The sequence below is a fragment of the Candidatus Thiosymbion oneisti genome (assembly GCF_004359955.1).
In the GTDB taxonomy this organism is placed as follows: Bacteria; Pseudomonadota; Gammaproteobacteria; order Chromatiales; family Chromatiaceae; genus Thiosymbion; species Thiosymbion oneisti.
In genome coordinates this window covers 57,672-113,941 of the sequence record NZ_SMSC01000009.1, presented here as the reverse complement: position 1 = coordinate 113,941, position 56,270 = coordinate 57,672, and the positions used below count along the sequence as shown (strand labels likewise).

The following is a 56,270-nucleotide window of genomic DNA, read 5'->3' as shown; positions in this document are numbered from 1 at the left end:
TTTCTTATAGTACAATAACGTTCGTAGAAAGAGCGTTGCACGATCATAACAGAGTCGCTGGCTATTTTCGAGATAAAGATATCCTGTTCAATATTAAACACGTTGACGGGCACACGATACAAATGTTGCTAGTTAACGAATATTGCCTCGGTATCGCAGCCATACATCGTGCCAGGAGCGAGTTTCCGGAAGCAGAGTATATTGTTACTTGCGCCAACTGGAACGGTTACACAAGAGACGCGAAGCAGTACGGTAGGGATAATGACATAGGTATCTTCAACATTGGAGAGTTCTTCGGAGCATTATACTGGACCAATCACAAAGATTATTATAAGAAAGACGATGACGGAAATCCAGTTTATGCATACAAAGTTGCCTAAAAATACGAAGGTTTACATTTTCGGTTCCTGGCTTACATCCGAAAATCCCTCTGATCTTGACGTTTTGGTGGTTTACGACCCAATGCACTGCAATCCTTCGGATGCGTATTTAAGATTGAATCCGCTGCTTAGGGATTTAGTAAAGCTTACCGGCCTAAGAGTTCACCCTACAATGCTGACTTATTCGGAACAAGAAGAAACTGGTTTTGTTGCGGAAGTTGATGCAATGGCGCTTGAAAGCTTGCTGGAGCTAACATGCGCATCCAGCGGACGCACCAAAGGCGCGCGCCGCTAATGCTTGACGTTAGCCGCCAGAAGTTTTGAGTGTTGACAATGCGGTGCAATACAGGGAAGTTCGGTAGCTTTCGGGAAAGGTCGTTTGGGCGTTGTAAGGTGGCCCCGGTCACGCCTGGCACTGTAATCATTCAGCTCCCCACTGTTTTTACCATCCATGGCACTGGATTCCAGCAATCCCTGCCGGAATGGCGGACTTCCACTTCACTGTCGTTCCGGGTCGATGCCATTAAGTTAGTTGTGGGCCGCTTGTCGTGGTGGATCGGAATACGAAAGAGAAAACGACGAAGCGCGTGAATCGGCGTGAAAAAGATCCCTCCCTTCGGTTCGGGATGACAATTTCGTGAGGATTCGCGTGATTCGTCGTTTCTCCTCTTGTTTGTCGACCGGTAACGCTTAACTTAATGGCATCGCGTTCCGGGTGGGAGATACCGGATTAAGTTGCCAAGGATGGCAAGTCGATTTATCCCATCGGCTCTGTACCTGCAATTTCAAGCGAAATGATGTACTGGTAGAAATGATCCGACTCGAAAAGGTCGTCAAGCGATTTCAGCGACAGGAAGTCCTTAAAGGCATCGACCTGGAGATCGCGCGCGGACACCGAGTTGCGCTCGTCGGTTCCAACGGTGCCGGCAAGACGACGCTTATCCGGTGCCTCCTCGGGGAATACAAGTGTCAGGGTGGGATATCCGTGGACGGGCTCGATCCGCGGATGCATCGGCGCGAGGTCCTTTCCAAGGTCGGCTTTGTGCCCCAGCTCCCGCCGCCCCTGCGGATGCCGGTCGGCCAGCTGGTTTCGTTTGCCGCGGGCGTATGCGACGTCGAGCCGCAACGCATTGAAATGGTAGCTGAGCGTCTGGGGCTCGACCTGGGCCGATTCCGCCGCCACCCCTTTGTCAAGCTCTCCGGCGGGCAGAAGCAGAAGCTCTTGATCAGCATAGCCTTGGGGCGGGACACAGAACTCCTGGTTCTGGACGAGCCTGCGGCCAACCTCGACCCGGAGGCGCGCCGCATCTTCTTCGAGCTCCTCGCCGAACGCCGGGACACCGCTGCGATGCTGATATCCAGCCATCGTCTCGACGAGGTCGCAGCACTGGTCAACCGGGTGATCGAGCTGGACCAAGGCGTTGTCGTGCTCGACGACCGGGTGGCGGATCTAGCGGATCTGACCAGCCGCCTGGGCTGTCGTCTGGTATTGACACGGGTGGACGACGCCTTCGGGCGGGCCATTCGCTCCTGGGGGTTTCGCACTTCGGATGGCGGTCGCACCTGGGAGGGCGTGGTACCAGGCCCGGATCGGTTGCGCTTTCTCGGCATGCTCTCGCGTTACGCGGCCTTGCTTGCAAGCATCGGCATGGATGAGCTCCCACAACCCGTCCCGGCGGAGGTGCGCTGTGCGTGATCCTCAATTCGCTGCTCGGGGCTCCCCGGCGCGGACGCTCACCGCAACGCTTGCGTTGTCCTGCCTTGCCATGCTGGCGGGTTGTGGCGGCGAACCGGCTACCGGACCTGTCGCGGTGAAGTGGGACCGGGTTGCTTGCGAGCGTTGCCGCATGGTGCTATCCGATCGGCACCATGGGGCTCAGGTGCGGGTAAAGGATTTGAACGGGAAATCCGAGGTGTTCTTCTTCGATGATATCGGTTGTGCTGTCATCTGGTTGGATGACAAACCCTGGCGTGATGACCCTCAGGTGGAAATTTGGGTCAGCGACTGGCGCAGCGGTGAGTGGATAGACGCACGCGCCGCCAGCTATCTGAGCGGCCAGGAAACCCCGATGCAATATAGCCTGGGCGCCCAATCGGAGCCGGCGGAAGCTGCCCTCGACTATGCGGCCGCCAAGGCCCACATCTTCGCTGTGGAGCGTCGCTTCAACAGACACGGCGGCAGCCTCGATACCGGCGCCGACCTTCACAGGCGTAAATGAGAAGCTTTCTTCTTACCGTCCATACGGACATCCTCGAATCGTTGCGGGCCAAGTGGTTCCTGGCCTACAGCCTGATCTTCGGCTCTCTGGTGGCCCTGCTGTTCGTGTTCGGGCTGACCGAATCGCGCATCATGGGTTTTACCGGGCTGTCTCGCCTGATGGTGACTTACATCCAGCTCGCCATGGCCATCTTGCCCCTGTTCGTTCTGCTTACCACCGTGCGCTCTGTCGCCGGAGACCGGGAGGCGGCGGTCTACGAGTACCTGCTCTCGCTGCCCATCGGGCTTGCACCTTGGTTCTGGGGAAAACTCGCCGGGCGATTTCTGATCGTCTTCCTACCCGTCTTCCTGGCCATGCTCGGCGCCGTCGTCTGGGGTGTGCTCAAGGGCGCGGATGTCCCTTGGGTGCTTTTTATCTACTACACAGGTCTGTTGATGGCGTTGGCTTGGTGCTTTCTTGGGATCGGGATGCTGCTCTCGACCTTGTCGCGTTCAGCGGACGTTGCTCAGGCCTCGGCCTTCGTGATCTGGCTCACCCTGCTCCTCTTCCTCGACCTCATCCTGCTCGGCATCATGATCCGCGACTATCTCCCACCGGAGAGCGCGGTGGCCATTGCACTCGCCAATCCCCTACAAGTCTTTCGAACCGCGGCGATGCTGCTGCTCGACCGGCAGCTCGTTATGCTGGGTCCATCGGCTTACGTGATCCTGGACGCCTTCGGCGAAGTCGGTTACATCGCCTATGCGCTGCTCTACCCGACGCTGCTGGGGACTCTCTGCGCCGTCGGCGGCTACCTGATATTCAGAAGGAGCGATCTGCCATGACAAAACATCAGTCGTCTACTGTGGACAGATAGGCGAATATGTCGCGTAGCTCCTCGCGGGTGAATTCGCCCAGCAGCTCGTCCTCGGGCTCCGACTCGTCGTGGATACGCAGCTTCGCGACATACTTGTCGACCTGGCGCCAAAGGTATTGGGTGTATTGCCCGGCGAGCATGGGGACGCCGTCATCCTCATCGCCCCACCCATCACGACCGTGGCAGGAACCGCACTCGCGCCGGTAGCGCTTCTTCCCCGCTTGCACATCCCCCTCGGCTCGAGGGATCTGCACCACCCGCTGGGTGGCCAGTAGCCGCTGGTAGGCGTTGAAATCGGGTGCTGACTCGTCGACCGGCGGCAGCTTGTGGGGCAGCTCGATCGCGGCAAGATACGCGGAAATGTCTAGGATATCCGGGTCGGGCATCTGTCGGTGATCCACATACTCGACCATCGCCAGGTTTTTGCGTGACCTGTCCCGGAACAGTACCAGCTGCCTGGCGATGAAGGAGGCCGGGAGACCCGCCAGCCGCGGGTACTCTCCCTCCTTTCCGCCCTGGCCCGCCTCCCCATGGCAGCCGGCGCAGACTTCGTTGATCTCCTCTCCGTTTCGAAGATCCGCAGCGTCGAATGAGAAATCGGCTCCAAAAGCTCCAACCGTCCCGAGCAAGAGAAGGGAGACCCAGACGTACCTGCATAGTCCGCGTATCCCGCTGCCGAAGCCCGGTCGTCCCGGTCCGGGTGGTTCAAAACACCGCTGGTTCGGAACCGCGAAATGCATCGTTACTTGTCAGGTCTCGTCCGTACATACCATGGGATAGGCCGGATCAAACGCTCGCTGGTACACTTCCAACACCGCTTCCAGCTGGCATATGAACGCCGCGTTCTATTGCGCGGGAATACACCACATCCGCTTCTGCCGAGGAATCAGTTTAGCATCCTAACCTTATGGAAGAGCACGTCGGAACCCTTTGGCATCGGGTCATCACCCACATCGCCGACCGCCGCCATCCCGAGGCTGCGGTGCGGCTCGGTGACGTGGCGCAAACGGTCGGCATCCTCTTTCGTGCCCTCGGGGGCGATGGCGGGCTCGAAGTCTGTGCCGCGGATGCGATCGCCCACGGTGCCCGGCGGCGATTCCTGGAACGCTTGGCGGGCGCCGGCGAGAAGGTCGAGCTCGCCTGGCGGGACGAGCGGTCTCTACGGTTGCCTTCCGTCATCGACTACTTTGCGCAACCCCGGCTCAACCGGGATCTCTATTTGTGGCTGGCCGCGCTGGCGGTCAACCAGGCCCCGGAAGGGCAGGAGTGGCTCGTCGCCGGCCAATGGATGACTCGCCGGACGCTTGCCCGGTTCCCAGGGCTGAGGCCCCGCTATCGTCGCTTGGTCGATGCCCACCTGGCCCTGCGCCCCGACCCTTTGCGCCTCCCGGCCGTCGAGGCCGAGCGCGAGCGATCAATCCACGTGGCCCTGACCGATCCGGGCAGCGTTGCCGAGCTGCCCCCAGGCAAGCGCCCCCCCTTGCCCGTGCCTCTGTGGCTGCACCCTGACCCACCGTCTCCGGGCGGCAGCGAGAAACGCAGCGACCTGGAGCAGCAACCGTCCCCAGGGAAGCGGCGGGCCGAGGACCTCGGCGAGCGCCGGCGGCGGCGTGCCGAGCGCGCCCGGATGCCGGATAGGGACCAGGGTCTGGTTACCATCCGGATGGAGAATATCCTTACTTGGGGCGAGTACGTGAAGGTCGACCGCGGCACGGACGAGGAGGACGATTTGGACCGAGCGCGTGCCGCCGCTGCCGACATGGACCGGATCGCCGTCGCGCAGGACCGCAAGGTCTCCGGGGCTCGGCTCAGGTTCGATCTGGACCTGCCTGCCGAGGCGGAGGATGATCTGGTGCTCGACGAGGGCATCTTGCTACCGGAGTGGGATTGGAAGCACCGCCGCTTGCAAGCGAACCATTGCCGCATCGTCGAGATGTTGGCCTTTGATGCCGCGCCCTGCCCACTTCCCGCTCGGCTTATCCGGACCGCCAAGCGCCTGCGCAACCAGTTCCAGGCCCTGGCACCGGCGCGGGTCTGGCACCGCGGCCAACCGGATGGGCAGGAGGTGGATCTGGACGCCTATCTTCGCTTCGCCGCCGACCGCCGCGCCGGCGGCGGCACCGCTGCGGATGCGCTCTATCGTGAGCTGCGCAGCGGCGCGCGCGATCTCGCCTGCCTGCTGCTGGCCGACCTCTCGCTGTCGACGGACACCTGGATCGACGACCGGGCCCGGGTCATCGACGTCATCCGCGACAGCTTGTTCCTGTTTGCCGAGAGCCTGGCGGCGACCGGCGACCGTTTCGGTATGCTCGGCTTTTCCTCGCGCCGGCGCGATCCGGTGCGGGTACACAAACTCAAGGGATTCGACGAGACCTACGGGGCGGCGGTGCGGGGGCGCATCGGTGCCGTGAAGCCCGGCTACTACACGCGCATGGGGGCGGCGCTCCGGTACGGCACCAAGCTGCTCACAAACCAGCCGGCGGGGCGCCGCCTGCTGCTGCTGCTTTCCGACGGCAAGCCCAACGATCTCGACCAGTACGAGGGCCGCTACGGAGTCGAGGACACGCGCCATGCGGTCCGGGAGGCGCGCCGTCTCGGCCTCACCCCATTCTGTGTAACCATCGACGAGCGCGGCAACGACTACCTGCCCCATCTGTTCGGGAGCGGGGGTTATGTCGTTATTCGCCGGCCTTCGGAGCTGCCCTTGCGGCTGCCGCTCCTGTACGCGCGTCTTACCGCCTGAGGCCGATGGATGAATGCCTTCCGGCCGACAAGGTCTTAGAGGCTGTCTAATACCCGCAGAGGACCCTACTTGACAGCCCAACCTACCTTGCTGACTTACCGCCGCTCTCTGGTCGTGATCCCCAACGAACGCAGCTTCCGGTACAGGTGCGTGCGTTCCATGCCGGCCTCCTTAGCCAGCTTGCTGACGTTACCGTCGTGCTTTGCCAGCTGGTATTCCAGATAGCGCTTCTCGAACTGCTCGCGTGCCTGCCGCAACGGCTGCTCGAAGGGGACCTTATCGCCCGCCGGCTCGGGGGGAACGGGCTGGGTCGATCCGAGCGCGGTTTCGACTTCGTCCTGGGTGATTTCGTCCCCGGCCCCCAGGATCAATACCCGCTGTACCAGGTTCTTGAGCTCGCGGACGTTTCCCGGCCAATTGTAGTTACGCATGAAATTCTGGGCCCCGACGCTGAACCGGCGGTAGGGTAGCTTCTCATGGGTAGCGAAATAGTCCACGTAGTAGCTCAGCAGCTCGGGGACGTCTTCCGTGTGCTCACGCAGCGGCAAGATGTGCAGGGGCACCACGTTCAGATGGTAGAAGAGGTCCTCGCGGAAACGCCCACCGCGCACCTCTTTCTCCAACTCGTGCTGGGTGGCGGCGACGATGCGCACGTCGATTTGCACCGGCTCGGAGCCCCCGACCCGGAGGAAGGAGCCGGTATCCAGGGCGCCCAAAAGCTGGCCCTGGACCTGGCGGTCCATGTCCGCTACCTCTTCGAGCAGCAGGGTGCCGCCGGCGGCCTGTTCCAGGCTGCCGTAGTGGATGTGTCCGTTCTCCTCGGTCCCGAACAGCTCCCGCGCGGCGTTGTTGCGGGCAATGGCGGAGACCCCCAGCGCCACGAAGGGGCGGTTCTTGCGCGTACTCTGGGCATGGAGATAGCGGGCGAAGGTCTCGCGTCCGCTGCCCGCCTCGCCGGTGATCAGCACCCAGGTGTCGTGTTGGGCGATGCGCCTGACTTGCTCACGCAGTCGTTGCATGGCAGTGCTGTGGCCCACCGGCTCGTGGGTGACGGTGGTGCGTCGCTTCAGGCCTGCGTACTCCTTCCGCAGCTTGTCCGCCTCCAGGGCACGTTCCACCGTCAGCAGGAGCTTGGCCATGGAAAGGGGCTTTTCAAGGAAGTCGTAGGCGCCGAGGCGGGTGGCCTCGACTGCGGTCTCCACCGTTCCATGACCGGACATCATAACCACCGGACAGGGCAGACCATCGTCTTGCGCCCACTCCTTGAGGAGGCTGATGCCGTCGTGGTCCGGCATCCAGATGTCGAGCAGCATGAGATCGGGCCGGCGGTCGCGCAGGGCATGGCGTGCCGCCGCGCCGTTTTCGGCGCAGGTAACGGCATAGTCTTCGTCTTCCAGGATCTCCTGAACCAGGGTTCGGATATCCGGCTCGTCGTCTACTACCAGGATATGTGGTGAGCTCATGCCTTCCTAAGTCCTTGTCGATCAAGTATCAATGGTATCCGCGGTGCTTGGCGAGCCGGAACGGCCGGCCTCGGCCTGCCAGCGGGGAAGCCGTGCCGTGAGGCGGGCCCCGGCGTCCGCGTTCTCCACCCAGATGATACCGCCATGTTCTTCGATAATCTTCTTGACGATGGCCAGTCCCAGGCCGGTCCCTTTCGCCTTGGTGGTGACATAGGGATCGAAGATGGTGCCCAGCAGCGTCTCATCGATGCCTCCCCCGTTGTCCTGGACCCATAATTCGACGCAGCGCTGTTCGGCGTGCTCGACCTGGGATGTGGCGACCAGGATGCGAGGTTCGGCACTGTCCTCCACGGCCTCCTGGGCATTCTTCACCAGGTTGTGAATGACCTGGCGTAGGCGCCGTGGATCGCCCATGATCCGGGCGCCCGGTGCCTGTAGTCTCAGCTCCAGGTGTCTGCCGGAGCCGGGATCGCAGTAAAGGTCCATGACCTCCGCGACCAGGGCGTCCAGACCCAGCGGCTCGGTCTCCATCTTGGGCGTGCGGGCATAGCTAGAGAAGTCGTTGACCATCCCCTTCATGGCCTCTACCTGGGTAATGATGGTATGGGTGGCCCGGTCGACGATGCCTGCGTCCCGGTCCCGGAGCTTGGGTAACAGCTTGTGGCGCAGGCGCTCGGCGGAAAGTTGGATGGGGGTCAGCGGATTCTTGATCTCGTGGGCCAGGCGGCGGGCCACCTCGCCCCAGGCGGCGTCGCGCTGGGCCGTGATCAGGGTCGTGATATCGTCGAAGACTACCACATGCCCATACTCATCACTGCCCGGGCGCAACAAGGGGCTGCCCCGACAGAGGAGCACCTGGCGGCCCTCACCGCCGAAAAGCGTGATTTCGGTCCGCCACTCCTCGGGGTCATCCAGGTGCTCCTGTACCGTCTCCACCCAGCGCGCGACCTGTGGGTGCTGGCGGGTGAGCCCGGCCAGATCCTGTTCCCGCATCTCGTCGAGGGACAGGCCCAGGATGTGGGATGCAGCGGGGTTGGCGGTACGCAGCCGCTGGGCGGGGTCGATGGAGACGACCCCGGAGGATAGCCTGCCGAGCACCGTCTCCAGATAGGCCCGTTGGGCCTCGACTGCCCGCTGGCTGCGGTCCGCGGTGTCCCGAGCCTCAGCGATGCGCTGGGTCATGGTGTTGAATGAGGTCACCAAGAGAGCGAGCTCATCGTCGTGACGCGGCACCGGGAGCTGTTGCTCATAGTCGCCCGCGGCCACGGCCCGGGTACCGCGAGCGATGTCCGCCACCGGCGTCACCAGGCGCCGGGCCGTATGGAAGGCGGCGATCAGGGCCGCCATCAGGCCGAAGCCCAACACCAGCGACAGGGTGACCGAGAAGCTGAGCTTTAGGGACTGACGCAGATAAGCGAGCTCGGCATAGCGATTGTAGGCGTCTTCCAGGCGTTGCGAGAGTCCGCTGATATGCTCGGAGGTGGGAAAGATGATCTGCAGCTTGGGCGAGTGGTCGAGGGGATCCGCTACCAGAACCCGTACCACCAGATCACCGCCCGCACGGGTCTCCAGCCCCACATAGTTGGTGCCGGAGCGCACCCGCTGCAGGAGCTCCCGATGGGGCTGATCCGGGACCAATTGCGTAGGGTCCTCGTTGGCATAGCCCTGAACCTGCCCGTCGGGATCGAGAAGCAGGGCCTCCAGCGCACCGGCTTGGCGGCGGAGCGTCTCCAGACTCAGCGCCGCCGCCGGCGTAGCGTTGTCCTCGAGGCCTGCGAGCAGCTGCTCGGATTGCGCAGGGTCCTCGTTGGCATAGCCCTGGACCTGCCCGCCGGGACCCAGGAGCGGGGCCTTCAGTGCACTGGCTTGGCGTCGGAGGGTCTCCAGGCTCAGCGCCGACGCCGGCGTGGAGTTGTCAGCGAGGCCTGTGAGCAGCTGCTGGGAGTATTTGAGCAGTATCCGCTGATTGAGGTCGAGGGAGGCCTGGTTGAGTGCGATCGCATCTTGCATGGCGCGGTCTATCTCCACGTCGAACCAGCTGTCGATCCCATGCAGCAGGAAGCCGAGCGAATAATAGTAGACCACGCCCACCGGCAGCAGGGAGAGCAGCACGAAGCGGATCAGAATGCGACCGGTCAGGCGCGAGCCGGCGGCCTGCTGGCGGTAGCGGCGCACGAGCTTGATGACATTGATGACTACCATCACCGCCAGGACCAAGAGCCCCAGGAGTACCAGGAAGAGGAGGGGGACGAAGGTGCGGTTCAGCTCCTCGGAGTTCCGGACCGCGCCACTCATGAGGTCCAGGGCGACGAACAGAACGATCATCAGAGCCGCGATCGGGATCATGCCCGGATAACGCAGGCGTCTCAGGGTTGTAAGGGCCATTGCGTCCAACCACTGGAAAGCTTCCAAGCAGAAAAAAGGTAAGCGATGGGCCGCAAGGGGAGGGGGAGCTCCTCAATGTCCAGGGAGACCTTGACCCAGAGCTTGAATGCCCCGCCTAGCTTGCGGAGCCGTTCCCTGGATACCAGCCGGAAGCCATCGATCCTCCCCAGGGCGGCGATGGCCGCGTCCCGGGTCACATAGTTGGAACCCATACCGCTGTCACCCGGAAGCGGGGATACCAAGTAGCGCTCGGACAGAGGCTTGTAGCGGATGCGGTAACGCAGCCGTCGATCGACCAGGTTCCGGTCCCACACCCAATCATCGGCACCCCGCAACCGGATATGGACCTCGAGGGTCAAGGGAACGCCATTGTCCAGGGCCTCCAGGGCCTCCGCACTGAAGCCGTAGCCGATGTCGGCGTCCATGACCAGCATTTCTCCCTCGTCCCTGGTCTGCACCGCGGCGACAGTGAACTCTGCCACGGCTCGGGGGGCCGTGGTCAGCGTCCAGAGGACGAGCAGCACCCAGGATGCGAAGGGGTGTCGCATGCGCCACATCAGCCGGATTTCTCCAGCAGCGCGTAGTAGAAGCCATCGGGTCCTCCCGCCTGGGGCAGGGTTTGACGCCCACAGGGGCGTGCGATTCCCCAGGCCTCCTCCAGCGGACGCGCGCGCGCATCGTCCCGGCGTCTGAGAAAGGCCCGGATTTGCCCTTCGTTCTCCGCCGGCAAGAGCGAGCAGGTAGCATAAAGCAGGGTGCCGCCGGGAACCAGCAGGGGCCACAGGGCGTCCAGCATGCGTGCCTGCACGCCGCAGAGCGCGGAGAGATCAGTGTCCCGGCGCAGCCATTTGATGTCCGGATGGCGGCGGATGACCCCGGTAGCGGAGCAGGGTGCATCCAGCAGGATACGGTGGTAGCCTGCTTGGGCGCCTGTTTGGGCGCCCGCTTGGGTCCAGGCGCCGCCGGGGGCCCTGGCATCGCCCTGGACGATCCGGGCCGAGAGGGAGAGCCGACGCAGGTTCGCTCGTACTTGCTCGAGGCGCGCCGGATCGATATCCAAGGCCGTGAGCTCCAGATCCCCCCCTGCGTGCTCCAGGATATGGGCACTCTTGCCGCCTGGGGCGGCACAGGCGTCGAGTACGCGCTCCCCCGGCCGGGCGTCCAGCAGCCCTGCGGCGAGCTGGGCGCCGGCGTCCTGGACCGAGACCAGACCATCCACAAAACCGGGTAGCTCGGCAGTAGGCACCGGCCGCTCCAGCGTGAGTCCATGGGTGGTGTCCCGGCTCGGGCGGGCCGTCAAGCCGGCGCTGCTGAGCTGTCGCGCATACTGGATGCGGGTGGTCTTGAGGCGATTCACACGCAGAGTCATGGGTGGTCGGGCATTGCTGGCGGTGATGATCTCGCGCCAGTGCTGTGGCCAGGCCGTCCGGAGCTGTTCCAGGAGCCAGCGTGGGAATAACCAGCGGACCTCGGGGGCAGGATCGGGCGGTTCGAGCAAGCGCGCACGTTCGCGCTGAAAACGGCGGAGTAGGGCATTGACCAACGCCGGTGCCCAGGCCTTGCCCATAGTCCGGGCCGCATCCACGGTTGCCGCCACCGCGGCGTGGGGAGGAATGCGGGTGTCCGTAAGCTGGTACAGACCCACCAGGATCAGAGCCTCCAGGTCCCGATTCGCGCGCTTGAGCGGCCGGTGCAGCAAGGCACCGGCCAGGGCCTCCTGACGCGGCAGGGTGCGCAGGACCCCGTAGCAGAGCTCCCGGACCAGGGAGTGATCGCGGGGGTCGTCCAGGCCCTCGAGCGCTGCCAGGGCAGCGTCGAGGGATCGCCCCTGATCGCGCACCGCGTGCACCGCCAAAGCCGCCGTCGCCCGGACTTTGATACCCTGTTTTACCTTATTTTTCAATCTCTTAAGCCCCTAAATCAGGGCAACCGATGGGCAGAGGCTCAGTTTAAAAATTGGTAGTGTTCCAGTTTTGTTGTTTCCAGTATGGATGCGCCCACAGGCTGGCAACAAAATAAATGGACACGACTGCTCGCATCGGCCCAATCAGCCCCTCTCCCCCCGGGAGAGGTGGGGAGAGGGGATCAAGAGAGGGAATCGATCACAGAAGGCATAAATGAACCGCTTTCCGAGTGTACGCAGGAACTGGAGTGGTGATCTGGTCTCTGGTCTATACCAAACAGACTCAGAAAGATGCCAAGAAACTCGCGGCATCCGGGTTGCAGAAAAAAGCTGCGGATTTACTCGCCATTCTAGAGGCCGACCCGTTTCAAAATCCACCACCTTATGAACGCTTGGTAGGTGATCTTGCCGGGACCTATTCCCGCAGGACCAACATTCAGCATCGTCTCGTCTACCAGATACTCGAAGCAGAACATAGCGTAAAGGTGCTCCGACTTTGGACGCACTATGAATGAATGAATGAAAGCGAGCGCGAGCGAGAAACCGCCAGCCCGTAGGATGTGGTGAGGCCAGGGATGGCCGAACCGCATCAATGGATGGCAGCGAACCGCATCTTCGGACAGCGGCATGCCCAACACCGGATGTTGGGCACGTCGCCGGGGAACGCCGGTATCTTGGGAGCCCGTAGGGCGGGATAGGTCAGGGACGACCGCATCCCGCCGTCTGAGTAGCGGCGGGACGCGCTGCGCTTTCCCGCCCTACTCGGGCTCGGCTGCAACCGCAGCCCGCACCAATGCGAGCGTCGCAGGCAGATTTCTACCCAGCTCCTCAGCCGTCACGAACTCACCGTTTCCCAACGCCGTCTCGAGCGCCTTGCAAAGCGATTCCAACCTCGGCATTGCCGCTTGTTGTGCAAGACCAACGGCGGTATGCGCCAGTGCGCGACTTCGGGTCGGGTTACTGCGATAAAGAGAGACGTCGAAGAGTGCCGCCAGCTCACCCCCCTCGGCAAACTGATCCAGAATTTCATTGACGACCCGATCCCGAATGGCTGGAATACCACCGGCAATAAGCAGCGCCCGCGCGGCATCATAATGGGAGCTGGTGTCCGAAGCGTCTGCAACCCTATTGCTAAGCTTGGTTATTCCAAGCTCAATGCATGCCCGCAGGATACGAATGTGGGTCTTGACGCCGAGAATGGATTTGACCTCTGCAATCTTCTTATCGACATGTTTCTTCCCGATCGGCAAGGCAGCGGCGATCTCGGTTGGAGACAATCCTTCCAACAACAACCTCAGCACATCTCCTCTCCGCCCTTTGAGCAACTGAGTACGGAGAGACTGGTTCGAACCGGCATTCAGCAAGTCGATCGCGGTTTGGAGGCGGGGCGCGATGTACCTGTGGCCTTGCCTGACTCGTTCAATGGCCTGAAAGATCTGTTCCGGTGCTACGTCCTTGTCGAGGAATCCATCGGCCCCCGAGTCGAGAAGATTCTTCGCTAATGCCGCATCCGACTTGCCGCTCAACAACAGGATCGCCGTATTCGGGCTTTGCCGCTTAATCGCCTCCAGCGACGGTGCATCACAGGGCCTGGGTAGATCCCCGCTGTCATTGGGCATCCAGACGTCGCACAGCAGAACGTCCGGGGTCGTCTTTCTCAGCGTCCTGAACAGCTGGCAGCGATTGAGGCAGATTTGAACCACTTCAATCCCACCGCATGAGGCCGCATGCAGGAGACCGGGAAGCCCCCTGGCGAGCAGCGCCTGATCTTCGGCGACGACAAGCTTGATCTTCTCGTCGGTCGGTGCAGTACCACCCTTATCCCGTCTAGTTGCCATAATAAGCTCCGTACCTCCACCAGTCTCCATTGTAAGGGCGCTGCCTCGAATTGTGGAAAAGATGTTATTCGAGTGAAGCGAGAAATCCTTGTCCCGACGAAGGAGGGATCTAGGGTTGAACCCTGAGGTATCCCCACATTATTGCAATCTAAAACAACGAGTTATGGAGCGAATGAGCGGCCACGATGCCCTCATGGCTCGTTCCCACGCTCCAGCGCGGGAATGCCGTTGTGGCCGCTCCAGCGGCCAAGGTTTCATGACGCTGGAGCGTCTGGATTTGCTCCCACGCTGGAGCGTGGGAGCCAGAGGCCGATTTGTGGGGATACTTCAGGGTTGAACCCGGTTTTCTCCCCAATACGCCAGTTTTTCCTGCAGTCCGCCGATGTCAACGGGTTTGCGGATAAAGTCGGACATGCCTGCCGCCAGGCACTTTTCTCGCTCCCCCGGCAGAACATTCGCGGTAACAGCGATAATGATGGGGCAGTCCTCTTTTCCGATGTTCAGAATCTCGCGGGTTGCCCGGTAGCCATCCATATTCGGCATCCGTAGGTCCATCAGCACAATGTCGTAATGGGTTTTCTTCACATGCTCGACCGCTTCGACACCGTCGCCGGCCACCTCCGCGGGGTAGCCCATGCCGTCAAGCATCTCTGAAAGAAACTCCCGACTATCCTCATCGTCTTCGGCGAGTAGAATCTTCAGCGGCAGCCGTTCAGGCAGCTCGCGATCCAGCTTCAGGGTCGCCGGCTCCTGGGTATTCTCCGGCGGCTGGTCGCAACTCGGCGCGCGGATGGTAAAGCGAAAGGTCGAACCGACCTCCGGGGTACTCTCGACGACGAGGGTTCCATCCATCAGCTCCACCAGACGGGCCGAGATCGCCAACCCCAAGCCGGTGCCGCCGAACTCCCGAGCGACCGAGGAGTCGCCCTGGGAAAACGGCTGGAACAGCATCGCTTGACGCTCCGCGGGGATTCCGATCCCGGTGTCCCGGACGGCAAACTCCAACAGGTGGGCGTCCTTTTGGGTTGCAACTAGTTTCAGGTCGATGGTGATCCGCCCCTCCGGGGTAAACTTGATGGCATTCCCGACCAGATTGATCAGCACTTGGCGCAAGCGAGTAGGATCGCCTGCGACCGCCTCCGGCACCTCCGATGCGGTCCGAACCACCAGCTCCAACCCCTGCTCTTCGGCCTTGCCGGCGAGCAAGTCCCGGACCTCCCGGACCACCGCCCGGGGGTCGATGGGACAGGTCTCCAGGACCAGCTTTCCCGCCTCGATCCGGGAGAAATCGAGGATATCGTCGATGACCCGCAGCAGGGAACGGCCGCTGCTCCGGATGGTCTTGAGGTAGCCCTGTTGGTTCTCGTTCAGCTCCGTGTGCGACAACAGCTCCGCCATGCCGATCACCGCATTCATCGGGGTCCGGATCTCATGGCTCATGGTCGCCATAAAATGGTCCTTGGCTTGGGTAGCTGCCTCGATTGACGCCATCGCCTCCAACAACCGCTGCTCGTTCTCCTGCTGGCGCGTGATATCGTAAAGTAGACCGACGCCGCCGTTAGTGCTATCGGCATACATGCTGAGATCGAACCAGCGCACATGACCCTTTTGATGCGACATCCGTATCCTATGCGGCCCCTGAGAGGCCTGGTCCGACAACTCCTCCCAGCCGCCCCGCCGATCCTTGGGGTAGACGAAATCCATCAGGGGACGACCCACCGAGTCGCTCAGCGGATAACCGAGTAGGCCCTGCCAGGCAGGACTGACAAAGGTCAGCACCCCCTTCTCGTCACATCTGAACACGATATTGCGCAGATTTTCGACCAGCTCCCGGTACCGCTTTTCCGTCGCGGCCAACTCCTCGAAGAGACGCTGCTGGATCTGGGTCTCGGTCTCTATCTCCTCGATCCTTTTCAGCGTCTCCCGATAATGGATGTGCATCGATTCGAGCAGTTGCCGATGCTCCATGACCTGGCTATAGATGGGAAAGACCTTCTCACAGTAGAAGCCCTGCTCGAAGTCGGTGCGACCGAAGGTGCAATCGCTGAGGATGATCGTCTTGTAGCCATGTTCGACTGCGGTACGACCTGTGGAGTCGACACATATCGAGGTCAAGACCCCGGCGATGACCAGGTTCTCGATCCGATGTCTTCGCAGCACGACATCCAGCTCGGTGTCGGAGAAGGCATTGAGTCCGCGCTTTCCGGGCACTTCCAGGATCCGCTCACCGAAGGCTTGCAGCTCGGGGATCGTCTCCGCGCCCCAGGTGCCGTGCTGGAAGGCCCCCTGTTCCTTGATGGTCTTCAGGACGCCGACCGGATTCATGAGCTCGCCGTAATCCGAGGTAAAGATAATCGGGGTGGAGACGATCAGGGTCGGCATGGAAACGACCTCTTTGAGCAGAGATAGCGTGTTGCTCAAAACCTGCTCGAACCGGAGGGCCGGCTCGATCGCCTTGTGCAGTACGCCCTGTTCTGCGAAGTAGTCGTTCTGATAGCCGATCAGAAGAAGCGCGGTTTTATCGGGATACATCAGGACCCCCTTTGAGTTAAGAGACTGTCTGAAAACGCCAGTTTCTCAGATCATGGCACAGCTTGTCATCTCGACCAAGCCTGTCATCCCAACCAAAGCCTGTCATCTCGCCGAAATTTGTCATCTCGACCGCAGAGAGAACGAGCCAAGGCCGCGCCCCCGGCCTTCGGCGAGCTGTTCATCCCGCCCACTTTTTTGTCAGGCAGTCACGGAAGGCTTCCTCCGTCAGAGACATCCAATTGAAGCCGGCATGGGTTGCGGCCTCCTCCAGCGCCTCCAGCAGCTTTTGCTGGAAAGAGGCCGTCGCCGAGAAGACGCCGATCAGGGCGCCATCCACCCCCGGACACATCACGGCGAAAAGACCGGTCCTCTCGGCCAGCTCCGCGGCATGCCGGACCCAGTCGCCATTGATGCTGTCGAAGAGAAGTCGTAGCTCACGCCGGTCGATCTCGGGGGCTGGCCGGCCGGGGGCGGACAGAAAGGCGAGCTGGTCCTGCGCCCACCATGTATAGCCCGAATCATCGAACAGCTCCGTCGCCGTCTCCGGACATTCGGTGGTGACCAGATCACGGGGGTGTGACGTCCTCCCCCCGAAGTGCTGCCAAAATCTTATCTTCTTTCCTACATACCAACGGCCCAATAATCTGCGCGCCAGGTTTTCCTTGCTCAACCGCTCCAAGTCGTCCAGGAACGATTTCATTTCGGCACTGTGCAGATAGGTGACACTCGCCAGGGAGGTCATGGCGCGCGCGAGCACCATGCCGACCGCCTCCGGCATACCGCCATCCACGGGCCAGGGTATCAGGTGCCAACCGAGCAGGAAGACACTGCCCCGATCGGTGATGAGGGAACCCAGTTGCCAGTAATTGCCGCGCGGTTCGGGGCAGACGCAGATTGTCGATTTAGTCATGAGGGGCCGCTGTCCTCTGCAAGGGGATGAAGAAGGTGCCTTTGACCCAGTCGTATACCTGACCGCCGAGCACGGTGCCGCCGACATAGCCGCCGAGACCGCCGATGATACAGCCGCCGATTCCGCCTGCCGCCATGCCGAGTGGTGAGGCCGGGGAACCCAGGGCCGCGCCGCCAGCGCCCCCGGCCTTACATCCTGCCCAAGCCAATGCCCAAGCGGAGACTACTTGAGAGGCCCGGTTCAATGGAGTGCTGGATCTGACGATGGAGACGGTATCGGCGGTGATGCCGGCGACCAGGAATACCCGCCCGCCCCAACGGAAATACCTGGCACTCTTATAAGCGATCTCACCGGCCCGGCCTGCGGGGGTGTGGTCTTCAATCCCGAATTTTGCGTAGCCTCTCTTGTGGTTCCAGTGAAAGTCTATGGTACGGGTCCTGGGGTTGTCCCCATAATCGAGTCTCAGGAGCCGTTCTTTTCCTGTCTTGTCCTGAAAAAACAAGGTCGATGTCGATGTGGGCCTGCGTTTAGGATTATTTGTCCGGAGTCCGATGTACAAGCCGCCGCTGTTCGGGATCGGGATTTGGAGCACGGCGGCTTGGCCGATGGCGTAGGGTATAGCGCCGTGCCACAGGTTATCTTGAATATGCTGGGTCATTGGTCTGTTTCTCTTGAGGTGGTGCTCGACAATCGTTGGCCGGGGGGCTGACGGAGATTTAAGTGGAATCGATAGGGGGTAGACTAGCCCATAGGATGCGGTGAGAGGAACGAACCGCATCGTCAATCCGCGGGGAGCCCGCATAAGGTTTTGAGTTAGGAGACTGTCTGAAAGGCCGGTTTCTCAGGTCATGGCACAGCTTGTCATCTCGCCGAAATTTGTCATCTCGACCGAAGGGAGAGATCTTCAAAACTTCCTTCTCTTTCCGTTTCCAGCATTCACTATCATTGCTCACCTCATGAATGATTCTCTGGGGAATGCAATGGCTGTTCGAAATAAAAGGTCAAAGCGAATAGCTAGATTCCATTGGTTACAAAATTATCCTCGCCAACGTCTGATATAAGAGGAAAGGCAGGTCGGCGTGGTTTGAGACTCTAATTAGAATTTTAGTAAACTACCGGCTTTGCCGGTGCGACTAGAAAAGGCTCTGCCGTTCCTGCGGTAAAAAGCCTCCTGAGGAAAGCCCCGGGGCCTCACTCAGGAGGTAACCATGAAAGAATGGCAAAGTTTAGCCCACGTGAGATGGGAATGTAAGTATCATCTGGTGTTTGTTCCAAAATACCACCGGAAGGTACTGTAGTTCAGTGTTGCGATGGTTGTCGGGTACCTGAAAGGGAAATCAGCGATCCAGATTCACCGGCAGCTGTTCGGGGTGAAGAAAGGATTTACCGAGAAGCACTTTTGGTCCAGAGGGTACTGCGTGAGCACGGTCGGTCTGGATGAAGAGATCGTTCGCGCCTACATCCGTAACCAGGAACAACAGGATCGTCAGAACTCACTAGATTTCAGCGACTCATAGCCCCTTTTAGGGGCTTTCCTCAAGCTACCCGCTATGCGGGTAGTTGGTGACTACACGGGACCTGACATCGAAGACATCTCATAACGTTGGGTCCGCAACATCATAAAGTACAGCGATAGGCACATGATTGTGACGAGCAGGCTATACCAGACCACAGACGTCCGTAGTGGAATTATGAGTAGAGAACTGATCAATTCCAATGAAATGAGCCCGATCAGGAATTTGGCAATCATCAAACGGGACATGTATGCGCATAGAATGGCTCCTAGTGACGCACCGATGACGACGACCGGAAAGGCAGCCATCCAGTAGCTGAACACTACTTCGTTCATCTGGCCTAGGAAAACAAAATAGACCACGACACCGACGATGGAATTGATTGCCATCAGGATCACGGAGGTTGGGGTCGCTACTTTTTCACTAACCCGAAACAGCAGCACCAGTGTCGAGAAAATGACTATATCAAGTCCCGTCCCTACCACGCTGGCAAGGATTCCGCCCGCGAATCCCAAAGCGATTAACAGATTCCTCTCGAATTTCCCATTGGTAGGCATCTGATCATGGCAGCAATGCTCGCCCCGATTCAAGATATAGAGGACCACTGCGAAACTACTAGTCATCGCGGTAAAAGTCATTTTGGTTACGTCAGGTGGCAACAACGGAGCTAGTCCGGTGGCACCGACCGACATTCCAGCGGCACCCCCAAGGCTTGCCCAACCGATCACCCACCATTCCACTTTGACCCTCATCAACATGATCACGATGGAGGCGGCTGCCATCCCGATGCTCTGAATTGCAAGGGAGAAGAGTTTGGCGTCCCATGGCGTGACATGAAGCAACTTTGTAAAGACCGGAAAAGCTACCGCACCACCGCCTTCACTGGTAGCACCCGCCACCATCGAACCAAACATCATGGTAAGTGTAATGGGCCAATGTTGCTCTACGTAATAGAAAGCGCTTTTCGGTCCAAGCAGTCCGATTCTCATCCAGAGCAACCAAGAAATAACTGCCACCCATAAGCTGATTTGAAACCGTCTTGAAAGTATCATGTGGCAATCCCTTTAGAAAAGATCTCCTGAGAAATCGTGTCAATAAATGAACGGAATGAGGGCGTACGTCTCGTCCCGATAGTGCTTATAATCCTCACCAAAAACACGGGACAGAGCGGTTTCTTCGACACGGATTCGATAAAGGTATGCGGGGATTCCGACTACGAGAAACAGCGCGAGCGCGATGGTGCTCTGAAGCATCAGAATGATTCCAGTAAACCCCAATAAAAGTCCCGTATAGCTCGGGTGACGCAGTACTCGATATACGCCGTTCTTTATCAACTGGTGATCATTGGTTGTCTGAACCTTGGTAACAAAAAACCGTCCCAAGGTCTTGATCGAGATATACCGCAACCACACACCACCTGTGAACAGCAATAAACCTGTCACCAGGGGCACATCCGGTAATGGGGGTAAACGAAAAGGATAATTCAGTCCCCTATCCACGAAAGCCAGTATTACCGATATGAATGAGATTACCAGGAAGGAGCGTGATAGAATACCGTGTGTTGTACTGTTGGTCGGTGCATGCCCTAATCGCACACGCATCACCTCCATGAAAAGCCAACTCGCAAAGGCCACGTTGGCCGTCAGCATGATTGCATCTGGTATCCTATCGCTAATGGTCGTCAGCAGCAGAAATAGAGCCTCAAACAGTCCTAAGATTATCAAGGCTTGCTTCCACATCATTACCTCCATCATCCTATCTACTGGTAACTAGTGCAGTATTTCAGCTTATTTTGTATGTTCAAGGGTCGGTAGGATGGGGGAACCTCGTATACCCATTGGTCCTGTACAAGCAAAATAAAGTGAAACGGCGTACTAGTGCCAAGATCGTCACCTGATTACAGGTCTACGACGTTCCCCTGATATCCCGCTGCGGTAATTGCGTTCAGGAGTGTTGGCGGAGCCAATAGATTAGACTGGAAGTCGACCAGCAACAGATCAGCTTGGCGCGGTGTTACATTGGATACTCCCTTCAATTCCTCAAGCAGCCTGACGACTGTTGGCAACACATCACGATCACCACCGGTTTTTATGCGGACCATCGTTCTCGACATGCGATTTTCCTTTGGTTAGTAGAGAAAAAACATCACAACAGAAATATTAAATCTGTTTTTTACGTTAAGGTCAAATTTTTTTCCGCAATTTTTCTGCTCCCTCTGATTCGAGGTTGCATCCTTGTCCCGTTTCAGCCACGTGAGGAAAGTTTGGTGCCCGGCGGTCGAGAAAGGAGCAGCGTTGGTATGCTGGTCAGGCCGGTGGCGCGTCGATCTGGTCCCACACCAGCTTGAGGAGAAGGGAGTCAGGTAGTGCCTCGCCGATGGGGCAGGAATCGCAGTTGCGGCGATCGGGGCGCTTAGCGCAACTAAAACAACGGCGCACCAGGCGTTTGGTCACCTTGATGTCAGCCAGTAACCAGCGATATTGTATTAATTTTGCTTCTGTATCGCGGCGCAGCTCTTCCAAGATGGATGTCACGTGACGACTCGACTCGTCGCCATTCCTGCTCTCTGGCCGAACCGAAGCGAGTTGTCGGATCTTCTCTATCGGCATACCAAGCTGGCTTAAGAGTAAGATCGCTTGGAGCCGTTCTATGTCGTCCTCCCCATAGTGCCGGGTTCCCTTTTCGCTACGACGTGGCCGGATGAGGCCCTCCTGATCATAGAAACGGAGGGTACGCGGGGTTGTCCCTAGCCGTTCGGCTACCTCTCCAATCTTCATGGCAGGCTTATCACTGTGGGGGTCGTTGAGCATAGGACTATCTTAATGATTATTGTCGAGTCTAGAAAGGACGATACGAATTTTCTCTGGACACATATTTTAATGTTGACGTAAGAAATAGTTGAAGTAATTCACACTTGACTATGATCGCTCCCCGCTCCGCTCTCGTCTCCCTTGAGGACACCCCTTGGTATCACTGCGTATGCCGCTGCGTGCGCCGTGCCTTCTTGTGTGGCAAGGACCACTTCTCGGGCATGAATAAGGTTACGATCTTGTGACACAAGCCATGCAACCAGGGGTTTTCCTGCGCGGTGACGGTCTGAATCCGGCCACTGCCATCGACGTGGGTGACCGACGGCAGCCGGGCCCGATATTCGGGACGGATGGCGGCAATCAACAGCATGAAGGGGGAGGGGGTCTCTTGTTCAAAGACCTCCGCGACCACCTCTTCCGGGATGACCGGGGCATAGGGACGAAAGGGTTCCCGGAATTTGACCCGCGCATTGAGGATGTCCCGCATCTTGGCAAAGGTCGGATCGGCCAGGATCGAGCGGTGCCCCAGAGCGCGCGGGCCATATTCCGACCCCCCCTGGAAACAGGCGACGATCTGCCCCTGCGCCAGTGCTCCGGCGGTCTCTTCGGTGCCGTCGGAGGGCGCGAGGTGCTGGATCTCGATGCGGTCGGTGAACGTCTGCAGGGCCTTGTGGATCTCTTCTTGGCGGTAACTGTGTCCCAGGGTTGCGCGCCGCAGTCGTTTTCGCTGCGGGTCCTGCTCGCTGGTGGCATAGGCCCAGAGGGCACATCCGGCGGCAATGCCGGCATCCCCGGCGGCGGGAAAGATAAAGACCGCTTCGAGTGGAAGTTCCTGCTGTAGCCGATAATTGGCCACCGCATTGAGCGCCACGCCGCCGGCAAGACACAGCTTTTTCACTCCGGTCTGGTGGACCGCCTGACCGACCAGGTACAGGAGCGCCTGTTCCAGTTCCCGTTGGACCTTATAGGCGAGATCCACCAGCCAGGGGTGTGGCCGGGGGGTTCCCTTAAGCGATTCACTGGGCCCGTCGTCCTGACTCCCGCCATAGCGTTTTTCAAGTGCCGCGACCTCCAGAAAGATGTCGTAGGCGGAGATCCCCAGGCTGTACCCCCCATCTTCGGGGAAGCGAATCCAAGGCTGCCAGTGACGCTGTTCGCGTCCATAGGGGGCGAGTCCCATGAGTTTGCCCGGCTCCGCAATGGTCAGGTCGGCACCGACCGGGGTGACAAAGCCGGCCTTGCGGGTCAGGTACTCATAGAGAAAGCCCAGGGTGGAAAGACCGGCCAGGTGGGCGGCTACCTGCTCGCTGTGCAGCAGACGGATGCGGTTACCCTGGGCCTGGTAGAGGGAGTAGGATTCGGTTTCATGGGTGTCGGTTGTGGTACCGCCGGCATCGGCCACCAGGATGATGGCCTGCTCAAACCCGGAGGGCCAATAGGCGCTGTAGGCGTGGGCCAGATGGTGGCTCGGAAGCTGCCGGATCTTGTCGCGCAGACTGGCGGATAGGGCCCCGGCGAGAATCTTCGGGGCATGATCGATGCCGGGCATATTGGCGGTAATCGAGACCAGCTCGGAGAGGTCGATGCCGCATGCGTCGAGACAATAACGAATCGCCCGCTCAGGTAGCTGGATGGAACGGGGATCGGTGGAGGACTGAAGGGGCATCCCGACGCTATACTTGTTCCGGTCAAGGCGTTCCTGTTGGATGGCAACCGCGATCGCTCCATCGCGCACCAAGGCAGCCGCCCGGTCGTGCCCCAGGTTGATGCCTAGGTGCCAACCCGCCGTTTTTTGGTAGCCCTCGAACATGAGTTATTCGTATCTATATGAACACTTCCCCGGCTAAGAGGCTGTCTAAAAACTGAGCCATTGATTTTAAATCGGTAGGCTGGGTCGAGGGACGAGACCCAGCAAACCAACTGGCCTATCACGCTCGTTCCCACGCTCCAGCGTGGGAACGGCAGCTTGTCCGCTCCAGCGGACGCGGCTCTTCTAAACGCTGGGTTTCGTTCCTCAACCTAGCCTACTCCTGACTCTGGTCTGCGGCCCTTTTTTAGACAGCCTCTAACGCCATGACTTTAAAGTGTCAGGGCTTTACCTCAGAGAGAATTGTTCCAGCACTTCCTCCAGTAACTCGACGGTTATCGGTTTTTGCCTAAAACCGTCCATTCCTGCCGCAAGACCTCGCTTCCGCTTTTCTTGGTCGGTGTCTGAGGTCAGACCAACGATGGGAACCTTCTTCTCGGTAGATTTTTCCTCCGCGCGAATGCGTCTCGTCGCCTCAAAGCCATCGAGTTTGGGTAGGACGCAGTCCATCAAGATAAGATGGTAGCTATTTTCCCGCCACTGCTTTACTGCCTGCTCTCCGTCACTCGCCACATCCACCGAGTACCCCAGTATCCGCAGCAGCCCGGATATCACATCCCCGAGTGCGGGGTTATCCTCCGCCGCCAGGATGCGACAATCGGAAGGTGACTGCGCGGGTTTTTGCGGGTAAGCAGTCGCTTGAGAATTTGTCATTTTCAGATTTCCTTCGGGATTTTCCGGTTCTCATCACCCCCTGTTGAATTGCCGGAAGCCGACGTAATGGGGCGCAGAGACTGTCTAAAAAAGGGTCGTAGGCCGGAGTAGGCGGTAGGCTGGGTTGAGGAACGAAACCCAGCGTTTAGGGGCAAGTTTGGTCTGCTGGGTCTCGTCCCTCGACCCAGCCTACCGATTTGAAATCAATGGGTTAGTTTTTAGACAGCCTCTTAGTGTAGGTAATTCCTCTGAGGTTGGAAGCCGGTAGCTTGTACTCCGTCCGCCGCCGGGGTTTTGGATCAGAAGGCCGCGATCTGTCAGCTTTCGAATATCGCGGAGTGCTGTATCCTGTGAGCATCGTGCCAGCTTGGCATATTTAGACGTGCGCATATGCCCTTTGAAGCCGTCCAGCATCCGGTTCAGGACCAGTTTTTGTCGCTCATTCACACCGTCGCGGTTGGCGTATGCCCAGAGTGAGGCTTTGAAGAGCACGGCCTGCAATGTGTTTTCAGCACTGTTCAAGGCCCGTCTCAAGCAATCAAGGAACCAGGTCAGCCAGGGGGTGACATCCAGCCCATTGCGTTGCTGGGTTTCCAACCGCTCATAATAGGCCCTTCGCTCATCCTCGATCTGCGCTGACATGCTATAGAAGCGGTCCTTGGTGCGATCTGAACGCGCAAGGGACATATCCGCAATCGCCCGTGCAATCCGGCCATTGCCATCTTCGAAGGGATGGATGGTCACGAACCAGAAATGCGCCAGCCCGGCTTTGAGCACAGGATCGATCCCCTGATCCGCCTCGAACCAGGTCAGGAATGCCTCCATCTCAACATCGAGGCGGTCCGCATCCGGCGCTTGAAAATGCACCTTCTCTCGGCCAATCGGGCCGGAGACCACCTGCATCGCTCCAGCCGATTCTGGCCTCCATGCTCCGACCGTGATCCTATGGATACCGCTGCGCCTGGTCGGAAACAGCGCGGCATGCCAACCGAACAACCTTTCCGCAGTCAGAGACTTTGAGAAATTCTGCGTCGCATCGAGCATCATCTCGACAATCCCCTCAACATCACGATTGGCAGGAACCAGGCCGCCGATATCGATCCCGAGACGTTTGGCGATAGAGGAGCGCACCTCTTCCGGGTCAAGCATTTCCCCTTCAATCGCTGAAGACTTCACCACATCGGCCGTCAGCATATCCAGGCTTGCTTCCTGGCGAAGCGCGAAGCCCATCCCTTCCATGCGGCCAAGCAGCCGTCCTTGCCGGTGCCGAAGGTCTGTCAGCCTGAAGGCAAGCGCCTGCGCATCCCATGTGAGGGCTGGCCATCCATCTTGCTTATGTATCCATGTCATAATCGCCGCATCCTTTGCGGAGATTATATCACCTATTCACCGCATCAGCGTGCATTTTGCGGTGAATAAGCTTTCTATTCGCCGCTCAGAGGCTGCCCAAAAAAGGGCCGTAGGCCGGATAGGTAGTAGGCTGGGTTGAGGAACGAAACCCAGCGGGTAGTGGTTAATGTCTAAGTTGGAACATGACCAACAGCACTGGCCGCTATGCCCCCTCTCCCTACCGGGAGAGGGTTGGGGAGAGGGGATCAAAAAGATGAATCGCTCTACTTTGACACTTATAAACTTACCACTACCACCCAGCGTTTAGGGGCAAGTTTGATCTGCTGGGTCTCGTCTCTCGACTCAGCCTACCGACTTGAAATCAATGGGTTAGTTTTTAAACAGCCTCTCAGCCAAATGTTTCCCCTTCCACATGGTGGGCGTTGAGAAATGCGGCGGCCGCCATGGGCCGTCTCCCCTGGGGCTGGAGGCGCGTGATGCGCAGTAGGCCATCCCCGGTCGCCACATCGATGCCGGTCTTGCCGGCCCGGACGACCCGGCCCGGCGGCTCCGGTCCGGCATCCACGTCGGGCAGCTCACTGCCCCACAGCCGCAGGGTAGTCTCGCCGAGCCTGGTCTGGGCCACGGGCCAGGGATCGAAGGCGCGTATCATGCGGTTCAGCTCGACGGCAGGGCGGGACCAGTCGATCCGGGCCTCTTCTTTGGTGAGCTTCTCGGCATAGGTAGCCAAGGCATCGTCCTGGGGTTCGGGCGTCAAGGTACCGTCGGCAATGCCGGGCAGTGCCTCCAGCAGGGCGGAGGCCCCCAGGGCGGCGAGCTTGTCGTGCAGGCTGCACCCGGTCTCGTTCTCTTCCAGCGGGATGGCCTGCTGCAAGTATAGGGGGCCGGTGTCCAGGCCGGCTTCCATGCCCATGATGGTTACGCCGCTCTCCCGGTCGCCGGCGAGTATACAACGCGCGATGGGGGCCGCTCCGCGCCAGCGCGGCAACAGGGATGCATGTACGTTGACACAGCCTAGCCGCGGTGGCTCGAGCACCGGCGGCGGGAGCAAATGGCCGTAGGCGACGACTACTATAAGGTCGGCCTCGTGTCGGCGTAGGGACCGGACGACCCCAGGATCGCGCAGGGTAGGGGGCTGGAAGACCGGCAGCCCGGCGGCCGTTGCCGTTTCCTTGACCGGACTGGCGGTGAGTCTGCGACCACGGCCGGCGGGGCGGTCGGGCTGGGTATAGACGGCCCTGATGTCCTGTCCCGCGTCGATTAAGGCGCGTAGGCTCGGGACCGAGAATGGGGGGGTTCCGGCGAAGACGATCTTAAGCGGTGCCGTCGTCATGAAATCCGCACCTGGACGCAATCCGACGCCGGCGAATGCATCCTCATTGGTCGGTAAACCAAGACAGCTCCGGGGCAGAGCTTTGTTAGATGGCCCTGCGTCTGGGAGCGGCAGGTGGAGGACGCTGTTGCCGTTGGTCCTTTTCCAGCTTCTTGCGGATCCGTTGGCGCTTGAGGGGGGAGAGATAATCCACAAAGAGCTTGCCGTCGAGGTGGTCGACCTCGTGTTGGATGCAGACCGCCAGCAGGCCGTCCGCCTCCAGCTCGAAGGACTCGCCGTCGCGGTCCAGGGCGCGTACCCTGATGGTCTCGGCGCGGCCGACGACCTGCTCGTAGAATCCGGGCACGGACAGACAGCCTTCTGCTCTCTCCTGTTGACCCCGGCGTTTGAGGATCTCCGGATTGATCAGGCACAGCGGAGAATCTTGCTGCTCGGAAACATCCGCGACGACGATCCGCAACGGGATGTTCACCTGGATGGCCGCCAGGCCGATTCCCGGCGCCTGGTACATGGTCTCGAACATGGCATCGACGGTATGCCGGATCTTATCGTTCACCACAGGCACCGGCTTGGCCTTGTTGCGCAGCCGCGCATCCGGAAAGGTCAGGATTTCGAGGGTGCTCATTGTGTGCTGTTCCAGCGTGCCCGAGCGCAAGGTGCGGTAAGGAGTATACCACCGACGGCATCGTTATTTGTCCGCACGGACTTCGCGTTGAGTGTAGGTTGCGTTAGCCGCATGGGAAAACGCTTTTGGGGGCACGGCATCGAGCGCGGCGTAACGCAACACGACGCCTTCTCAGGCCGCACCAAATAATGCCGGACAGCGCTGTTTGGGTATGGTCTTTTAAACCATAGCTGTCTATGTCATGCTTGGCGTTCATGAAGGCGCGCCAAATCTTTCGTTATAAGGATCGGCAAGGTGACGTCATCGTTGAGATGGTGATCTGGGCGCTTCCATCCGCCTCTGCGGAACGACCACACGGCATAAAGTACCGTTTGTTCTGCGGTCGGTCCGGGGAATGTTTGGTGCGCTACGACAACGAAGCCGGCAAGGGTGATCACCGGCACTATGGGGATCACGAGGCGTTTTATCACGTCCAATCGGTATAGATCGTCTGCTTCCCGACTTCCGACGAGATTGCACCCGTCTAGGGGGTTGGAGGTGGGAATGAACCGAATCGAGATCAGTGTGTTGAAGCCTGATGCGGCGTTGCGCGCGTTCGCCGGGACCTGGCAGGTGGCCGACGCCGGACACGCGGTTACGCCCAGGCTCGCTTTCGGCAGTTTACGTGAGTTATTCTCGGCCATTACCGAAAAGCGTCTCGATTTGCTGCGTCACCTGGCGGTCCACGAAGGACTGAACGTCAAGCAACTGGCGAAGTCCTTGAGGCGGGACTACAAGAACGTCCATACGGACGTGACGAGTCTCGTCGAGCTGGGACTGGTGGACCGGGATACGGATGGAACCCTGTCTACCCCATACGACGAAATCATCATCCATGCAGGCATTCGGGATGCTGCATGAGTTAGGGGAAAACTCTATACCCTTTTTGCCCTACCGATCATGACTGCGCGAGTGTCCCTTTCGGTCGTTGCAGGTCCGTGTTGAACGGGCTAGATCCTGCCGGAGCCGGGGCCTTGTCTTCTACCACCAGAGAACGCCTACGGGCTTGGCTGATCCTGGGCCGCATCCCCGGTGTGGGACCACGTGTGGCGGGCCGTCTGGTCGAGCATTTCGGCGATCCGATCCGGGTACTGGCCACCGGACGCGCGGAGCTTGAGGCCATTGGCTTGAAGCCGGCGCTGGTGGATGCCGTCCTGGATCCCCCGGAGGCCGCGGCCGATGCCGATCTGGCCTGGGCCGAAGGGGAGGGGGTACAGATTCTGACCCGGGACGATCCCCGCTATCCGCCCCTGTTGGCAGAGGTGTCCACGCCGCCGATCCTGTTGTTCGTGCGCGGGGACCCCGAGGTCCTCAAGGACCCGATGCTCGCCATCGTAGGCAGCCGTAATCCTACGCCCACCGGGCGGGAGACGACCAGCGACTTCGCACGCTATCTCGCCGCCTGCGGGCTGACCATCGTCAGTGGTCTGGCGATCGGAATCGACGGTGCCGCCCATGCCGGCGCCTTGGAGGGCGGGCGGACGGTGGCGGTGCTCGGGACCGGGCCGGATCGTGTCTACCCGGCGGCCCATCGGGATTTGGCGCGACGGATCGCCGAGAAGGGTGCCCTGGTCACCGAGTATCCGCCCGGCACCGCACCGGTCGGTCGCAACTTTCCGCGCCGCAACCGCATGATCAGCGGCCTGAGCCTGGGGACCCTGGTAACGGAGGCGGCGCTCAAGAGCGGCTCCCTGATCACCGCCCGCTATGCCGTCGAGCAGGGGCGGGAGGTCTTTGCCATCCCCGGATCGATCCACAACCCCCTGGCGCGTGGTTGTCATGCGCTCATCAGAGATGGGGCCAAGCTGGTGGAGTCCGCCGCGGATATCCTCGAGGAGCTGGCTCCTCTGTTGGGCCCCCTCACCGCCGAGACGACCGAGCCGGACGGGAGCGGCAGCGGCGATCCGGGAGATCTGGATGCGGACTACCTGCGGCTGCTCGAAAACCTGGGACATGATCCGGTATCCCCGGACGACCTGATACGCCGCACCGGTCTGCCCGCACAGGACATTGCCTCCATGCTCCTGTTACTGGAGTTGAAGGGATATGTGTCCTCATGTCCCGGCGGGCGGTATTGCCGCAGCACCATGACAAATTCCTGAATCCGTGAGGTAAAAGATGGTTAGTTCCAATCTCGGATTTTACCTCACGGATTACTGTCATCCTGAGCGTAGCGAGGGATCTTCATAACCAATCCACAAAGCCCCTCTCCCGCCGAGGGTGTCGCAACAGCCCCGCTCCCGGTCTCTGGTTTCCACGCAGCGAGACTGTGAAAGTATTCGGTTTTCCCGGAAGCGGTGGGATGAAGCTACCATATTTCACGCTGAATTCCGTATCGAGAAAACTCAGCCTGACTGATGACCATTTGGACCGGCGACTCGGCATTCAGGTTTTACCCGATAGCCGGAAGGGCCAACGAAATATCGGTAGTCTCGGGAGCCGACAGAATGTCGGCGGTCCCAGGGGCCGACAACATATCGGCGCTTCCGGGGACGTGAGTCCGGCTGGGACCGCCGTCTTTCAGACGGCTTACGGACCCCATCACCAGCTGGCGGCAACGCTCAGAGCAGATGCCCTCTGGGCCGCACCCGATAACGCCGGACAGCCGGCAGGTTTGATTGTCTCCAAGCAATGGGCATTGGGTTGGGGAGAGGGGGTCAAAGAGCGAAGATCGGTGCCTTTCGGACTCTGGTTGCGAGGCGTTGACCTGAAGTAGATGAGGGTTTACCGTGAGGTAACCTGTGCCAGGGTGATATCCAACCGTCCGGTTCCACGGGTAGCGGCCTGCAACCGGCTGGGCGGACGAGGAAATCACTGTGAAGTTTCGCAGGTCGATCCCACACCATGAGCAACCACTTCCGGAGGTGACACGATGGGCATTTTAAGCTGGATTCTGTTGGGTCTTATCGTAGGGGTTTTGGCAAAGTGGATCATGCCCGGCGATGATCCGGGCGGCATTATCGTCACCATTCTTATCGGTATCGCCGGCGCTTTTCTAGGCGGTTTTGCGGGCACGCAACTAGGTGTCGGTGCCGTAGACGGCTTCAACTTGGTGAGCATAGGCCTGGCTATGGCCGGCGCCCTGGTTTTGCTGCTCGCTTACCGGATTCTTTTCAAAAAGTAATCGTGTCTCCAGCTACGGAGAGTAAGGAATGCAACCGCAAGCCAGGCTGACGCTCTACGAACATCTTGAGGCCCTGCCCGAGGGTGTAACCGGGGAAATTCTAGACGGCCAACTCCACACCCAGCCTCGGCCCTCGATACCCCATGTGAATGCCAACCTTGTGCTCGGGAGTGAACTGGAAGGACCTTTTCAGAGGGGCCGAGGTGGCCCCGGCGGTTGGTGGATCTTCATCGAGCCCGAGGTGCACTTCGTGCGCAATACCGAGGTCGTGGTACCGGATCTAGCCGGCTGGCGACGTGAGCGTATGCCGGTACCTCCGGAGGGCCACCGTGTCGAGGTGGTTCCGGATTGGGTGTGCGAGATCCTGTCCCCATCCACAGCGAGCAGGGACCGTGAGATCAAAATGCCGCTCTACGCGCAGTATGGTGTGCGCTATGCCTGGTTGGTCGATCCTGCCAAGCGCACGCTGGAGGTGTACCAACTCGATGCCGATGCCTGGCTTGAGGTCAGCCACTTTGCCGCTGACCGGGTTACTGCACCGCCGTTCGAGGCCGTATCTATCGTTTTAGAAGACCTGTGGTTGCCGGCCTAAAAATCGCAACCATGGAAGGACCCCTGGAAAGGCTGTTGGTAGTGGTAAATTTTTAGGCTCTTATGGATTCCGGACTGCTTTGGAGTGCGCTGGCTGCTGTTTAACCTTTACTTTACATAATATACATTATGCGCAATATTGAACGTTTTCAAGTTCAGGGTCATCGTTTTGCCGACAACCCAAATTAGCTGACAATAGCCTGCAAACGTCCGGGTAAACTCATATTGTCTGCAAATCGGTCGAGGTCCCGGTGAATGGAACCAGCACTTCAACCCACCCTCTACGAGTCCCTGGAGGCCCTACCTGAAGAGGTGACCGGGGAGATCCTGAACGGACAGATGAGCCGGAACTCCACTTCGTGCGGAATGTGGAAGTGGCGGTACCGGATCTGGCCGGTTGGCGACGGGAGCGGATGCCCTACTTGCCGGAAGATCAACGCTTCGAGGTGGTTCCTGACTGGATCTGCGAGATCTCGTCTCCGTCCACGGCGAATAGGGATCGTGAGATCAAGATGCCGCTGTATGCCCACTATGAGGTACAGTACATCTGGCTGATCGATCCGGCTAAGCGCATGCTGGAGGCGTACCGACTCGATGCTGGCGCCTGGATCGAGATCGGTCGCTTTGCCGATACCGATCAGGTTGCCGTACCGCCGTTTGAGGCGGTGAGCCTCGATCTGGGAGCCCTTTGGGAACCTCGGCGACCGGTTCTCGTGTGAGCTATGGAAGGATTCCTCTAAGTGTTTTTCTTATGTGCGGTCGCTTTGTTCAGCTCGGACCCGTCGCCGTCTACGCCGCGATGTTCGACATCGAGGGTCGGCATGACGCCCTGGCGTGCCGCTACAACGTCGCGCCGACCCAATCGGTGATGGCGTGTCGGGAGCAAAACGGCCGTCGCGAGCTCCAGCCGTTGCGTTGGGGCTTGGTGCCGCAATGGTCCAAGGGACCGGACAGCCGCTACCGCATGATCAATGCCCGGACCGAAACGGTGCACCAGCAGCCGGCCTACCGCGGTCCCTTCCGTTCTCGCCGGTGTCTGATTCCCGCCGAGGCCTTCTACGAGTGGAGGCCTGTGCCTGGCGGCAAGCAACCCTACGCGATCCGTATGAAGTCCCGAGCACCGTTCGTCTTCGCCGGCCTGTGGGACAGCTGGGCGGCGCCGGACGGCGCGCAGTTGGAGACCTGCGCCCTTATCGTGACCGACGCGAACGCGCTGCTGCGACCGATCCATGACCGGATGCCGGCGATCCTGGCGCCGGAGCTCTGGGACCGGTGGCTGGATTCCGGCTTCAGGGACATCGAGGCACTGCGCGGGATGCTGGCGCCATATGATGAGGCGGAGATGGAGGCGTTTCAGATATCGAGGCGAGTGAGCTCGCCGGCGAATGATGGGGCTGAGCTGCTGGAGCCGGTGGATGTCGGATGACTTAAGCGATTTTCTACCATCGCAGGACGAAATCCAATAATGGTCATCCTGACCCGATGTCCTCTCGATTCCCGGCACGCTCACCCTTGAACATGACGACCTTCAGGTAGTCCTCCGTAGCCTGGAACTCTGGTCCTACTCCGTTCTGTTCCTTGAGGAGTGGAATGATCTTGTTGCGCACGCCCATGCCCCGCGCGTCCACGTAGCCGTAGTCGCGCAGGACTTCGACGATCAAGTGATTACGCGGAGAACGCCGGCCGGCAATCATCTTGGCGATGGTCATCGAGTTCTGCAACGCGCCGGGGCTCAGGACCTCGATACGATCCTTATAGCTCACGACCTCGATCTCTTCGTAGCGCGTCCAGTCACGGTGGGCAAGCGCATTCACGATCGCCTCGCGTAGCGCCGCCACGGGATACAGCCAACGTCGTTCCCGGCGCATGGACGCATCCACCGCGGCGGCTTCTTCCGAGATGAATGGCCGCATGGCATCCACCAGGCCTTCGATGACTCCGTTCCCGGCAATTTCACGCCCGCCACCCGCGGCTTGTATCCGGAGCGCGGCCAAGGGTCCATCGATCAGTCTGTCATCCAGCGCCCGGTAGGTCTTGTCCGCGCCGTCAAAGGCCATCCAGCGAATGCCGGACTGGGGCAACAACCGACGGGGCGCATGGCCGAAAAGAACCAGCCCCGCGATGGTGCATACCGGTGGACCGTCTGCGCGCTCGACCATGAAACCCAGGCTACACAAGCGCTCACCCCAGGCTTCTTCGTCCATTGGGAGCTGATTGTCCCCGACGATCGTTGCCAGATAGTCCGTTAACCGATCTCGGCTGAGATCACCCAGACTGCTACCGGATACCGGGAGCTGCTCCGCGTGCAGCATGCCGCCGATCGCATAGAGCCGGGCTTGCTGTTCGCGGGTGGCACGCCGCGAGATACTGCCGACCCGGATATAGATATCCTCCCGATCATGATGGCGCACGACATAGGGTTTGGTCGTTCCCTGACTGATCGTAATGACCGCAACCCGCAGCCGGTCGTCGACCCGGATCTCTTCGTAGAACGGGAGAATCATGGGGTGCACGGTGCGCCCGAACACCGTATCCATCACCCAGTGATCGAGCTCGTCCCGCCGGATCCCCGTGATCGATCCGTCGTCATCGACCCCGAGCAGGATGCGGCCCCCCTGGAAGTTGGCGAGTGCCACCACCTCCTTCGCCAACTGCTCGGGGCGCAGGTCGTCACGCTTGAACTCGACACCGGAGTTCTCACCGTTCGCAATCAGCTCCAGCAGCTCGGATTTGGTCATCATCGGAAGAACCCAACAATTATTCTCCTCATCCTGGTCCCGAATCATCCCCATCGCTCGACGCGCAAACCGCTGATCCGGCTAAACTCCCGGACACTGTTGGTCACCAGCGTGACATCCAGACTCAGGGCATGGGCGGCGATCAGGAGGTCATTTGAACCGATGGGGCAACCGGCACGTTTGAGCTCGGTGCGCAGCTGACCGTACTGCCGTGCCACCTCGGCATCGAATGGGACGATCTCCAGCGGCAGCAGAAAACGTTCCAACTGAGTCAGGTTTTCCTGAACCCGGCCGCTGTTCTCCACGCCGAAGCGTAGCTCTGCATAGGTGATGGACGAGATGCCGACCGCGCCGATCCGATAGTCCCTGACCCGCGCCAAGACCGCGGGCCGTTTCCGATTGATGACATAGATGCAGATGTCCGTATCCAGGAGAATCTTCACCCGATGGGCCCCCGTTCCTGCGGTTCCGGTTGCTCACGGGAAATGGCGAAATCTTCCGGAAACTCGGCGAGGGCATCGAACATGACCTGCCAGGGGTCGTCCTTGGGCAAGAGTACCACGGCGTTACCCAGGTGCCTGATGACTACCTCGTTACCCGGAAAGCGGTACTCCTTGGGCAGACGGACGGCCTGACTGCCGCCGTTTACGAAAAGCCTTGCGGTTTGCATATCTTGTACCCTATCAGTATATATACCTTAAATATATACTTTTCGCGCCGAAGCGCAAGACGAATTCTTCCCAGCCCAGGGCAAGCGCATACGGATGGCAGGTATGGTGCGGACGTTCTTGTGCGACCGAATGTTCACGGTGTGTGATAATCTTGCGCCATTCGCCGTATGTTGGCTACTTTCGTCGGGTGGCGACCAGGCTCCCTCCTGCGTCGGGACGAGGTTTGGCCTGACCCGCCCTAGGGGCTCCCTTCCCTGCGAGCAGGCATAAGATCTCGGATTACGCGGATTGTCACGGATTACATCGTCTTCAATCCATGGAAATCTGCGTAATCTGCGGATGAAAAAAACTTTGGGTTAAAAACTCCGGAAAGATTGTACTTGGATCATGAGTATCGACTATGACCAAGACTTCTTCGCCTGGTCTCAGGAGCAGGCGCGGCTGCTGCAGTCGGGGCGTTTCTCACAGCTCGACACCGCGCATCTGGTAGAGGAAATCGGGGATTTGGGAAAACGGGAGCGGCGGGCACTGGAAAGCCGTTTAGCGGTGTTGATAGGACACCTGCTCAAATGGCGTTACCAGCCCGATTATCCGAACCGGAAGTCCTGGCGGGCGACCATCAACACCCAGCGCCGTGCCGTTACCAGGCTCTTGGATGAGAATCCCAGCCTTAGAACCGAGCTCGAGCAAGTCACCACCGAAGCCTATCCCGATGCAGTGGATCTGGCGGTCGCGGAAACCCCGTTCGACTACGATACCTTCCCGAAGTCATGCCCTTGGGATGAGGAGCAGATTCTGAAGGACTATTGGCCGATTGTATAACCAGTTCGTGATAGTCGATGGAGATATTTATGAATTCGACAAAGAAGCAAGAGTTGTGATGTATAAAGCGTTTCGACGTGCTTGAATACGGCGACTCGCCGTCTACTACCTGTTAGGTTTACCACGAACCTTTCCTATGAATGCATATCTAATTCGCTCTCTCTGAACATTTAAGGACAACTAAACATGAAGTTTCGCAATCTCGTTCAAACTATTTTGTTTGCTGCAGCATTAAGCCTAGCCGCAACGCCGACACTTGCTGACCCACCGAACAAAGTTGAGCGCGAAGCCCAAAAAGAACAACGCAAAGCCGAACGTGAAGCGGCCAAGCGTGAACGCGAGCTGCAAAGGGAGGCTGATAAACGCCAGAGAGAAGAAGAACGAGAGGCCCGAAAAGAAGCCGCCGAACAAGAGCGCGAGGCGCGAAAAGACGCCGAGGAGAAGGATGGATTGCGCGAGGCGCATATTATATGTCACTACAGCACGATCCATCCTATCATAAGAGGGTAAATGGCATGAAAACAGTCACATTGGCAATTGATGACAGTATTGATGAAAAGTTCTTTTGGCTATTGAAACATTTCTCGGAAAACGAAGTGAAAATTCTTGAGCAATTCGAATATATCAATGATGATGAGTATCTTAGATCGATAAATAGAATGGTGGAAAGCATCAAAAGAGCTAGAGATGAGCCACTCGAAAAAGGTGTGCCGCTGGATAAATTGGATTGGTGATGTACGATATAGTTTTTATGACGCAGGCTCAGAAAGACGCAAAGAAATTATCATCGGGCGGCTTGAAAGGTAAGGCATTAAAGCTAATTGAAATAATAAAAGTCAATCCTTTTCAGTATCCTCCAGAATATGAGTTACTAAAAGGAGGCATGAAAGGTTTGATTAGTCGTCGCATCAATAGGCAGCATCGATTAGTTTATGAGGTTGTTGAGTCGAAAAAGTTAATAAAGATATACAGAATGTGGACTCACTATGAATAACCCACTCTCTAAAGCTACCCAGCATGTCGCCTCACTACTGTCCGGGTAAATTATCAAATAGATTCAATTGGTTGCTGACTCCGCCCCCATGATTTCTGTAACCCAGCCCGCGTAGGGCGGGATAGAGCATTTCTTTCCCTCTGAGATTCCATATATCTTGAAATTATATTATAAATACCTCAAAGAGGGAGGTGAGCTCATCATTGGTGTTCCGGATTTGGATATTGTGATCAAGAAAATTCAAGATAATTCAAGGAAACATTTACATTTTTGGGAGCAAGATTTTGATCCTATTGCATTTGACTGCTTGTATAGTGCATTTTATGCTTTCCCTATTACGAACGCGAATCAACATTTGAAACATTATACCGTGTTTAATGAATTATCTCTTCAATCTCTTTTGGAAAGTGTTGGTTTTAAGCATGTCAAAAGATTTCGCTGTAAGACGATAGATGAAAATCATGGATTTGACGATGGTATGCTCAGTCCGTCGTCTTTGAACATGATATGCACAAAATGAGAACATAAGTCATTAAACGAGAGACATTCCAAATTGGGCGCCTGAGCCAAGCCGTTCGGCAGGAAACAACGAAAGGAGCATAGCATGATTAATGCAAAACACGTTTGGGTAATACTGTTGCTCTCTGTCACTACAGCCATCGCATCTTATGGCGCTGAAGAAAGCAGACTTCTTGCCAATCTTAGGTCCGGCAAGAAACAGGTAGTCGTCACATATGGCACGAGTCTGACAGCCGAAGGCGCGTGGGTTACGCAACTGAAGAAGGAGCTCAACAAGACGTTTCCCGGGCTTACACAAGTGCTCAATAGTGGCGGGTCGAGTAAGTGGTCGGAATGGGGTGTAAAGAATCTAGACAAACGGGTGATTCAGAAGAAACCAGATACCGTATTCATTGAGTTCTCTATCAATGACGCCGTAGAACGATTCAAGGGGTCAGTAGAGATAGCCAAGGCCAATCTGGAGACGATGATCGCGCGTATTCTCGAGAGCAACCCGAACTGTGAGATTATCCTGATGACAATGACGCCGGGTGACAAGTACCCAAAGGGTCATAGGTCGTACCGGAAGGATATCGCTGCACATTATGAAATGTATCGTTCTGTCGCTGAGAAGAAGAAACTCCTTCTAATAGATCATTATCCCACGTGGAAGACACTGCAGTCTGAGAACAAAGCACTCTTCAGGAAGTACGTTCCAGACACAATCCACCCTACAGCATTAGGATGCTCCGAGGTGGTGACGCCTGCTATCCTGAAGGCTCTTGGAATGAAATCGCCGAACAAGCCGGATGCACGCGACGGCAAGGCGCTCGCCGGTGGGGGAGAAGCGGTCGGTAAACTCCTTGCCATTGTCGGTGAGGACCTTGGTGATCGTGAAGGGGGCTTGGTCGATCAAGCGCTTGAGGAAGCTGCTGGCAGCGGTTGCTGACTTGTCCTTTGGCCTGCCGGTCGGCTGCTTTCGCGTTTCCCTCCCCTCCCTCCCCAGCTAGCAAGCGTAAAATCTCTCTCGCCTGCAACACAGGATAGCTCCTCCTCGGTATATAATCACACGGGACCTGACAGTTATGGCATATATCAAAAATATCACCAGGTACTTCAAGCAATCCTTGATCGATGCTGAGCGCCTGTGCCCAGATGACAAGGATTTGTTACCAGTGCTGGGTTTAGTAAAATCTCAAAGCCCAACCGCTGCCTACATTGCGGTTGATAATCGGATCTGGCTGGCAGGCAGAATAGACATCACCTTGGCCGAACAGATCATCGATAGCAAAAAGACCAAGGACAAACCACCTCTGCGGGAAGCAGAGCTGGTGCTATTTCCACGCGTTGATCTTTTCCGTTACCAGGGGGGGTGGGGGACAAACCGCAAACGTAGGGTGTTATTGCCGCTGGTGGTGTTTGTCAGATTACAGGCCGATGGCCAGCTGAGACCCACCAGCAAAGCACCTTGGATCCCCAGAGAATGGCTGGCTCCTAACCAGAGTGTTACGCAACCCTTCAGCGAGTTTACCGTTGTCGATAGCTTTCTGACGCAACAGCCTTTTGAGGGCATCGAAACCTGGTCTCAGCTGGTTGCATACTGCACGGCTTTGCTGTGTGCCGCGGCCGGAACCCCCTATATTCCTGCTGACACCGAGGCTAGCCATCCCGGCACCTCGCTCTTTGAGTTTGAGGTCCACCCAGAGTACGAACTCAATCAGCAATGTCTGCTGCAAACCGAGACGGCTGTCGTTGGCGCCAAGGACAGGATACTCAAGGTGCTGGACGCCTTGCTTGACACCCGAACGCTGCCTCCCCTTTATCAGCGTTTCTGTGCAGAAGTCTCGCCGGAACTGCAACCTAACCAGGATCTTCAGCACGACAAAGCCACTGCCAAGGTGCATCTTGGGCAGATGACCGGTGAATTCCCCCTCTCGCCCAAGCAGCGCAATGCCCTTCATCACTTTTTAAAGCAGGAAGAATGCGAGATCTTGGCGGTTAATGGGCCGCCTGGCACCGGCAAAACCACGCTTTTGCGTTCGGTGGTGGCCAGTTTATGGTCACAGGCAGCGCTGGAAGAAAAAGAACCGCCACTTATTGTTGCCACTTCCAACAACAACCAGGCCGTAACCAATATTTTGGAAAGCTTTGCCAAAGTCGATGAAGAGGGGCTGGATGAGAATTTACAAGGGCGCTGGGTACCCGAAGTTGCCAGTTACGGGCTTTATTGCTGCGCAAGCAATAAAGCCAACGAGAAAAACCCCTACATGTACCTTGGCCCAAGGGGCGAAGGCTGCATGAAGAAATGGCAGACACAAGACTACCTCAACAGTGCTACTGAACACTTCATTGAAAAAGCTGGCCTTTGGCGGACCGAGCCTGTTGCGGATGTGGCTCAGGTTAAGAAGCAGCTGCACCAAGCACTCAGGCAAACACAGCAGGCGATCATTACTGGAATAGATTGCCTGGCGGCGTTCCAAGGCATTGAGCAAGAGATTGTCGACAGCTACGGCAGCGTTGAGTCCCTTCTGAAGGAAATCGCCTCAACGGAGCAACTTTATGACACCAGTGAAACCGAATATACCAAGTTAAAATCCCAATTGGATGAGCTCTATCTGTTGTGGGAGGGCCGAAGCATATGGATCCGCTTACTCCTTTGGCTGCCGTCTATCCGCAAAGAAGAGTACCGAAAAACCGCCCGTTTGTTGAACCGTTGGGATCTCCACCTTGAGGATCATGCTGATGCTGCTGTTGAAGCGTGGCTCACGACTCGAATCCGGCAACACAAGGCAAAGCTGGATGCGACCCAGCGGAAGTTATCCAAACTGCATAAGTACCGGGATGTTTATGGAGGTGCAAAAGCAAGCTTGACATACTGGATTGAACAGCACCAGCCACCGAAGCTCTTTACGAAAGCTCTTGCGGACCAAGTCAGCGAAATCAATGACCGTGTATTGCGCTTTAAGCTGTTCAAGCTGGCCTCCCATTACTGGGAGGCGCGTTGGCTGCTGGAGTTGAAGGAATTTTTTGCCAATGACGATTCAGATAAGAAGTCGCCAACAAAGGTGCTGCGCAAGTTAAGGCGTTTTTCCAAGCTGACTCCCTGTTTTGTTTCGACGTTTTATATGGTCCCCTCGACCTTCATGGCTGGTGCCTTTCAGGACGGTACATGGACGGATATACCCCTCTTCAATGAAATTGACCTGCTGATCGTCGATGAGGCCGGTCAGGCGTTGCCAGAGGTATCGGCCGCTAGTTTTGCATTGACAAAGCGTGCCTTGATTGTAGGCGACACAGATCAGATTGAGCCGGTCTGGAGCGTGCCCGCAAGTGTTGACCGAGCTAACCTGAAGTTGTTTGATCTGCTGGATAATGAGCAGCAATACGATGATTTTTGGTTGCAAAGCGGCCTGCTTGCCAGCAGTGGTAACATTATGCGGGTGGCCCAGCGGCAATGCCATTACCACCAGTTTGGCGAACTCCAGCGCGGCTTGTATCTCACTGAGCACAGGCGCTGTTATGACAGCATCGTCAGTTATTGTAACACTCTGGTTTATAAAGGAATATTAGAGCCTCTCAGAGGTGAGCCGAAAGCCGCCGTGCCTTGGGGCACCATGTCTATGATCCCGGTATCAGAGGCGTCTAAGCCTTATGGCGGCAGCCGAGGTAACCCCGGAGAGGCCAGACAGATCGCACAGTGGCTCTCCAAAGAACGAAACAAAATCCTCGACTACGCCAGAAATACCAACCCTAAATGGGCTGATAAAGACGATACCGAAGTGCTGAAATTGGCGGTGGGTATTGTCACGCCTTTTAACAAGCAAGCCGTGTTAATAAGGACTGAGCTTAAAGAAGAAGGTATTTCAGGTCTCACCGTTGGCACAGTACATAGCCTACAAGGCGATGAGCGATTGATCGTGATCTTTTCCAGCGTTTACGGTGAAAATGACCGGAGCGTCGGAAAGTTCTATGACAATGGACCCAATATGCTCAATGTGGCCGTCTCCCGTGCTAAAGATGCCTTTCTCGTATTTGGCCACCCTGACGTTTTTGGTGCTACTGATGCGGGCACGCCTTCTGGCATTCTACGCTCCAGGTTAGGGCAATTAAAAGAATTAAAAAATTAATTCGTATTCGCCGATGATCTCCAGGCTACGCACGAAAGCGCGCCGCAAGGTGGGGTCAGACTGAAAGGCAGTAGCATCCAAGCCGGCACTCTGCGCCTGGAGGTAATAGACCTCATCCAGCATATGCCTGAGATAATCCGTCTCAGATGACCACATATTCCAACTCTGCAAGAATGCGCGGGCCGAGGTAAGGGCTGAGGCTATTGGGGGTGACGATCTCGACCCGACGTCCGAACAGGTCATCGCAATAAAAGCTGAGATCCATAAAATGGTCGAAGGTCGCCGCGCCGGGTGCAAACTCGACGAACAGGTCGATATCACTATCGGCCCGTGCCTCGTCCCGTTGGAACGAGCCGAAAAGGCCGAGCCGTTGGACGCCGAAGGCGCGGATGGCCTGCTCGCGCTCATGGATTAAACGAATAAGATCACTTTTTTCGGAGATGGGAAGTGAAGTAGTCATTCGTGGTTCTTATCGTTCAGGCGGATTTCAACCTGCCGGCGATGTCCGATTTGGCCTGGGCCAGGATGGAGTCACGATCGATGCCGTCCAGGATATTGCGGATGACCAGTTTGGGCCCCGCCTCTCCCCAGGATTTGCCGTGGGCCAGATAGACCTCCGCCGCCTGCCCCACTACATAGGTGGCATAGTAGGCGACGGCGCCCTGGGCGGTGCCGGTCACCAGGGTGGACAGGCCGCCGGTCCCCAGCTTGAGGGCGGAGGACAGGAGGTTGATACCCCACACGGTCCCCATCAAGAGTGCCATCTGGGTGGCGATGGTCTTGACCAGGGTCCCGGCCTCAGCCTTCGAGAGGGCCAGTCCGTAGAGCTTGGACAGGTGTACCACCATCCCCGCATCGACGGCGGCGGCGGCCAGGAGGTCCACTACCGGAATGGGATTGAGCGCCACCGAGATGCCCTTGGTGACGCAGTAGGTCCGGATCAGCCTGGCCCCCAGCGTGCGCTTGACCTCCAGGATGCGTTTCCCCACCTTGTCGCTCAGGTCCCCGGCGAAGAGCGAGGCGTTGAGTGCCGCCAGGGTCTCCCCTTCCGCTTCCAGGAGCTCCCACAGGCGTTGCTTCAGGGCCGCCATGTCCGGCTCGCTGCGGCGCAGGGTTTCGGTCTCCCGGCCGTCCGCATCCACGAGGATGACCAGACGCTCCGCGGGCCGGGCGCTGACGCAGACGATGTTCCCGGCGTCGATGTAGCCTTGGGTGTGCAGCTGCAGGGAGGCCAGGATCTGCTCTCGCTCATCCCTGGTATAGCGATCGATCTTGTTGAATACCAGGATGATAGGCCGCTGGTCCCCCACCAGGACCCGCAGGGCCCGGATCTCGGTCTCCGTAAGATCCCCGTCCACCACGAAGAGCACCAGATCCGAGCGGGCGGCCACCTCATGGGCGAGGCGTTCGCGCTCGTCCCCCCGGACCTCGTTCAGGCCCGGGGTGTCGATCAGATAGACGCCGCCGGTATGGTATTCCTTCCATTGACCCATGGCGCTGGATTTGGTTTCGCCATGTAGGGGACTGGTGCTGAAGCGGTCCTCACCGAGCAGGGCGTTGAGGAGCGCGGATTTGCCCACACTCACGCGGCCGAAGACGGCGATATGGATATGGCCTTGCTCCAGCTTCTCGAGCATGGCCTCCACCTGGCGATAGTCCTCGACCAGGGACGCGCGCACCGGCGGCGGGATACGCTGATCCTGCACCAGCTCCCGCAGGCTCTCCCGCGCCAGATCCAGATGGCTCGGGTCAGCCGTTGGCCCCTTGTCGCTCCGCCTGGGGTGCTTCGCGGATGTCCAGGGCAAGTCGTGCAAAACGCTTTGCGCGCGCTTCCAGATCTCCACTCAGACCCTCCTCAAAGACTTGTGCCGCCTGGGCCGGCCGCAGGGCGCCCCGAGACTCCAGTGACCGGGCCACCGCCTTCCCGAGGGCATCGAAGATCATGCCATAGGCCGCGGCATGGGTGATACCGCCGGCCAGGGTGCCGAGACCGGGGAAGGCCTTGAGGGCATTCCCGGCCACGGCGAGCATGATAGTGCTGCTGCGGGCGACCCGCTTCTGCACCAGCTCCAGCAACAGATCCGTGTCCATGCGCCGCACCGGGATCTCATACAGATTGGCCAGCTCCTTGACCATGCTCACCCCGAGATAGCCTTGGATCACCAGGTCGGAGCCGGGGGTGATGGCGGCCATGGCGCCGACCATGGCCTTTCTGGAATAGCTGCGGGTGAGCGCCTCGGCGCGCCCGCGGTGATGGGCCAGCTCCGCCTCGTCGAGCCGCTTGGCTACCAGCACGAAGACGCTGGTGTCACGCAGCTTCTCCAGCACCTCCGGGTCCTCGTCCAGGTGGCGCTGCAGGGCCGTGCGCAGTGCCTCCACCCGCGGCGGCATCTCCCGCACCACCCGTTCCTCACGCCCGTCCGGCAATACCCGCAGGACCTCGCGCTTGCCCCCGGCCTGCACGGCCACCAGCTCCACCCGGCTCCCCTCCTCTCCCCTCCCCTCGCCCCCGGGCGCCTGCAACCGCTCCCGCAGGCGCGCCAGGAGCAGCTCGAGCTCGGACCCCTGGTAGCGATCGGTCTTGTTCAAGGCGACGATAGCCGGCTTGCCCAGTGCCAACAAGGCGCTCAGATCCGTGAACTGAGTCCGGCTCAGGTCCCCGTCGCAGACATAGACCACCAGGTGGGCGCGCATGGCCTCCGCCCGCGCGGTCTCATCCAAGCCCGCCCCGACTTCATTGGTACCCGGCATATCGGTAAGCACCAGCTCATCACCGCTGCTGCTGCGCCAATTGTAGGTTGCGATCTCCCGCGTAGTACCGCCGGTGGCGCTGACGGCGGGCTTGGCCTCCGGCAACAGGGCCTTGATCAGCGAAGATTTGCCGCTGCTGATCTCACCGAAGAAGCTGACCTGGATCCGACCGGCGGCCTTGCGCTGCTTGAGCAGTGCCAGCTCGCGGCGCACCGCCGCCATATCCATGCCCGCCGCCGCGCCCCGCTCCAGGCGTTGCTCCAGTTCCTCCCGATCCACCCGCGGCGGTGCCTGGGGCCGCTCCGCCCGCGCCCGCCGCCCGAGCCGGGGCCGCAACAGGCGCCACAGGGCGAACCCCCCTACCCCGCTGATGGCGAGAAAGCCGGCGACGTAGAGATAGAAGAACCAGGTCGGGCCCTCCCGCAGGCGCGTCCAGACATCGAACGCTGTATCCGTCAGGATCAGCAACGTCCACAGCAGGAGCAAGGTCAAGAGCGCCACCGCCAGGGCGAGCCCGACCCGAATGAGCTTGGATGGTTGGAGACGGTGGCGCATCAAGGCGCTGGAATCATCGACTACGATGACTCATTATACCCGTCGCAGATGGGTTTTGCGGAAAGCGAGGGGCGTTTATATCGATATCGTGCCCGATAACAAGGCGTGACAATGAGAACGTTTGGACGTAAGCACGGACCTACTTTCAAAGTTTGTCTCATCAATAGCCCCTGCCCCGACCTGGAGGACGACAGGTTGGAGCCGCCGCTCGGACTCCTCTATCTGGCTTCCGTCATACGCGAGTCAGGTAACTACGTGTGTTTGATAGATCTGGCCGGAATCCGCAATCCCGATTCGGCAAGCGAACTCCCGAACGGATTCGACTTATATGGTTTCTCGACCTACAGCGTCACCTATCACACCAGCTTGGGGCTTGCATTGGCCGTGAAACAACGTAATCCCAGGGCGATCATTGTGGCCGGTGGCCCCCATGCGACGGCGCTACCCGAAAGGGTTTCGGAAGACGGATTTGACGTGGTGATAACAGGGGAAGGGGAGGTCGCAATCGAGCAATTGTTACAGATACTGCAGGATGGCCAACGCCCCCCACGCATCATGGCCACCCCTCATCCGGAACCGCTGGACGACTTGCCGATCCCGGCGTATGAGTTGGTCGATTTAGCGAGCTATCACCGCCGGGTCTCCGGTGAACCCAGTCTTTCGGTGCTGAGCAGCCGTGGCTGCCCTTTTCCTTGCACATTCTGTAACTCGAACATCATGGGCCGGGCGCGCCGAGTCCGTTATCGGTCTGCGGAGAGCGTTGCCGCTGAAATCCGTTATTTGAAGTCTCGTTATGGTATCGAACATTTCCGCTTTCAGGACGATCTCTTTACGTCGAATCCCGGGCGTATCGCCGAGCTGACTCCCCTGTTGCAGGCCGAGGGCATCGTCTATCGATGTTTCGCACGAGTGACCGGTTTTACACCCGAGATCGCCCGGATGCTGGCAAACAGCGGTTGCCGGCACGTAAGCTTCGGTGTCGAGTCTGGAAGTCCAAGCATTCTGGGACGCCATGCCATGAATAAGCGCCAAAATCCTGAACAGATCAGACGCGCCTTGAATAATGCGGCACGTGCCGGGCTGATGTCTCGCATCTATCTGATCGTGGGTTTTCCCGGCGAAACGGAACAGACGATCGCGGAGACACTCGCCCTGGTGAAGGACTGTCCGTGGGACGAATTCATGGTATATCCTCTGATCGCTTATCCGGGCACACCGATCCATGACAATCCGGAGCGATTCGGGATTGTGACGATAGATCACGATTATTCGCAATACCTTCAGATCGGGCGCGAGCGCAGGGCCGGCTTCACCATCCGAACCCGTCACTTTGGACCCGACCAAGTACGGACCTGGCGTGATCGTGTGATCAACGAACTGATTGCCGACGGCCGCACTTGGGCAGGTCTATCGAAAGACTTCAAATAGGGCTTTCACGAGTCATGAATAGAGATGCGATGTCATTGTTTGCTAACTCAGCACATCGGACATTCCCGGTGTGCACCCAAGTGACGTTGGTTCATGGAGTCTGTGACAGTTATTGCGTTTCCTGCCCGGTGGGCCGGGTGCGTTACGGTGATGCCGACGAGCGTGCCGTGGCGGAAGTAGGCCCTCGTCGGCACCGCATGATGGCGTTCGATCTGTTCCGCAAGGTTGCCGACGAGGTCGCCCTCCATGCGCATGCCTGGCTGCGCATCCATGCCCGCGGCGAACCCTTGCTGCATCCCGACTTTGTCGCCATGGTGGAATACGCGAAACGGAGCGGCGTGCGATTGGTACAGACCTTTACGGATGCCATTCGCCTCGATGAGTCGATGTCACGGGCTATCTTGGCCGCCGGTTTAGACGTGATCGAGTGCTCGGTGCACGGGCATACCGAGACCTATCAACCCCTGATGCGCAACGGAAAGTATTCCCAAGTGGTGGCGAACATCGTCCGGTTTCGCCGTCTGCGCGATGCCCTGGGTGCTTCTACCAGGTTGGTGGTTTCCGCCGTCGATCAGCCGGGGTTCCAATCGGAAAAGGAGGCCCACCGCGCCTTCTGGGACCAGCATGCCGATCAAGTGATCTATCGCCCCTATCACAGCTGGGGCAACCGGATCGAAGGACCGGGCGCCACACAGCCCGACCGGCGCCACCCCTGCGCACAACTCTGGACCCGCTGCACCATCGGGCCGAGTGGAAAGGTGCTTGCTTGTTTCAATAGCTGGTCGGAGTTGGAAGAAGAAGTGCTCGGCGACCTCAATTCGCCCCACGCCACGATTGCCGAAATCTGGCAGTCCGAGCGCGCCCGTCGGGTCCGGCAGGACCACTTCGACGCCTTGTACTCATTACCCTGCTGTCGTGACTGTCGGGATTGGACCGGTAGTGCCTGGGGTAATAACAGCTACGAGTCCCTATTGGAGCATAGACTGAACTTGGGAGAAAACCGTGACGCTTGACTATGGTTGCACGCGGCTTGGCAACCCGCCGGCCGCAAGCAGCTTCGCTCCATGGCCGACGTCCCTCGGCATTGAGGTCACCGGGCGCTGCCAGCTCCGCTGCCGCCATTGCTTCAACGAATCGGGACCTGAACGCGGGCAGGAGCTGCCCCTGGCATTGATCGAGCGCACCCTCGACGAGCTGCGGAGCTGGGGCGTCGCTCAGGTTCGTATCACCGGTGGCGAACCGACCCTGTATTCGCGTCTGGACGAATTGTTCGACGCCTGTGCCGGGCGCGCCATTGCCGTGACCCTGAACACCCACGGCGTACTGGCGGAGACCACGCTGAAACGACTGTTGGAAGCCGAGATCGAACGCTTCATCGTCAGCCTGGACGGCTTAGAAGCAGCGCATGACCGGTTGCGGGGCGTCGGGAGCTACCGGCGTGTCGTCACGACCTGCCGCGCGCTGCGTGAGGCCAAGCGGCCGCTCACCATCGCCTGCCATTTCGGCCGCGACACTATCGATGATCTATCCGGCCTGGCGGCCCTGGCGGCAGAACTCGGCGCGGATCTGAAGCTCACCCCCTTGCGGCCGACCGGCCGCATCCTTGCTCAATCGGCAGAGTCCCTGCCGGGACCCCAGGACTGTCTCGAAGTGGCCCGTAAGGTCGTGTCCTTGCGTAGGCATTACTCCGCTATCCGAATCCTGACCGATTTCGACATTCTCGACGAGCAGCGGGAGCCCTTCGCCGTCACCGATGCCTGGAGTGCTTGCGGTGCGGGCCGGGTTATGGTGAATATCGCTTGGAATGGGGATGTCTATCCCTGTGCCTTTTTCGTCACCCCGGATCGCAGGTTCAGTGCCGGCAGCTTGCACCAACGCACCCTTGGAGAGATCTGGCGCGAATCGCCGGTATTCGAGCCGTTCCGCGTCCACACGAAATCGTCCGCTTGCCAGGCCTGTGCGCACTATCGCAGACACTGCGCCGGTGGCTGTCCTGCGGTGGCGCACTTCCGGCTCGGGGTGTTGGACACCTTGGACCCGAACTGCTTCGCCCATCTTACGAATACGCAGCCATGATTCGGCATGTGATTCGGCAGGAACGCCGGGGCGGCTATTGGATGCTTCGGGATCAAGGTCGGGTGGTCCCCCTTGGTCCCAGTGCCTATCGTTGGCTGGCGGCCTCGATCGATGCGGAATCCGCGCCGGTCGAAGATCATATGGAACGTGCCGCTTGGGATGAAGACCCCACGCTCTATGCCCTCATCGGACAGCAAGGACTGACCCGGAAAGCAGCCCGATCGACCATCCGCCTGGTTCCCAGCCCTGTCCCGCAAACCCAATTGCCACGGGATGCCGTGGCGGCACCCAAGCGTATCTATTTCGAGATGACCCGCCGGTGCAATCTGGCCTGTCGCTCGTGCTTCAATGCCTCCCGCTTGCCTCTGGACGACGAGATGGGCCTGGACCAAGTGCTGGACGTCAATCGTCAGGCCTGGGACCTGGGCGTCTTCGAGATGCGCTACACCGGCGGGGAATGCACGACTCTGCCGTGGTTTCCACGCGTGATCGAGGATGCCTGTCGCAAGGGCTTCTACATCTCGGTGGGCACCAACGGCATCTGGTCCGAAACGGCCTTGGAATGGCTTCCTCGGTCGGGAATCGACTGGCTCATCCTGTCCCTGGACGGCGACCGTGACAGCAACGATCAGATCCGGGGAAGAGGGACCTATGACAAGGTCCTGCGGACACTGCGGATAGCGGTGGAAAACTCCGTGCGTACCCGCATCAACATGGTGGTCGCGCGTCACAACCGGGACAGCATCGAGGCGGTGGCGAGGGTAGCCGTGGACCACGGGGTGGAGAGTCTCAACCTGATCCCGCTGCGTCCTTACGGCCGCTCCCTGCGCGAGCTGGCGCACGCGATGTTCGACCAGCAGGATTTCTACGGCTTCATCCGCGAGATCAATCGGTTGCGTAGGCAATTCCCTGGGCTGTGCTTCGCCACCACCATCGACCTGTTGGCCCCACAGGCCCGTACTTCGCACGATCCGGTGGTGGAAAAGAAGACCACCTGCGCAGCCGGGGTGGAGGCCTGTGTGGTCGGACCGCAAGGAGATGTCTACGGCTGCTCCTATAGCCCGGCCTCATTTCCCGACTCGGAGGATCACGAGGGCCGAAGGGTGTTCGTGGCCGGCAACCTGCGCCGGGAGCCGTTGGGCCGGATCTGGCGTGACAGCAGTCGCTGGGCGGTATTCCGGGATCTCAACCGCTACAAACATCCGAAATGCCTGACCTGCGGACATCATAAGGTTCGTTGCTCCGGTTCCTGTCCGATCATGGCCTGGCACGAGTTGGGGCAGAATGCCGGCACCACCAAACGCGGCGAGGACATCTCCAAGGTTTGCGACCCTTACTGCTTTGCTGACCTGCTCATCGATGCGCGCGCGGAGGTAGATGCATGAAGGACCTACGCGAACGCGAGCTCAATCCGTTCAAGATCCTCCATCACTGCGACCGTTTGCAGCGCTTGGCTCGGGGACAGGATGTGGTCCCGGTCACGGTGGAGATCGACCCCGTCGCCTATTGCAATCATGCCTGTGGTTGGTGTGTGGACCCGATCCACGAGCCGGTAAAAATGGCCTGGTCCACCTTCGAGCGGTTGACCGATGAACTGGCCGGCTTCCGGATAGCCGGACGAGGCGTCGAAGGCATCGTCTTCAAGGGCGGGGGCGAACCCAGCCTGCACCCTGAATTCCTGGCTATGGTCAGGTGTAGCTCGGACCTGGGGCTGGCCGTAGGTATCGTGACCAATGGCTCGCGGTTGCAGGGATGTTCCGCGACCCTGGCCGACCATGCCGCCTACGTCCGGGTAAGCATCGACGGCCCGACGCCGGACAGCCATCGGCGCATCCACAACAGCAACGACTTCGACCAGATCCTGCAAGGGGTCTCCGACCTGGTATCGGCTCGCGAGAACCGGCGACACCCGGTGATCGGCCTCAGCTTCGCCATGGATATCCACAGCCTGGACCTGGCCGGCGCAGCAATCGCTCTCGGCGAACGGCTGGCGGTCGATTATGTCCTGCTACGTCCGCCCTTTTTCGAGGAGGTCGGCCGCGCGCCCACCATGAGCCCGGCCGAGGCCGAACGGGTCCGCCAAGACTTGACCCGGACCGCTATCGCCTACCAGGGTGCCCTGGAGGTATTGGTAGGGAACTGGGTCGGCGACGCCGAGCAAGGGGTGGAGCAAGCCCTAGCACCCAGCGGCCGCCGTGATACCCGAGTCGAGCGCTCGTTACCCATCGAACACCGCACCGGGCGCTGCCTGGCCTCTCCATTGCTGGCCGTGGTCACCGCCGATGGTACCCTTTACGGCTGCTGCAACCTGCGCGCCTTGCCGGACTGGGCCATGGGGCGCTTGGATTACGCCGCGGGTGTTGGTTTTGCCCAACTCTGGCGCAGCAAGCGACGGCGCGAGGTCTTGGCGCGCATGCACCGCACCGCCTGTATCCGGCACTGCACCCATCCGTTGGCGCGCTATAACGAGCTCATCGAGGTACTGCGGGATAGCGACAGACCGCATAGTCAGTTTGTTTGATCGAAAGGTTCTTGAAAGGGGCGATCGTCATGAGCAAAGTCCGGGTATTCATTGCCTATGCGTCAAAGGACAAAGCGTATCGCAAGGCGCTGCAAAAACAGCTCGCCTACCTGAAACATGACGGCTTGATCGAGGTTTTCTTTGATGGAATGATCGAACCTCCCGAGAAATGGGGTGTCATTCTGAAAAGGAAAATCCAGGAAGCCGAGGTCGTATTATTTCTGCTCAGCGCTGACCTGATCGACTCGAACTATGTAATGAATGTGGAGGCCCCAGCGGCTATTGATCGGTATGAAAAAGGGGAATGTCTTGTAATCCCCATTCTTGTGCGCGATACGAACCTACCGGAAGTCTTTTCAAGTCGCCAGTACCTCAGGAGCCACGACGGAACGGCCGTAGCCTCCAGTACCGATCAGGATAGGGCATGGCAACACATCGCCGGAAAGATAGAAACAGAGGTAAAGCTCATCGCCAAACGCGAGGCAAGCCGCGAAGCCGGCTTCTCGACCCTGCTGCTGCAAGAACTCCGGCTGGTGTTACCTGGGCGCCTTGAGAAGTCGTCGATCGTATGCCTATGCAGCCGGACCGGTATTGGATGGTATCGAGACTTTCAGGCTGAGATAGAGACGCTGAGCGACTCGAAATCCAGTCGCCCCGAGGTTCGCTTCTTATTTCTGGATCCGGACAGTGAAACCTTCAAGCTCGACAGCCTCTTGAGTTGGGACCCCATTGAATATACGGATTCGATTATGGTCCGCACTCCCTATAAAAGAACAGAGAAAGCAAAGGGGCTTTATAGCGAGCTGCAGGGCAGAGGGCATGAAGTCCGGGTTACCAACGTCCTCCTGCCAACCGCATTCTGGACCATAGGGACAAATCAATCCAAAAAACTTGAGACCGCCTACATCGAAGTACCCGTCTGGAAATCACGGCATGGCGGCAACCTCTATATCGAGGCAAACAGTGCCGGTACGACCGACAAGTATGTGAAGGCTTACTCCGGTGTCTTCAATGCCCTATGGCGTGATGCAAAAAAATGGACCCCATCCGGCACCCAATGATCCGGTGAATTATCTTTCCGAGGTAATCGCTCAGACTCCACCTCGTCATTCTGGCAGGGATTGTCGGAATCCAGTGCCATGGATGGCGAAACAGGGGGGTCTGAACGATTACGACCGAAGACTGCAAATGGCATTGTTACAAGAGCATGGTGTCATCGTCCGCGGCGAGTTCGCCTTGGTCGATGCCTTCACGGTTCGCTATCTGCAAAATCTGGCCAGGCGCCATGGACGGGTCTTCGTGGCGCCGGATCGAGCACTCTTGGCTCCGGCTGTTGGAATGAGTGACCTGCGATACCTGTTGAGCCGATTATCTTGTGTCGCAGGCGTCCTGGAAACGGCCTGTGTGGTGGCACCAGGGATCGCCAGTGTGACATTCCCCATTGACGCCAATCTGGACCACATCCGCAGCATGCCAACTCCCGCCTCGTTGGACGAGCCGGTCCCTCCAGGCTGCTCGATGGCAGAGCTACTGACCAGTGGTACTAAGCCACTGGTTCTACTCACCGGTTGCTTCGACCTTATCCACGCCGGGCATGCTCGCCTGATCGAGGCGGCAACCGCCTATGGCCCAACGCCCGTCGTGGCAATGCTCACATCCCGAGGTATCTCGGCGCAACCCAAGAATCGGGGGGATAGACCTCTGTGGCGCATGGTCGACCGCCTAGCGATTCTGCGTGCCTTGCGTATTCCGCTTCGATGTGTGTTCTTCGATGGACCGGACAGCCGGGCACTCATCCATATTCTGCACCCTGATTACTGGGTCAAGGAAATTGGAGATCGAGCTCGACCCATTGTTCAGGAGGAGGCCGGTTTGTTGGAATCCTTGGGCGGCCAAGTAGTCTGGATTGCGAACGAAAGCAGTTCTTCGTCAACTGAAATTGCACGAGCGATAAAGAAATTAAGTGCTGCAAATGATGCTGCCTAGAATGCCGGCGACAATAGACGAAAGAGAGTTGCCGGAGCCTTGCCCATACCCCACCATCGGACCATGAACCCGAGCACCGACAGATTCTGGGAGACCACCGCTTTGGCCGATATGACCCCCGAGCAGTGGGAATCCCTCTGCGACGGTTGCGCCAAGTGCTGTCTGGAAAAACTCGAGGACCTGGACACCGGGCGTATCCATTACACCAACGTGGCCTGTAAATTGCTGGATCTGGACACCTGCCGCTGCGGCGACTATGCCGAGCGGGCCCGGATCGTCCCCACCTGCATCATCTTGACACCGGCCGTGCTGGAGCAACCCCGGTGGCTCCCTGCCACCTGCGCCTACCGGCTGATGGCGGAGAACCGTCCCCTACCCGCTTGGCATCCGCTGCTCACCGGCGATCCCGGAACCGCGCAAAGGGCCGGGGCGTCCGTCCATGGGCGCGTCATCAGCGAGAAAGACGCAGGCCCCTTGATACATCACCTGGTCGATTGGGTCGAATAGCCGGGAGCCTTCATAATCATTGATGCGGTTCGCGCGGCGAGAACCTGCACCGGCCGGCAAGCTCGGAACCACCGCGCTCACCAGCATCCTACGTGCTAGGCGGGAGCTACTTGTCAGCGCATTTCTGCCGCGCAACGTACTCATCGAGAAGCTGCCGTATCATTTTCTGATACTGCATATGATGCTTCTTTGCGGCTTCCTTAAAATAGGCAACGCTTTCCGAGCTCAGCGAGATCGTGACCTTCGTTTGTTCCCTACGGAGTGCCAATTCCTCCGGGGAAGGCAGGAAATCAGGGACCAAACGCACTTCACCGATTGGCCCATCGCTATATTGAATTGGCTTGCTCATAGACCTGCTTACCTTTCCGCCAGTAACCCGCGCCAAAGATGCGAATGCGGTTTTTCCGGTAGGTGAACCTCACCGTGAGAACGCCGGTAAGATTTCGATTCATGCCGAAGCAAAAATACCGCTTTTCCTCTCGGCTATGGCCCGGATCCTCGGCAATGATACGTTTCGGATCGAGAAATGCGTATTGTGCCTCATAGAAAGAGACGCCGTGTTGGCGTCGATTCTCGATGTTTTTTGCCTCATCCCACTCGAAGTTCGTCCTGTCCATGTCCGCAGTTTAGCCTGGATATGGGTGTTTCGCCACACTTTGGTACGTTAACGGCAGGGCGATCGAATTGGATGCGGCTCGGCGGACAGAACCCGTAGGGTGGGCTGTGCCCACCAATACGGCGCCTATGGTGGGCACAGCCCACTACGGGCTACGGAGCAGTCCAGGCCGGATTGAGCATGGGAAAAGGCATCTTTTTATCCACAGATTGCGCAGATTTTCACAGATTATTTCATGCTTCATCTGCGGAAATCGGCGTCATCTGCGGATCAAATAAGGAATGTAAACCCTGGATGCGGTGAGCGCGGTGGTTTTGAGCTTGCCGGCCAGTACACCCTCGCCGCGCAAATCGCTACGCTGCTCCGTCAGGTCCCCCCGGCCGGCTCGAATAGCTCGTCCAGATACTGGATCAATTCGCGCAATTGGAGCGCCATGATGGCGAACTCGGCGTCGAATCTGGCCGCCTCGTCCTCGATATCCGGCTCCCGGGCCTCGTCGAGCAGGGCCTCGGCAAAGCGCAGACGCCGCAGGGAAAGGTCCTCCTGCAACAGAAATTCCAGTTGCTCCCGCCACTGGAGGGCAAGCTTGACCACCTCCTTGCCGGCACGCAGGTGGGTAGCGATCTCCTCCGCCCCCAAATCCTGTCCGCTGCAGCGCGCCAAGGCCCGTTCGTCGCGGGCATCGCGCAGCTCGCAGACGTCCCCCAGCGCCAGGCCCTCGGGCATCTCCCCGGTCGCGACCCAGCGGGTCATAATGACCGGCGGCGGGTTTCCCGGCCGCGGCGGGCGGACCCGAAACGAGCCCAGGGTGTCCCGCAGCAGGCCGACCAACTCCTCAGCGCCCTTCTCGCTGGCGGCATCCACCACCATCCAACCGGCCACCAGATCCAGATAGGCGTGGATCTGACGCGACCGGGTGAAGGCCCGCGGCAGCATGTCCAGCAAGACCTCCTCGCGCAACTGCCGGCGCTCCCGGCGCCCCACAGTGCGCGCCTCCCGCTCCTCAAGGTCCACCACCCGCTCGTCCAGGGCCTCACTGACCACGGTAGAGGGCAACAGCCGCTCCTGACGCCGCGCGCACAGGGCAATACAGCCGTTGCCCGCGTGGCTCAGCGCCTGCGTCTGCTCCCCCAGGGGCGGATGCCAGCCGAGACTGGCGGTCTGCAACGGGCCGCAGGGATGGAACCGACGCGCTGAGAGCTGCTGCTCGAGGCCGTCCGCATCGATGGCGGACGGTTCTTCCAGGCGGTAGAGACGGACATTCTTGAACACATCGACCCCGATTCGTTTACCAAAGATGCGGGATTATCCGGGCTGCCAGCCCGGATGCAAGGCAATGTCGTTAGTAGGGTGGGCCGTGCCCACCAATACGGCGCTTCACAGCCCTGCTCCCCGGAGAGGAGGGTGTCGCAACAGCCCCGCTCCCGGTCTCTGGTTCCCAGGCAGCGCCTGGGAACGAGAAAACTCAGCCTGACTGAATTGACCATTTGGACCGGCAACTCGGCATTCAGGTCCTCCCCGCTAGCCGGAAGGGCCAACGAAATATCGGTAGTTCCGGGATAGCCCACCGACAGAATGTCGGTTGACGACAAGAGTCCAGGTGTGGCGGTCCATATCCAGTGGGATAGAGCCGTTTATTCCCGTGCCTGATGAGGCAGGCCTGGGAAGCCGCTGCAAACCGTCAAAGAGTTAAGACCGGTTCTACGTCCCAAAAATTTACCGATGTCGGGGACCGCCGTCTTTCAGACGGCTTACAGACCCCATCACCAGCTGGCGGCAACGCTCAGCGCAGACGCCCTCTGGGCCGCACCCGATAACGCCGGACAGCCGGCAGGTTTGGTTCCCGTGTATACCACCGGCCTGATGCCCTCCGCGGCGCGGAGCAACCAGCTTCCCACGCAGCGCGTGGGAACGAGAAAGAAACGATGTACTCGCAGGAAAGCCGGATCCGTCCCTGAGTCCGACCTACGGGTCCTTCTGCCCGGCCCGCGCGGCGGCGAGATTCTGCCGCACGACCCGAGTGTTCGGATGCTCCGGGCCCAGCTTGCGCTCAACGACCACCAGGGCCTGCTCGAAATAGCCGATGGCCTTTTGGTATTTCCCCAGGGCATACCAGGTCCCTCCCAGATTGTTGCGGTCTCTGGCGACATGGGGATGGTCCTCGCCATAGGTCCTGAGATCGCTGGCCAATGCCTGCTCGTAATAGCCGATGGCCTTCCGGTATTCCCCGAGTGCCTGCCAGGCCATTCCCAGGTTGTTGCGGCGTATTGCGACATTGGGATGGTCCTCGCCGTAGGTCCTGAGATCGCTCGCCAGGGCTTGCTCGTAATAGCCGATGGCCTTTTGGTATTTCCCGAGTGCCTGCCAGGCCGATCCCAGGTTGTTGCGGAGTGTGGCGACATGGGGATGGTCTTCGCCGTAGGTCCTGAGATCGCTCGCCAGGGCCTGCTCGTAATAGCCGATGGCCTTTTGGTATTCCCCGAGTGACTTCCAGGCCGATCCCAGGTTGTTGCGGCGTAATGCTACCTTAGGATGATTCTCGCCGTAGGTCTTGAGATTGCTCGCCAATGCCTGCTCGTAATAGCCGATGGCCTTTTTGTATTCCCCCAGGGCCTTCCAGGCCGATCCCAGGTTGTTGCGGAGTGTGGCGACCCTGGGATGGTCCTCGCCGTAGGTCCTGAGATCGCTCGCCAATGCCTGCTCGTAATAGCCGATGGCCTTGTCGTACTCCCCGAGTGAATCCCAGGCCATTCCCAGGTTGTTGCGGTCTCTCGCGACATGGGGATGGTCCTTGCCGTAGGTCCTGAGATCGCTGGCCAGGGCCTGCTCGTAATAGCCGATGGC

General features: G+C 59.0%; 56 protein-coding genes and 5 pseudogenes (1 of these 61 only partly in view). 31 read left to right on the top strand and 30 right to left on the bottom strand.

The genetic code is table 11. From position 1 onward, the window contains the following. Positions 1-342: 342 nt before the first annotated feature. The 4 genes from E1958_RS06865 to E1958_RS06850 all read left to right on the top strand — a co-directional run bounded on the left by E1958_RS06865 (position 343) and on the right by E1958_RS06850 (position 3,423). Positions 343-675 carry a nucleotidyltransferase domain-containing protein gene (locus E1958_RS06865; protein WP_166664610.1) on the top strand — a complete coding sequence of 111 codons (333 nt, stop codon included), beginning with the start codon at positions 343-345 and terminating at the stop codon, positions 673-675. Positions 676-1,191: 516 nt separating this feature from the next. Further along, positions 1,192-2,076, top strand: coding sequence for an ABC transporter ATP-binding protein (locus E1958_RS06860; RefSeq protein ID WP_133511227.1), 885 nt, complete (start codon positions 1,192-1,194; stop codon positions 2,074-2,076). Then, on the top strand, positions 2,069-2,599 hold the full coding sequence (locus tag E1958_RS06855) for a nitrous oxide reductase accessory protein NosL (RefSeq protein ID WP_165741837.1): 531 nt from the start codon (positions 2,069-2,071) through the stop codon (positions 2,597-2,599). Before E1958_RS06860 ends, E1958_RS06855 begins: the two co-directional genes overlap by 8 nt. Beyond that, complete coding sequence (locus tag E1958_RS06850; RefSeq protein ID WP_133511225.1) at positions 2,596-3,423, top strand: ABC transporter permease; 828 nt, start codon at positions 2,596-2,598, stop codon at positions 3,421-3,423. The genes E1958_RS06855 and E1958_RS06850 overlap by 4 nt, the downstream gene beginning before the upstream one ends. Positions 3,424-3,430: 7 nt before the next feature. On the opposite strand, the gene E1958_RS06845 is transcribed toward E1958_RS06850, so the two are convergent. Then, positions 3,431-4,195 carry a c-type cytochrome gene (locus E1958_RS06845; protein WP_133511224.1) on the bottom strand — a complete coding sequence of 255 codons (765 nt, stop codon included), beginning with the start codon at positions 4,193-4,195 and terminating at the stop codon, positions 3,431-3,433. A 167-nt stretch (positions 4,196-4,362) separates the two neighbouring features. Here E1958_RS06845 and E1958_RS06840 point away from each other — a divergent pair, with 167 nt between their 5' ends. Next, the gene (locus tag E1958_RS06840) at positions 4,363-6,198 is read left to right on the top strand and encodes a nitric oxide reductase activation protein NorD (RefSeq protein ID WP_133511223.1); all 1,836 of its coding nucleotides are present in this window, start codon (positions 4,363-4,365) and stop codon (positions 6,196-6,198) included. 95 nt (positions 6,199-6,293) lie between these two features. Here E1958_RS06840 and E1958_RS06835 read toward each other — a convergent pair whose 3' ends face one another. Genes E1958_RS06835 through rsmB form a run of 4 tightly spaced genes read right to left on the bottom strand, consistent with a single transcriptional unit; the run spans position 6,294 to position 11,949 of the window. Then, entirely contained in the window at positions 6,294-7,661 is a 1,368-nt protein-coding gene (locus E1958_RS06835; protein ID WP_133511222.1) for a sigma-54-dependent transcriptional regulator, read from the bottom strand. A gap of 21 nt (positions 7,662-7,682) precedes the next feature. Continuing rightward, complete coding sequence (locus E1958_RS06830) at positions 7,683-10,046, bottom strand: sensor histidine kinase (RefSeq protein WP_243448398.1); 2,364 nt, start codon at positions 10,044-10,046, stop codon at positions 7,683-7,685. Then, positions 10,028-10,603: a DUF4390 domain-containing protein gene (locus E1958_RS06825; protein WP_133511221.1), complete on the bottom strand. Its 576-nt coding sequence runs from the start codon at positions 10,601-10,603 to the stop codon at positions 10,028-10,030. The genes E1958_RS06830 and E1958_RS06825 overlap by 19 nt, the downstream gene beginning before the upstream one ends. Next, positions 10,603-11,949, bottom strand: a complete 1,347-nt coding sequence (gene rsmB / locus E1958_RS06820) for a 16S rRNA (cytosine(967)-C(5))-methyltransferase RsmB (protein WP_133511220.1) — start codon at positions 11,947-11,949, stop codon at positions 10,603-10,605. The genes E1958_RS06825 and rsmB overlap by 1 nt, the downstream gene beginning before the upstream one ends. Positions 11,950-12,200: 251 nt before the next feature. Between rsmB and E1958_RS06815 the strand changes: the two genes are divergently transcribed. After that, the gene (locus E1958_RS06815) at positions 12,201-12,464 is read left to right on the top strand and encodes a Txe/YoeB family addiction module toxin (RefSeq protein WP_133511219.1); all 264 of its coding nucleotides are present in this window, start codon (positions 12,201-12,203) and stop codon (positions 12,462-12,464) included. Between the two features lie 243 nt (positions 12,465-12,707). Here the strand turns inward: E1958_RS06815 and E1958_RS06810 are convergent, their stop codons facing one another. The 4 genes from E1958_RS06810 to E1958_RS06795 all read right to left on the bottom strand — a co-directional run bounded on the left by E1958_RS06810 (position 12,708) and on the right by E1958_RS06795 (position 17,887). Beyond that, positions 12,708-13,787: a response regulator transcription factor gene (locus E1958_RS06810; protein ID WP_165741836.1), complete on the bottom strand. Its 1,080-nt coding sequence runs from the start codon at positions 13,785-13,787 to the stop codon at positions 12,708-12,710. 327 nt (positions 13,788-14,114) lie between these two features. Next, positions 14,115-16,319 (bottom strand): isochorismatase family protein, encoded by a 2,205-nt coding sequence (locus E1958_RS06805; RefSeq protein ID WP_133511217.1) that lies wholly within the window; start codon positions 16,317-16,319, stop codon positions 14,115-14,117. 178 nt (positions 16,320-16,497) lie between these two features. Further along, the gene (locus E1958_RS06800; RefSeq protein WP_133511216.1) at positions 16,498-17,229 is read right to left on the bottom strand and encodes a hypothetical protein; all 732 of its coding nucleotides are present in this window, start codon (positions 17,227-17,229) and stop codon (positions 16,498-16,500) included. Continuing rightward, on the bottom strand, positions 17,222-17,887 hold the full coding sequence (locus E1958_RS06795; protein ID WP_133511215.1) for a hypothetical protein: 666 nt from the start codon (positions 17,885-17,887) through the stop codon (positions 17,222-17,224). Before E1958_RS06795 ends, E1958_RS06800 begins: the two co-directional genes overlap by 8 nt. 550 nt (positions 17,888-18,437) lie before the next feature. Here E1958_RS06795 and E1958_RS06790 point away from each other — a divergent pair. Further along, positions 18,438-18,746: pseudogene (locus E1958_RS06790) on the top strand (transposase). Positions 18,747-18,796: 50 nt separating this feature from the next. On the opposite strand, the gene E1958_RS06785 reads toward E1958_RS06790, so the two are convergent. From E1958_RS06785 to E1958_RS06770, 4 genes are all read right to left on the bottom strand, one after another. Then, positions 18,797-19,732, bottom strand: a complete 936-nt coding sequence (locus E1958_RS06785) for a sulfite exporter TauE/SafE family protein (RefSeq protein ID WP_207787728.1) — start codon at positions 19,730-19,732, stop codon at positions 18,797-18,799. 102 nt (positions 19,733-19,834) lie between these two features. Continuing rightward, positions 19,835-20,485, bottom strand: coding sequence for a methyltransferase family protein (locus E1958_RS06780; RefSeq protein WP_207787727.1), 651 nt, complete (start codon positions 20,483-20,485; stop codon positions 19,835-19,837). Positions 20,486-20,640: 155 nt separating this feature from the next. Further along, positions 20,641-20,856: a hypothetical protein gene (locus E1958_RS06775; RefSeq protein ID WP_133511213.1), complete on the bottom strand. Its 216-nt coding sequence runs from the start codon at positions 20,854-20,856 to the stop codon at positions 20,641-20,643. A gap of 193 nt (positions 20,857-21,049) precedes the next feature. After that, entirely contained in the window at positions 21,050-21,553 is a 504-nt protein-coding gene (locus E1958_RS06770; protein WP_133511212.1) for a MerR family transcriptional regulator, read from the bottom strand. Positions 21,554-21,663: 110 nt separating this feature from the next. On the opposite strand from E1958_RS06770, the pseudogene E1958_RS21210 reads away from it, so the two are divergent. After that, positions 21,664-21,780 (top strand): annotated as a pseudogene (locus E1958_RS21210) (transposase); the annotation flags it as partial. A gap of 20 nt (positions 21,781-21,800) precedes the next feature. Here E1958_RS21210 and E1958_RS06760 read toward each other — a convergent pair. The 5 genes and pseudogenes from E1958_RS06760 to def form a co-directional block, all read right to left on the bottom strand. Next, positions 21,801-23,102, bottom strand: a pseudogene (locus tag E1958_RS06760) (carbamoyltransferase C-terminal domain-containing protein); the annotation flags it as partial. 546 nt (positions 23,103-23,648) lie between these two features. Then, entirely contained in the window at positions 23,649-24,074 is a 426-nt protein-coding gene (locus tag E1958_RS06755; RefSeq protein WP_133511210.1) for a response regulator, read from the bottom strand. 189 nt (positions 24,075-24,263) lie between these two features. Beyond that, positions 24,264-25,424: a Fic family protein gene (locus E1958_RS06750; protein ID WP_133511209.1), complete on the bottom strand. Its 1,161-nt coding sequence runs from the start codon at positions 25,422-25,424 to the stop codon at positions 24,264-24,266. A gap of 388 nt (positions 25,425-25,812) precedes the next feature. Then, positions 25,813-26,757 (bottom strand): methionyl-tRNA formyltransferase, encoded by a 945-nt coding sequence (fmt, locus tag E1958_RS06745; RefSeq protein WP_133511208.1) that lies wholly within the window; start codon positions 26,755-26,757, stop codon positions 25,813-25,815. 85 nt (positions 26,758-26,842) lie between these two features. Beyond that, entirely contained in the window at positions 26,843-27,382 is a 540-nt protein-coding gene (gene def / locus E1958_RS06740; RefSeq protein WP_133511207.1) for a peptide deformylase, read from the bottom strand. A gap of 236 nt (positions 27,383-27,618) precedes the next feature. Here def and E1958_RS21205 point away from each other — a divergent pair, with 236 nt between their 5' ends. The 8 genes from E1958_RS21205 (at position 27,619) to E1958_RS06700 (ending at position 32,562) form a co-directional block, all read left to right on the top strand. Next, positions 27,619-27,867: a toxin-antitoxin system TumE family protein gene (locus E1958_RS21205; RefSeq protein WP_341765482.1), complete on the top strand. Its 249-nt coding sequence runs from the start codon at positions 27,619-27,621 to the stop codon at positions 27,865-27,867. A gap of 58 nt (positions 27,868-27,925) precedes the next feature. Continuing rightward, positions 27,926-28,282, top strand: coding sequence for an HVO_A0114 family putative DNA-binding protein (locus tag E1958_RS06730; protein WP_133511206.1), 357 nt, complete (start codon positions 27,926-27,928; stop codon positions 28,280-28,282). Between the two features lie 113 nt (positions 28,283-28,395). Beyond that, on the top strand, positions 28,396-29,523 hold the full coding sequence (gene dprA, locus E1958_RS06725) for a DNA-processing protein DprA (protein ID WP_133511205.1): 1,128 nt from the start codon (positions 28,396-28,398) through the stop codon (positions 29,521-29,523). A 200-nt stretch (positions 29,524-29,723) separates the two neighbouring features. Then, positions 29,724-30,137: a hypothetical protein gene (locus E1958_RS06720; RefSeq protein WP_133511204.1), complete on the top strand. Its 414-nt coding sequence runs from the start codon at positions 29,724-29,726 to the stop codon at positions 30,135-30,137. A gap of 156 nt (positions 30,138-30,293) precedes the next feature. Further along, on the top strand, positions 30,294-30,545 hold the full coding sequence (locus tag E1958_RS06715; protein WP_089727020.1) for a GlsB/YeaQ/YmgE family stress response membrane protein: 252 nt from the start codon (positions 30,294-30,296) through the stop codon (positions 30,543-30,545). A gap of 28 nt (positions 30,546-30,573) precedes the next feature. After that, complete coding sequence (locus E1958_RS06710) at positions 30,574-31,137, top strand: Uma2 family endonuclease (protein ID WP_133511203.1); 564 nt, start codon at positions 30,574-30,576, stop codon at positions 31,135-31,137. Positions 31,138-31,495: 358 nt separating this feature from the next. Next, complete coding sequence (locus tag E1958_RS06705) at positions 31,496-31,855, top strand: Uma2 family endonuclease (RefSeq protein ID WP_341534740.1); 360 nt, start codon at positions 31,496-31,498, stop codon at positions 31,853-31,855. 32 nt (positions 31,856-31,887) lie between these two features. Continuing rightward, complete coding sequence (locus tag E1958_RS06700) at positions 31,888-32,562, top strand: SOS response-associated peptidase (protein ID WP_133511202.1); 675 nt, start codon at positions 31,888-31,890, stop codon at positions 32,560-32,562. A 43-nt stretch (positions 32,563-32,605) separates the two neighbouring features. On the opposite strand, the gene E1958_RS06695 is transcribed toward E1958_RS06700, so the two are convergent. The 3 genes from E1958_RS06695 to vapB are packed head-to-tail and all read right to left on the bottom strand — an operon-like array spanning position 32,606 to position 34,544. Further along, a complete protein-coding gene (locus tag E1958_RS06695) occupies positions 32,606-33,877 on the bottom strand; it encodes an RNA-binding domain-containing protein (RefSeq protein ID WP_243448430.1) in 1,272 nt (423 codons plus the stop codon). 41 nt (positions 33,878-33,918) lie between these two features. Continuing rightward, positions 33,919-34,317, bottom strand: a complete 399-nt coding sequence (gene vapC, locus E1958_RS06690; protein ID WP_133511201.1) for a type II toxin-antitoxin system tRNA(fMet)-specific endonuclease VapC — start codon at positions 34,315-34,317, stop codon at positions 33,919-33,921. After that, positions 34,314-34,544 carry a type II toxin-antitoxin system antitoxin VapB gene (vapB, locus tag E1958_RS06685; RefSeq protein WP_133511200.1) on the bottom strand — a complete coding sequence of 77 codons (231 nt, stop codon included), beginning with the start codon at positions 34,542-34,544 and terminating at the stop codon, positions 34,314-34,316. Before vapB ends, vapC begins: the two co-directional genes overlap by 4 nt. A gap of 388 nt (positions 34,545-34,932) precedes the next feature. Between vapB and E1958_RS06680 the strand changes: the two genes are divergently transcribed. From E1958_RS06680 to E1958_RS06655, 6 genes and pseudogenes are all read left to right on the top strand, one after another. Further along, complete coding sequence (locus E1958_RS06680) at positions 34,933-35,367, top strand: DUF29 domain-containing protein (protein ID WP_133511199.1); 435 nt, start codon at positions 34,933-34,935, stop codon at positions 35,365-35,367. Between the two features lie 186 nt (positions 35,368-35,553). Continuing rightward, positions 35,554-35,877 (top strand): hypothetical protein, encoded by a 324-nt coding sequence (locus tag E1958_RS06675; RefSeq protein WP_133511198.1) that lies wholly within the window; start codon positions 35,554-35,556, stop codon positions 35,875-35,877. A 5-nt stretch (positions 35,878-35,882) separates the two neighbouring features. Next, entirely contained in the window at positions 35,883-36,101 is a 219-nt protein-coding gene (locus E1958_RS06670; protein ID WP_133511197.1) for a hypothetical protein, read from the top strand. Beyond that, a complete protein-coding gene (locus E1958_RS06665) occupies positions 36,101-36,361 on the top strand; it encodes a Txe/YoeB family addiction module toxin (RefSeq protein WP_207787772.1) in 261 nt (86 codons plus the stop codon). The genes E1958_RS06670 and E1958_RS06665 overlap by 1 nt, the downstream gene beginning before the upstream one ends. Positions 36,362-36,518: 157 nt before the next feature. Beyond that, a complete protein-coding gene (locus E1958_RS06660) occupies positions 36,519-36,881 on the top strand; it encodes a hypothetical protein (protein ID WP_133511195.1) in 363 nt (120 codons plus the stop codon). Between the two features lie 84 nt (positions 36,882-36,965). After that, positions 36,966-37,598, top strand: a pseudogene (locus E1958_RS06655) (SGNH/GDSL hydrolase family protein); the annotation flags it as partial. Positions 37,599-37,685: 87 nt separating this feature from the next. Here E1958_RS06655 and E1958_RS21200 read toward each other — a convergent pair. Then, a pseudogene (locus E1958_RS21200) lies at positions 37,686-37,811 on the bottom strand (IS481 family transposase); the annotation flags it as partial. Between the two features lie 133 nt (positions 37,812-37,944). Here E1958_RS21200 and E1958_RS06650 point away from each other — a divergent pair. Further along, entirely contained in the window at positions 37,945-40,986 is a 3,042-nt protein-coding gene (locus E1958_RS06650) for an AAA domain-containing protein (protein ID WP_133511193.1), read from the top strand. Here the strand turns inward: E1958_RS06650 and E1958_RS20200 are convergent. The 4 genes from E1958_RS20200 to E1958_RS21620 are packed head-to-tail and all read right to left on the bottom strand — an operon-like array spanning position 40,975 to position 44,292. Beyond that, positions 40,975-41,142 carry a ribonuclease HepT family protein gene (locus E1958_RS20200; RefSeq protein WP_165741951.1) on the bottom strand — a complete coding sequence of 56 codons (168 nt, stop codon included), beginning with the start codon at positions 41,140-41,142 and terminating at the stop codon, positions 40,975-40,977. The two genes, E1958_RS06650 and E1958_RS20200, sit on opposite strands and share 12 nt — an antisense overlap. Next, complete coding sequence (locus E1958_RS06645) at positions 41,129-41,446, bottom strand: nucleotidyltransferase family protein (protein WP_133511192.1); 318 nt, start codon at positions 41,444-41,446, stop codon at positions 41,129-41,131. Before E1958_RS06645 ends, E1958_RS20200 begins: the two co-directional genes overlap by 14 nt. Before the next feature lie 16 nt (positions 41,447-41,462). Then, positions 41,463-42,830 (bottom strand): GTP-binding protein, encoded by a 1,368-nt coding sequence (locus E1958_RS06640; RefSeq protein WP_243725240.1) that lies wholly within the window; start codon positions 42,828-42,830, stop codon positions 41,463-41,465. Continuing rightward, positions 42,736-44,292, bottom strand: a complete 1,557-nt coding sequence (locus E1958_RS21620) for a GTPase (protein WP_133511191.1) — start codon at positions 44,290-44,292, stop codon at positions 42,736-42,738. The genes E1958_RS06640 and E1958_RS21620 overlap by 95 nt, the downstream gene beginning before the upstream one ends. A 195-nt stretch (positions 44,293-44,487) precedes the next feature. On the opposite strand from E1958_RS21620, the gene E1958_RS06630 reads away from it, so the two are divergent. The 8 genes from E1958_RS06630 to E1958_RS06595 all read left to right on the top strand — a co-directional run bounded on the left by E1958_RS06630 (position 44,488) and on the right by E1958_RS06595 (position 52,810). Next, a complete protein-coding gene (locus tag E1958_RS06630) occupies positions 44,488-45,720 on the top strand; it encodes a B12-binding domain-containing radical SAM protein (protein WP_165741947.1) in 1,233 nt (410 codons plus the stop codon). A gap of 14 nt (positions 45,721-45,734) precedes the next feature. After that, a complete protein-coding gene (locus E1958_RS06625) occupies positions 45,735-46,733 on the top strand; it encodes a radical SAM protein (RefSeq protein WP_133511189.1) in 999 nt (332 codons plus the stop codon). Next, complete coding sequence (locus E1958_RS06620; RefSeq protein ID WP_133511188.1) at positions 46,723-47,796, top strand: radical SAM/SPASM domain-containing protein; 1,074 nt, start codon at positions 46,723-46,725, stop codon at positions 47,794-47,796. Before E1958_RS06625 ends, E1958_RS06620 begins: the two co-directional genes overlap by 11 nt. Continuing rightward, complete coding sequence (locus tag E1958_RS06615; protein WP_133511187.1) at positions 47,793-49,181, top strand: radical SAM/SPASM domain-containing protein; 1,389 nt, start codon at positions 47,793-47,795, stop codon at positions 49,179-49,181. Before E1958_RS06620 ends, E1958_RS06615 begins: the two co-directional genes overlap by 4 nt. Further along, entirely contained in the window at positions 49,178-50,317 is a 1,140-nt protein-coding gene (locus tag E1958_RS06610) for a radical SAM protein (RefSeq protein WP_133511186.1), read from the top strand. The genes E1958_RS06615 and E1958_RS06610 overlap by 4 nt, the downstream gene beginning before the upstream one ends. Before the next feature lie 29 nt (positions 50,318-50,346). After that, positions 50,347-51,378 (top strand): toll/interleukin-1 receptor domain-containing protein, encoded by a 1,032-nt coding sequence (locus E1958_RS06605; protein ID WP_133511185.1) that lies wholly within the window; start codon positions 50,347-50,349, stop codon positions 51,376-51,378. A 127-nt stretch (positions 51,379-51,505) separates the two neighbouring features. Continuing rightward, on the top strand, positions 51,506-52,303 hold the full coding sequence (locus E1958_RS06600) for an adenylyltransferase/cytidyltransferase family protein (protein WP_165741941.1): 798 nt from the start codon (positions 51,506-51,508) through the stop codon (positions 52,301-52,303). A gap of 63 nt (positions 52,304-52,366) precedes the next feature. Further along, the gene (locus E1958_RS06595; RefSeq protein ID WP_133511183.1) at positions 52,367-52,810 is read left to right on the top strand and encodes a YcgN family cysteine cluster protein; all 444 of its coding nucleotides are present in this window, start codon (positions 52,367-52,369) and stop codon (positions 52,808-52,810) included. A 106-nt stretch (positions 52,811-52,916) separates the two neighbouring features. On the opposite strand, the gene E1958_RS06590 is transcribed toward E1958_RS06595, so the two are convergent. The 4 genes from E1958_RS06590 to E1958_RS06575 form a co-directional block, all read right to left on the bottom strand. Then, on the bottom strand, positions 52,917-53,159 hold the full coding sequence (locus E1958_RS06590; protein WP_089728445.1) for a BrnA antitoxin family protein: 243 nt from the start codon (positions 53,157-53,159) through the stop codon (positions 52,917-52,919). Continuing rightward, positions 53,137-53,427: a BrnT family toxin gene (locus E1958_RS06585; protein WP_133511182.1), complete on the bottom strand. Its 291-nt coding sequence runs from the start codon at positions 53,425-53,427 to the stop codon at positions 53,137-53,139. Before E1958_RS06585 ends, E1958_RS06590 begins: the two co-directional genes overlap by 23 nt. Positions 53,428-53,792: 365 nt before the next feature. Beyond that, positions 53,793-54,698 (bottom strand): recombination-associated protein RdgC, encoded by a 906-nt coding sequence (locus tag E1958_RS06580; RefSeq protein ID WP_133511181.1) that lies wholly within the window; start codon positions 54,696-54,698, stop codon positions 53,793-53,795. A gap of 693 nt (positions 54,699-55,391) precedes the next feature. Beyond that, positions 55,392-56,270, bottom strand: partial view of a tetratricopeptide repeat protein gene (locus tag E1958_RS06575; RefSeq protein WP_133511180.1) — the end only. 1,188 nt of this gene lie beyond the right edge of the window; the window shows 879 of its 2,067 coding nt (coding positions 1,189-2,067); the start codon falls outside the window, past its right edge — the gene reads right to left on this strand; it ends in the stop codon at positions 55,392-55,394.

Bases quoted from the DNA above. Each gene is read 5' to 3' on its own strand.
- E1958_RS06865 (WP_166664610.1), top strand. From the start codon at position 343: ATGACGGAAATCCAGTTTATGCATACAAAGTTGCCTAAAAATACGAAG.
- E1958_RS06860 (WP_133511227.1), top strand. From the start codon at position 1,192: ATGATCCGACTCGAAAAGGTCGTCAAGCGATTTCAGCGACAGGAAGTC.
- E1958_RS06850 (WP_133511225.1), top strand. From the start codon at position 2,596: ATGAGAAGCTTTCTTCTTACCGTCCATACGGACATCCTCGAATCGTTG.
- E1958_RS06845 (WP_133511224.1), bottom strand. From the start codon at position 4,195: ATGCATTTCGCGGTTCCGAACCAGCGGTGTTTTGAACCACCCGGACCG.
- E1958_RS06840 (WP_133511223.1), top strand. From the start codon at position 4,363: ATGGAAGAGCACGTCGGAACCCTTTGGCATCGGGTCATCACCCACATC.
- E1958_RS06835 (WP_133511222.1), bottom strand. From the start codon at position 7,661: ATGAGCTCACCACATATCCTGGTAGTAGACGACGAGCCGGATATCCGA.
- E1958_RS06830 (WP_243448398.1), bottom strand. From the start codon at position 10,046: ATGGCCCTTACAACCCTGAGACGCCTGCGTTATCCGGGCATGATCCCG.
- E1958_RS06825 (WP_133511221.1), bottom strand. From the start codon at position 10,603: ATGTGGCGCATGCGACACCCCTTCGCATCCTGGGTGCTGCTCGTCCTC.
- E1958_RS06810 (WP_165741836.1), bottom strand. From the start codon at position 13,787: ATGGCAACTAGACGGGATAAGGGTGGTACTGCACCGACCGACGAGAAG.
- E1958_RS06805 (WP_133511217.1), bottom strand. From the start codon at position 16,319: ATGTATCCCGATAAAACCGCGCTTCTTCTGATCGGCTATCAGAACGAC.
- E1958_RS06800 (WP_133511216.1), bottom strand. From the start codon at position 17,229: ATGACTAAATCGACAATCTGCGTCTGCCCCGAACCGCGCGGCAATTAC.
- E1958_RS06795 (WP_133511215.1), bottom strand. From the start codon at position 17,887: ATGACCCAGCATATTCAAGATAACCTGTGGCACGGCGCTATACCCTAC.
- E1958_RS06785 (WP_207787728.1), bottom strand. From the start codon at position 19,732: ATGAGAATCGGACTGCTTGGACCGAAAAGCGCTTTCTATTACGTAGAG.
- E1958_RS06780 (WP_207787727.1), bottom strand. From the start codon at position 20,485: ATGATGTGGAAGCAAGCCTTGATAATCTTAGGACTGTTTGAGGCTCTA.
- E1958_RS06775 (WP_133511213.1), bottom strand. From the start codon at position 20,856: ATGTCGAGAACGATGGTCCGCATAAAAACCGGTGGTGATCGTGATGTG.
- E1958_RS06770 (WP_133511212.1), bottom strand. From the start codon at position 21,553: ATGCTCAACGACCCCCACAGTGATAAGCCTGCCATGAAGATTGGAGAG.
- E1958_RS06755 (WP_133511210.1), bottom strand. From the start codon at position 24,074: ATGACAAATTCTCAAGCGACTGCTTACCCGCAAAAACCCGCGCAGTCA.
- E1958_RS06750 (WP_133511209.1), bottom strand. From the start codon at position 25,424: ATGACATGGATACATAAGCAAGATGGATGGCCAGCCCTCACATGGGAT.
- fmt (WP_133511208.1), bottom strand. From the start codon at position 26,757: ATGACGACGGCACCGCTTAAGATCGTCTTCGCCGGAACCCCCCCATTC.
- def (WP_133511207.1), bottom strand. From the start codon at position 27,382: ATGAGCACCCTCGAAATCCTGACCTTTCCGGATGCGCGGCTGCGCAAC.
- E1958_RS21205 (WP_341765482.1), top strand. From the start codon at position 27,619: ATGTCATGCTTGGCGTTCATGAAGGCGCGCCAAATCTTTCGTTATAAG.
- E1958_RS06730 (WP_133511206.1), top strand. From the start codon at position 27,926: ATGAACCGAATCGAGATCAGTGTGTTGAAGCCTGATGCGGCGTTGCGC.
- E1958_RS06720 (WP_133511204.1), top strand. From the start codon at position 29,724: ATGAAGCTACCATATTTCACGCTGAATTCCGTATCGAGAAAACTCAGC.
- E1958_RS06715 (WP_089727020.1), top strand. From the start codon at position 30,294: ATGGGCATTTTAAGCTGGATTCTGTTGGGTCTTATCGTAGGGGTTTTG.
- E1958_RS06710 (WP_133511203.1), top strand. From the start codon at position 30,574: ATGCAACCGCAAGCCAGGCTGACGCTCTACGAACATCTTGAGGCCCTG.
- E1958_RS06700 (WP_133511202.1), top strand. From the start codon at position 31,888: ATGTGCGGTCGCTTTGTTCAGCTCGGACCCGTCGCCGTCTACGCCGCG.
- E1958_RS06695 (WP_243448430.1), bottom strand. From the start codon at position 33,877: ATGATGACCAAATCCGAGCTGCTGGAGCTGATTGCGAACGGTGAGAAC.
- vapB (WP_133511200.1), bottom strand. From the start codon at position 34,544: ATGCAAACCGCAAGGCTTTTCGTAAACGGCGGCAGTCAGGCCGTCCGT.
- E1958_RS06680 (WP_133511199.1), top strand. From the start codon at position 34,933: ATGAGTATCGACTATGACCAAGACTTCTTCGCCTGGTCTCAGGAGCAG.
- E1958_RS06675 (WP_133511198.1), top strand. From the start codon at position 35,554: ATGAAGTTTCGCAATCTCGTTCAAACTATTTTGTTTGCTGCAGCATTA.
- E1958_RS06670 (WP_133511197.1), top strand. From the start codon at position 35,883: ATGAAAACAGTCACATTGGCAATTGATGACAGTATTGATGAAAAGTTC.
- E1958_RS06665 (WP_207787772.1), top strand. From the start codon at position 36,101: ATGTACGATATAGTTTTTATGACGCAGGCTCAGAAAGACGCAAAGAAA.
- E1958_RS06650 (WP_133511193.1), top strand. From the start codon at position 37,945: ATGGCATATATCAAAAATATCACCAGGTACTTCAAGCAATCCTTGATC.
- E1958_RS20200 (WP_165741951.1), bottom strand. From the start codon at position 41,142: ATGTGGTCATCTGAGACGGATTATCTCAGGCATATGCTGGATGAGGTC.
- E1958_RS06645 (WP_133511192.1), bottom strand. From the start codon at position 41,446: ATGACTACTTCACTTCCCATCTCCGAAAAAAGTGATCTTATTCGTTTA.
- E1958_RS21620 (WP_133511191.1), bottom strand. From the start codon at position 44,292: ATGCGCCACCGTCTCCAACCATCCAAGCTCATTCGGGTCGGGCTCGCC.
- E1958_RS06625 (WP_133511189.1), top strand. From the start codon at position 45,735: ATGAATAGAGATGCGATGTCATTGTTTGCTAACTCAGCACATCGGACA.
- E1958_RS06615 (WP_133511187.1), top strand. From the start codon at position 47,793: ATGATTCGGCATGTGATTCGGCAGGAACGCCGGGGCGGCTATTGGATG.
- E1958_RS06610 (WP_133511186.1), top strand. From the start codon at position 49,178: ATGAAGGACCTACGCGAACGCGAGCTCAATCCGTTCAAGATCCTCCAT.
- E1958_RS06605 (WP_133511185.1), top strand. From the start codon at position 50,347: ATGAGCAAAGTCCGGGTATTCATTGCCTATGCGTCAAAGGACAAAGCG.
- E1958_RS06600 (WP_165741941.1), top strand. From the start codon at position 51,506: ATGGCATTGTTACAAGAGCATGGTGTCATCGTCCGCGGCGAGTTCGCC.
- E1958_RS06595 (WP_133511183.1), top strand. From the start codon at position 52,367: ATGAACCCGAGCACCGACAGATTCTGGGAGACCACCGCTTTGGCCGAT.
- E1958_RS06590 (WP_089728445.1), bottom strand. From the start codon at position 53,159: ATGAGCAAGCCAATTCAATATAGCGATGGGCCAATCGGTGAAGTGCGT.
- E1958_RS06585 (WP_133511182.1), bottom strand. From the start codon at position 53,427: ATGGACAGGACGAACTTCGAGTGGGATGAGGCAAAAAACATCGAGAAT.